Genomic DNA, 56862 nt, shown 5'->3' with positions numbered 1-56862 from the left:
CGCCGCACGCCTGCTCGCCAAGGACGTCCTGTCCAGCGGCTTCGAGCCCGAGGTCGTCGTCGCCGTCGCCCGCGGCGGACTGATCATCGCCGGCGCCGTGGCGTACGCCCTCGGCACCAAGGAGTGCGGCTCGATCAACGTCGAGTTCTACACCGACGTCGAGCAGCGGCTGGAGGAGCCGGTCGTGCTCGCCCCCGCCCTCGACGCCCCGAGCCTGGCCGGCAAGCGGGTCCTCGTCGTCGACGACGTGTCGGACTCCGGCCGCACCCTGCGCCTGGTGGTCGACATCATCCGGAACGCCGGTGCCGACGTCCGGAGCGCCTGCCTGTACTCGAAGCCCGGCACCGTCCTCGAGCCCGACCACGTGTGGCGCCGGGTCGACGGCTGGATCACGTTCCCGTGGAGCGCCCTCGCCCCCGTGACGGCCGAGTCGTGAGCATCCACCTGGTCGGCGGCGGTCTCTTCGCCGCCTCGGACGCCGCAGCGCCGTTCCTCGCCGAGGCCACCGCCCGTTCGGCCGCGGTCGGTCGGAGCGTCCCGCGCATCGCCCTGCTCTCCGTGGCGGGCCCGGACGGCGGCAGTCCGTCGTCGACCGCCGACATCGCCGAGGTCCTCGGCGGCCCGCGCACGGCCGAGGTGCTCGTCACCGAGGTCGCGGCCGGTCAGGTCTTCGACACCACCGTCCTGAGCGATGTCGACGCCCTGGTGGTCGGCGGCGGCGTCACCCCCGACTACCTGGCGGCGATCGCCCAGCTCGTCGACCAGCTCCGGCTGCTCGTCTCCGACGGTCTGCCCTACCTCGGCTACTCGGCCGGTGCGATGATCGCCGCCGACCGTGCCCTGGTGGGCGGCTGGCGCATCGGCGGCGTCGAGATCTGCCCCGAGGCGGCGTCCGAGGGGCTGGACGAGGTCGAGCTCCGCGAGGGCCTCGGCCTGGTCGACCTGACCATCGACGTGCACGCGGTGCAGGCCGGCACGCTCGCGCGGCTCATCGCCAGCGCCGAGGCCGAGTTCGTCACCGCCGGACTCGCGATCGACGAGGACACCACGCTCGTCGTCGGCGAGGGCGCGCTCGAGGTCCGCGGGACCGGCAGCGTCTGGCGTGTGATGGCCGGCGAGGAGTCGGTGGCCGTCGCCACCATGGGCGCGTAGCCGACGTGGAACCACGGCCGCTCGCCGACCTGGTCGACCCCGGCTGGGCCGATGCCCTCGCACCCGTCGAACCCGACGTACACAGGATCGGCTCGTGGCTCCGCGACGAGACCGCAGCCGGTCGCCACTACCTGCCCGCGGGCGGCGACGTGCTCCGCGCGTTCACGAGCCCGTTCGACGCCGTCAAGGTGCTGGTCGTCGGGCAGGACCCGTACCCGACGCCCGGCCACCCGATCGGTCTGTCCTTCGCCGTCGACCCGGCCGTCCGTCCGGTGCCGCGGAGCCTGGCGAACATCTACCGCGAGCTCGCCGACGACCTCGGCGTGACGCCCCCGCCGCACGGCGACCTGCGGGCGTGGTCCGACCAGGGCGTCCTGCTGCTCAACCGGGTGCTCACCGTGCAGGCGGGCGAGGCCGGCAGCCACCGCGGCAAGGGTTGGGAGGCTGTGACCGACCAGGCCGTCCGCGCGCTGGTCGCCCGTGGCACCCCGCTCGTCGCCGTGCTCTGGGGTGCCCAGGCCGGTTCGGTGCGACCGCTCCTCGGCGACACCCCGGTCGTCGCGTCGGCCCACCCGAGCCCGCTCAGTGCGTCGCGCGGGTTCTTCGGCAGCCGCCCGTTCTCGCAGGTGAACGCGCTGCTCGAGTCGCAGGGCGCACCGCCCGTCGACTGGACGCTGCCCGCTCAGTAGGCTCGGCACGTGCTCGAGGAGGAATACCAGCGACGGCGGGTCCTGCCGCGACACCTGCGTGCCCCGGCGGCGACCGAGACGGCCTTCGAGTACCGCATCCGTGCGGCCGAGGTGGGGGACCTGCCCCACGTGCGCGAGATCCACACGCACTACGTCCGCAACTCGTCGGTGACCTTCGACCCGGCGGCGTTCACGTACGCCGCGTGGAAGAAGCGCTACGACGACATCCGGAAGCGCCGCCTGCCGTTCCTGGTGGCGGAGAACCCCGCCGGGCAGATCCTCGGGTACGCCCTGGTCGACGCGTGGAACCCGCGGGACCGCTCGAACCACGTCGTCGAGGACTCGATCTACCTCGGTGCCGCGTCCGGTGGCAAGGGGCTCGGCCGCGCGCTGATGGAGGCGCTGCTCGACGAGTGCCGCTCGGCCGGTGTGCGCGAGGTCGTCGCCGTCATCGCGGACCGCCAGGCCGAGGCGTCGATCCGGCTGCACGAGCGGCTCGGCTTCGAGGAAGTGGGCCGGATGGGCAAGGTCGGCTACAAGTACGACCGCTGGCTCGGCACGGTCACGATGCGGCTCCGCCTGCGCGGCCCGCGGCTGTTCGCGCGACGACGCTGACGGAGCCGACGCGGTCGACGCGCGTCGCGCTCGAGACGCGGCCGCGGGGCGGACGGGAGGCCCGTGGTGGCCCCGGCACGCGCCTCCAGGCCGTCGCCCGGTCGCGTCAGCCTGCCGGCGCCTCGGTGATGAACTCGTCGCGCGTCACACGGAGCAGCGCGGTGGCCGCCGCCGCCGCGGCGTCCGCGTCACCCTCGACCGCTGCGCGCCCGACCGCCTGGTGCCGGAGCGCCGCCTCGCGCGTCCAGCGCGTGATGGGGTCGCGCGACTCCGACGTGCGGGTGCGGAGCAGCGCCTCGACCGTGCCGGCGAAGTGCGCGAACACGGCGTTCCCCGACCCGGTGAGCAGGGCACGGTGGAAGCGGACGTCGGCCTCCAGGTAGGCGCGACTGTCCTCGCGTCCGCAGGCGTCGAGCATGTCCTCGGCAGCGGCGAGCACGGCGTCCGCACCATCGGAGCCGGCGGTCAGGGACGCCGCGACCGGTTCGACGCCGAGCCGGAGCTCGACGAGCTCGCGCTGCTGCACGAAGTACGCCGGTGAGGTACCGCGCCACCGGATCACGGTGGGGGCGAGCAGCTCCCACGCGGTGATGTCGCGGACGAGCGTGCCGACCCGCTGCCGGGGCTCGACCAGGCCGAGGGACTGCAGGACGCGCAGGGCCTCGCGGACGACCGAGCGGGACACCCCGAACTCGTCGGCGACCAGTTCGGGTCGCACGACGGAACCCGTGGCCAGGTCGCCGTCGACGATCCGCTGGCCCAGGGTGTCGAGCACGTGGGCGTGCAGTCCGCGTGCGGTGGGCATCGTTTCCTCCGTGCAGTACGGGTCACGCGGTCGTCGTGACGCCGGTCCCATCGAAGCGGCAGACTCCGGGGACAGGCGGTTGGCGCGCGGGACGACGTCGTATAGTCTGATTAATCAGATTATTGAGGGTCGGCGTTCGTCGCGCCAGTCCACCCTCGACACGAAGGCGACGGAGCCGCGCAGCAGCGACTCCAGGAAGGGGCGCTGATGCCTCACGCTCTCCCGGACCACCTGCTCGCCGCGGGTGGCACCACCGAGACGGTCGACCCGTCCGGTTCGATCCCGCAGCTGATCATCGCGGCACTCGCCGGCATCGTGGTGATCATCGCGCTCATCACCTGGCTCAAGGTGCACCCGTTCATCGCGCTCACGATCGGCGCGCTCGGCGTCGGCATCGGCGCGGGGCTCGCTCCCGACAAGGCGGTCACCAGCTTCGGTGACGGCTTCGGCGCGACCATGACGAGCGTCGGCATCCTGGTCGGGCTCGGGGCGATGTTCGGCAAGATGCTCGTCGACTCCGGCGCAGCGGACCGCGTCGTGGACACCCTGGTGCGGAAGTCGTCGAAGGCGGCGCTGCCGTGGACGATGGCCCTGATCGGGGCGCTCATCGGGCTGCCGATGTTCTTCGAGGTCGGCCTCGTCCTGCTCATCCCGATCATCGTGCTGGTCGCCAAGCGGAGCGAGGTGCCGATCATGAAGATCGCCGTCCCCGCCCTGGTCGGCCTGTCGACGATGCACGCGTTCGTCCCGCCGCACCCCGGCCCGCTCGTCGCGATCTCCACCGTCGGTGCGAACCTCGGCACCACGCTCGCCTTCGGCATCGTGCTGGCGATCCCGGTGATCGTCCTGGCCGGGCCGCTCTTCGCCCGCTTCGCGGCCCGCTGGGTCGACATCCCCGTCCCCGACATGTTCGGGTCGCGTGGGGCGGTCGCCACCGCCGGCCCGGGTTCGGGGTCGGGTTCCGGGTCCGCCTCCTTCGCCGACGACCCGGCACACCCCGGACGGGAGGCCCGGCGCGGCCCCGCCACGCAGGACACCGCGTCCCTGCCCAACGGCAAGAGCGACTTCACGCGCGTCATCAGCGAGCCGCGCAGCCCGTCGTTCACCGTCGCCCTGATCGGCATCCTGCTGCCGGTCGTGCTCATGCTCGCCCAGGCGATCCGAGAGGCCACCGCCCCCGACGCCGCCGGCTCGTGGGTGAGCCTGCTCGACTTCCTCGGCTCGCCGATGATCGCCATCGGCATCGCGGCCGTCTACGCGATGGTCTTCTTCGCGATCGGCGGCGGGATGGACCGCTCGGCGGTGTCGAAGTCGCTCGAGAGCGCGCTGCCCCCGATCGCCGGGGTGCTGCTCATCGTCGGTGCCGGCGGTGGCTTCAAGCAGGTGCTCATCGACACCGGGATCGGCGGCGTGATCGCCGACGCCGTCAAGGACTCCGGCGTCTCGGTGCTGCTCGTCGCCTGGGTCGTCTCGGCCCTGGTCCGTGTGGCGACCGGGTCGGCCACGGTCGCCACGGTGACCGCCGCCGGCATCATGGCGCCGATCGCCGCCGACCTGTCGACGCCGATGACGTCGCTGCTCGTGCTCGCGATCGGTGCCGGCTCGGTGTTCCTGTCGCACGTGAACGACGCCGGGTTCTGGCTGGTGAAGGGGTACCTCGGCACCACGGTGGGGCAGACGTTCAAGACGTGGACGGTGCTCGAGTGCCTCATCTCGGTGTTCGGTCTCCTCGGGGTCCTGCTGGCCGGGGTGTTCATCCGATGAGCGGCGCAGGAGGAGTTGCTGCTGCCGGTGCTGCCGGTGCGTCCGACGCCGGGCTGGATGCTCGCGTCCTGGTCGTGATGGGGGTCTCCGGGTCCGGCAAGTCGACCGTCGCCGCCATGGTGGCGGAGCAGGTCGGGTGGGAGTTCGCCGAGGGCGACGCGATGCACCCGCCGGCGAACGTCGACAAGATGCACGCCGGCACCCCGCTCACCGACGAGGACCGCTGGCCGTGGCTCGACGTCGTCGCCGGCTGGATCCGCGGACACCTGGACGCCGGGACGAACGGCGTCGTGACCTGCTCGGCTCTGAAGCGCTCGTACCGCGACGTGCTGCGTGCCCCCGGGGTGGTGTTCGTGCACGTGGCCGGTGACGGTGCGCTCATCGAGGAGCGGATGTCGCAGCGTTCCGGGCACTTCATGCCGACGTCGCTGCTGCAGTCGCAGCTCGCCACGCTCGAGCCGCCGCAGCCCGACGAGGCCCACCTGACGATCGCCGCCGACCGCACCCCGGAAGAGGAGAGTGCCGAGGTCGTGGCGCGGCTCGGGCTGGTCCGGATCCCGAGAGCCTGATCGGGCAGTGCTCGGCAGCATGGCCGCATGGCGATCGACGACTCCCTCTCGCTCCTGACCCGCGGCTACGGGTTCGGCGCCCACCTGTGGCGCCGGACCCGCCCGGGGGCGCGGGCGGTGGGCTTCCGACTGCTCGGACGTCCGGCGCTGCTCGTGCGCGGTGCCGAGGGCGTCGCGCTGTTCTACGACGGCGACCGCACGGCACGCCACGGCGCGATGCCGGCCATCGTGCAGCGGACGCTGTTCGGCGTCGGCTCGGTGCACAGCCTCGACGGGGCGGAGCACCACCACCGCAAGGCGACGTTCGTCGACGTCGCGTACGAGGACGAGCAGGTCCGGCGCCTCGCACCCCTGCTGACCCACGAGTGGGCGACCGAACGCGACGCGTGGCTGACCGGTGGCACCCGCTCGGCGTACGACGCTGCCGTCGGCGCGATCGGCCGTGCGGTCATGCGTTGGGCCGGACTACCGGGGACGCCGGCGGCGAACACCCGGTGGGCGGCACGGCTCGCCCAGGTCGTCGACGGCTTCGGGGTGCCGTACTCACCCGAGTACCTGCAGGCCGTCCTGAACCGGCACTGGTCGGACCGGCACGCCCGGCGGCTGGTCGAGGCCGTGCGCGGTGGCCGGCTGACCCCCGAGCCGCACACCGCCCTGCACGAGTGGGCGTGGCACCGGGACCCCTCCGGGGCGCTGCTGCCGGCGCGGCTGGCCGGCATCGAACTGCAGAACAGCATCCGGCCGGCCATCGCGGTGGCCCGGTTCGTGGCGTTCGCGGCGAAGGAGTTGCACGACCGGCCGGAGTGGCGGGCACGGATCGCGGCCGAGAGCGCGGCGGCCGACGCCGCTGACGGGCCGCGTGTCGACGGGCCGCGCGTCGATGGGCCGCGCGTCGACGGCCCGCTCGCCGTCGCCTTCGCGCAGGAGATCCGCCGGACCGCGCCGTTCGTGCCGATGCTGCCCGCCTGGGCAACCACGGACGTCGAGCTGGACGGCGAACACCTGCCCGCCGGCGGGCGCGTGGTGCTCGACATCACCGGGACCGACACCGACGAGCGCTCGTGGGAGCGTGCCGGCGAGTTCGACCCGTCGCGGTTCCTCGGCGTGGACGATTTCGAGTCCATCACGACGTTCGTCCCGCACGGCGGTGCCGACGTCGCCACGGGGCACCGGTGCCCCGGCGAGAAGGTCGCGATCGCCGCACTCGCGGCCGCGGTCTCGGTGCTGAGCGACCCGCGGCTGACGATCCTCGACGACGGGCTCCAGGTCGACCGCCGCCGACTGCCGACGAAGCCGGCCTCGGGTGGCGAGGTCCGGGGCCGCTGCCCGTTCCACTGACCCGGTCTCAGCTGACCCGGTCTCAGCTGAACCGGATCGGGGTGCCGACGGGCAGCGCCGCGAGCGTCTTCGTCATCTCCGCCGAGATCCGGACGCAGCCGTGCGAGCTGCCGGTCGGGTCCGGGTAGTAGTGCAACGCGGTCAGTGCAGCGTTGCCGCCGTACGACGGGATCCGGGACGAGTGCGCCCCGGTCAGGATGATCGGGTTGCCCTGCGTGTACGCGACGCGCGTGTCGACGTACGCCGCCTCGACGTAGGTGGCGGTGTCGGCCGGTGTGGGGTCCTCCGGCGTCCCGAGCCGGGCGGCCTCGGTTGCCGTGACCTTGCCCGACCGGGCGACGACGGACACCGTGCTCGCCGCGACGTCGACCGTGATCATCCGGTCGGTGCGCGTCACGGTGAAGTCGGCGGCCCGGGCCCAGGCGAACGTCGCGCTCGGGGCGTCCGGGTCGCCGCCGTCACCGGGGGTGCGGTTGCGGGACGGCGTCGACACCAGGAGCATCCCGCCGTCCCGGCCGGGGGAGCGACCCCACACGGCGGTCGCCGCGGGCCGGTTGATCGTCGACACCAGGTGGGACAGGGTCGCCACCGGCCGGGCGCGGCTGGACGGGCTCGCGTACAGGGCGACGAGCGGCGTGCGCGGGGTCGCGATCTGCCACGTGTCCTCGGGCTCCACGTCCCCGCCGTCGAGCAACTGCGGCACGACGGCGTCGTGGAACGCCAACGGCAGCGCGGCCAGGGTCGCGTCGGACGGTGCAGCGGGGACGGCCGCGAGCGTCGGCTTCGGTTTCGGCGTGGCGCTCGGGGTCGGTGTCGTCGTGGCCCGGGCCGCGCGGGTCGGCTCCGGTGCTGGCGACCCGACGGTCACCCCCACCACGACGGCAGCGACGGCGAGCACCACCACCCCGGCGGTCGTCGCGATCCAGGTGCTGCGTCGCATGGTGCTTCCCCCTCGGTCGATCCGTCAGCGTTCGGTGACGGTGCCGCCCTCGACCCGCCACTGCCGGTCGAGTCGGACGGTCTCCAGCATGCGCCGGTCGTGTGTGACGAGCAGCAGGGTCCCGTCGTAGGACTCCAGTGCCTGCTCGAGCTGCTCGATCGCGGTGAGGTCGAGGTGGTTGGTCGGTTCGTCGAGGACGAGCACGTTCACCCCGCGGGCCTGCAGCAGCGCGAGTCCGGCCCGGGTGCGCTCGCCGGGGGAGAGCGCCGAGGCCGGTCGGCCGACGTGGTCCGCCTTCAGCCCGAACTTCGCGAGCAGCGTCCGGACGTCGGCGGTCGTGTACTCGGGGACGATCGCCTCGAACGCCGCTGCCAGGGGCTGGTCACCGGTGAACGCCGCACGCGCCTGGTCGACCTCGCCGACCGCGACGCTGGACCCGAGCGAGGCCGTGCCCGTCGTCGGCGCCTGCTTGCCGAGCAGCGCCCGCAGCAGGGTGGACTTGCCGGCGCCGTTCGGGCCGGTGATGCCGATCCGGTCACCGCCGTCGACCTGCAGCGAGACCGGGCCGAGGGTGAAGTCGCCCTGGGTGAACGTGGCGTCCGACAGCGTCGCGACGACGGCCGACGACCGGGGTGCGCTGCCGATGGTGAACTCGAGCTGCCACTCCTTGCGCGGCTCCTCGACCTCGTCGAGCCGGGCGATGCGGGACTCCATCTGCCGGACCTTCTGCGCCTGCTTCTCGCTCGACTCCGAGGCGGCACGACGGCGGATCTTGTCGTTGTCCGGGCTCTTCTTCATGGCGTTCCGCACACCCTGGCTCGACCACTCGCGCTGCGTCCGTGCCCGCGAGACCAGGTCGGCCTTCGTCGACGCGAACTCGTCGTACGCGTCACGCTTGTGCTGCCGGGCGATCTCGCGCTCCTCGAGGAACGAGTCGTACCCGCCGCCGAACAACCGGTTCGACGACTGCGCCAGGTCGAGTTCGAGCACCGAGGTCACCGAGCGCGCCAGGAACTCACGGTCGTGGCTGACGAGCACCACTCCGCCGCGCAGCCCGCGCACGAACGCCTCGAGCCGGTCGAGGCCGTCCAGGTCGAGGTCGTTGGTCGGCTCGTCGAGCAGGACGATGTCGAACCGCGACAGCAGCAGCGCGGCGAGCCCGACGCGGGCGACCTGCCCACCGGACAGCGCGGTCATCAGGGAGTCCGGGCCGACGCCGTCCGCACCGGAGTCGCCGGTGCCGGGTTCGAGGCCGAGGTCGGCGAGCACCGCCGGGATCCGGTCCTCCAGGTCGGCAGCCCCCGCGGCGAGCCAGCGGTCGAGCGCCGCCGAGTACCGGTCGGCCGCTGCGTCGCCGGCGTCGGGGTCGCCGAGCGCCGCCGCCGCTGCGTCCATCGTCACGGTCGCCTCGGTGCAGCCGGTCCGCCGCCCGAGGTACGCCGCGACGGTCTCACCAGCGATGCGCTCGTGCTCCTGGGGGAGCCACCCCACGAACGCGTCCGTCGGTGCCAGGGAAACCGTGCCGGCCAGCGGCTCGTCGACCCCGGCCAGCAGCCGGAGCAGCGTGGACTTGCCGGCACCGTTCACACCGACGACCCCGATCACGTCACCGGGCGCCACCGTCAGGTCGAGGGAGTCGAACAGCGTGCGAGCGGCGTACCCGCCGGACAGGCCCTTGGCGACGAGCGTGGCGGTCATGCGCCCATCGTCCCACGCGGAGCGGGCACCCCACGTGCAGCAGACTGGGCCGATGGACTCCTGCGTCTTCTGTGCCGTGATCGCCGGTGACCAACCCGCCGTGTGGGTCGAGCGCGAGGAGCACGCCGTCGCCTTCGCACCCCTGCCCGACTCGGCGCTGGCCCCCGGCCACACCCTGGTCGTGCCGGTCGAGCACACCGCTGACCTGCTCAGTGCAGGACCCACGGCACTCGCCGCCACCACGGCACTGGCGCAGCGCGTCGCCCGTGCGATGAAGGGTGCCCTCGGCGCGACCGGGACCGTCGTGCTGCAGGCATCGGGCGCGGACGCCGGCCAGAGCGTGCCGCACCTGCACCTCCACGTCGTGCCATGCTGGCCGGACGACGCCACGACGCACTGGCCGGAGCGACGATCGGCGCACGTGGTCGACGGTGACCCGCACGCGCTCCTCGCCGAGATGTTCGAGTAGCCGCCCGAGCAGACCCTGCCCGGCCTGGCGCGACCCTCAGCCGCGCGGCGTCAACTGACCCGCACCCACCGGCAGCAGCCCGCCCCGGTACTCGAGCGCCGTCGCGCCGCCGACCGACACCGAGGCCGCCCCGAACCGCCACGCTCGGTTGAACAGGTACACACCGATCACCGTGTCGCCGTCGTCCGGCACCGCCCACGTGCCGGTGCCCCACTGCGCCGGGTGCCCCACCCCGTCGACGGTGACGGTCGGCCGGGCGAACCAGGCGAACAGGGGCCGGACGAGCCGGAGTTCGATCCGGCGCTTCGTCGTGCCGGAGGGGAGAGTGGTGTCCACCGTCGAAGGATACGGGCCACCGCCGCCTAGGCTCGGAGCCGTGTTCGAACTCCACCACCTCTCCGCACAGGAACTCTGGGACTGGATCCGCCGGGGCGAGGCGACCGCCCTCGAGGTCACCGAGCACTACCTGTCCCGCGTGGAACGCCTGGACGCCGGACTCGGTGCCTTCGTGACGGTCACCGCGGACGCTGCCCGGGCCCGAGCCGATCGCCTCGGCCACCTGGTGCCGACGTCGAGACCGTTGTGGGGCCTCCCGTCCGCCGACAAGGACCTGTACGACCGCGCCGGGGTCACCACACGGAACGGCACCGCGAGCCTGCCGGAGCGGCCCGCGTCGGCCGACCACCCGCTCGTCGCCGCGCTCGACGCGGCCGGCACCGTCAGCCTCGGCAAGACCGCCTCACCGGAGTTCGGCATGTCCTCGTCATCCGAGACCCGGCTCGGCGTGACGCGGAACCCCTACGACACCACGCGCGCGCCGGGCGGGTCGTCGAGCGGTGCGGCCGTCGCCGTCGCCGCCGGACTCGTGCCCGCCGCGGTCGGGTCGGATGGCGGCGGATCGGTGCGGATCCCCGCCGCGGCGACCGGGCTCGTCGGCCTGAAGCCGAGCCGCGGCCGCGTGCCGTCGATGCCCGGCCGCTCCGGCGTCGGCGGCCTGTCCGTCGCCGGGCCGCTCACCCGGTCCGTCGCCGACGCGGGCATGCTCCTCGACGCGCTGGTCGCGCCGACCGGGCTGCCGGAGGCCTCGCCCTACGCGCTCGTCACCCCCGACGTCGGCGAGGGACCGTTCACCGCGGCCGCCGTCCGCGGCGAGGGCCGGTTCGTCGTCGGGGTGCTCGAGGGTTCACCGTGGGACGACACCGTCGACGTGGTCGTCGACCCCGCGGCCCGGGCCGCCGTGGAGACCGCCGTGCGGGTGCTCGGCGAGGTCGGGCACGGCGTCGAGGACGTCCGGATGCCCCGCGTGCCGTACGCCGACGCGTTCCGGGTGGCGTGGGAGAGCTCGGCCGCCCGACTGCCGCAGGTGCCCGGGATCGACCTGTCGGCGCTGACCCCGCTCGTGGCGTGGCTCGTGGCGCGCGGGCAGGCGCTCTCCGGCACGCAGGTCCTCGACGCGATGTCGACGCTCGACACCTTCTCGACGACGCTCATCGGCGCGTTCGACCGGTTCGACGCGGTGCTCACGCCGACCCTCGCGATGACGCCGCGGCCCCTCGGCTGGTACGGCGACGACCCCGACGAGGACTTCCGCCGCCAGTGCGCGTACTCGCCGTGGACGTCGATGGCGAACGTGTCCGGGCTCCCCGCGATCACCCTGCCGGTCGGCGTGACCGACGACGACCACCCCGACGGTGGCGGCCTGCCGATGGGCGTGCAGCTGATCGGACGCCCCGGCGGCGAGCGCGTCCTGCTCGCGATCGGCGCGCAGCTCGAGCGCCGGTTGCGCTGGCAGCGGCGGCACCCGGCTGCCTGGACCGCCTGACGGGAGGCCCGGGGCCGGGGTGCGGGCGCGCGGGCGTGCGGCGCACCGTGCGGCGTTGTCAGGCTGGTGCGGGGTTGCTTGCTCGATGCGGCCTCGTAGGCCGGCTCTGTGCGGGCAACCTCGCACGGAGTGGCGGGGCGCGCACGGTGCGGTGGACTCGTGTGCGTCTGGTCTGGAGGCGCGGGGCGGGCCGGTGCCGTGCCTCCTGTCTGGCGCACGGTGCGGTTTCGTGCGTGTGGTGCGGGGTTGCTTGTTCGGTGTGGCCTTGTAGGCCGGCTCGGTGCGGGCAAGCCGGCACGGAGTGGCGGGATGCGCACGGTGCGGTGGACTCGTGTGCGTCTGGTCTGGAGGCGCGGGGCGGGCCGGTGCCGTGCCTCCTATCCGGCGCACGGTGCGGTTTCGTGCGTGTGGTGCGGGGTTGCTTGTCCGGTGTGGCCTTGTAGGCCGGCTCCGTGCGGGCAAGCCCGCACGGAGTGGCGGAGGGCGCACGGTGCGCCGCGCCGCCCGCCGCCGCCCCGCCCCGTGCCGCCCGCGCAGCCCGCCTACGGCAGCGTCGGCGCCGCCGCCACCAACGCCCGCGTCACCGGGTGCTGCGGCGCATCGAGGAGCGACACCGGCCCGTGCTCGACGATGCGGCCGTCGGACATCACCGCGACCGTGTCGCACAGCCGCTGCACGACCCCGATGTCGTGCGACACCAGCACGAGCGTCAGCCCGAGGTCGTCGGCGAGCGACCGGAACAGCTCGATCACCCGAGCGCGGACCACCACGTCGAGGGCGCTCATCGGCTCATCGCCGAACAGGATCCGGGGCGAGTGCACCACGGCCCGGGCGATCGCGATCCGCTGCCGCTGCCCGCCGGAGAACTCGTGCGGGTACCGGTCGACCGTGTCGGCGGGCAGGTCGACGCGCTCCAGCACGGCACGGACCAGGTCGTCGTGCGACCCCGGGACCTGCAGGGCCCGCAGCGGCTCGGCGACGATCGCGCCGACGCGCATCCGCGGGTCGAGTGACGCGTACGGGTCCTGGAACACCACCCCGGTCTCGCGACGGAACCAGCGCAACGCACGCGCGGACCGGGACGCGACCACCGGACGGCCGGAGGCGGCGACGGTGCCGGCGGAAGGGGCCTCCAGGCCGGCGAGCAGGCGGACCAGCGTGGACTTGCCGGATCCCGATTCGCCGACGATGCCGAGCCGTGCGCCGGGGGCGACCGTCAGGTCGACACCGTCGACGGCGGTGCGGACCGGCCCGGGCTCGAACGGGCCGCGGCGGGGGAGTCGGTAGGTGCGGTGGAGACCGGTGGCCTCGAGGACGGGGAGGGTCACGGGGCGGTCCTCCTGGCGGTGGCGCGGGCGGCGTCGACGAGCGCAGCGGTGGCGGGGTGCTGCGGTGCGGCGAGCAGGTCCGCGACGCGGCCCTGCTCGACCACTCGGCCGGCGTCCAGCACCACGGCGGTGTCGGCGATGCGCGCGAGCACGGCGAGGTCGTGGGTGACGAACACCATGCCCGCCGGCAGGTGCTCGAACAGGTCGAGGATGCGGGCCTCGGTGGTGACGTCGAGCGCCGTGGTCGGCTCGTCGGCGACCAGGTACGACGGCTCGCCCGCCATCGCCATCGCGATGCAGATCCGCTGCCGCTGTCCGCCGGACAGCTGGTGCGGGTACTGCCGCAGCAGCGACTCCGGGTCGGGCAGGCCCACGGACGCCGCCAGGTCGACGGCTGCCGCGCGTGCCGCGCGTCGGTCGAGCCCGCGGTGCAACCGGAGCGGCTCCGCGATCTGCGCGCCGACGCGGCGCAGCGGGTCGAGCGCGGTGCCCGGCTCCTGGAACACCATCGCGATGCCCGACCCACGGTGTCGCGCGCGCTCGCGGTCGGGCAGGCCGACGAGTTCGGTGCCGTCCAGGCGGATGCTGCCGGTCACGACGGCGCCGGTGGGCTCCAGGCCCATCAGGGCGAGCGAGGTCATCGACTTGCCGGATCCGCTCGCGCCGATCACGCCGACGCGCTGGCCGGGAGGCACGGTGAAGCTGACGTCGTCGAGGATCGTCCGCCCCGTGATGCGGACCGACAGCCCGCGGACCTCGAGCCCGGAGGCTGCGGTTGCGCGGGCGGTGCCGGCTGCGTCGGCGGCGTGGTCGGGGCGTGCTGCGTGGTCGGTCATGCGGTCACCCCCGGCGTGGTCGTCGCCGGGTCGGCGCTCCGGTCGCTCGGCGTGCGGTCGGTCGTCGTTCGGTCGCTCGTCGTCAGCCGCGGGTCCGAGGCGTCACGCACGGCGTCGCCGAGCAACGACAGTGCCGCGACGACGAGGGCGATGGCGGCTCCCGGCCAGGTCGCACTCCACGGGTGGACACCGATGTAGGTCTGCAGGTCGGACAGCAGGCTGCCCCACGACGCGGTGTCCGATCCGGCGCCGTAGCCCAGGTAGGACAGCCCGGCCTCGGCGAGCACGGCCGTGGCCATCGCGAGCGACAGCTGCACGGTGAACAGCGGCGCCGCGTTCGGCACCAGGTGACGGAAGAGCACCCCGGCACCGCCGACGCCGGACGCCCGGGCCGCGGTCACGTAGTCGCTCCGGGCGATCCGCCGGATCTCGCCGCGGGCCACGCGGGCGATCGTCACGCCGAAGGAGAGCCCGACGCTGACGATCACGACGCCGAGCGATCCGCCGAACACCGCGGTCAGGAGCATCGCGGTGAGCAGGGTCGGGAACGCCACCAGGATGTCGAGCAGGACCGCGGTGCCCTCGCGCACCCAGCGGGCGGTGAGCGAACCGATCGCGGTGAGGACGATGCCGACGACGCTCGCGATCACCCCGGAGCCGACGGCGACGAGCACGGTGGTGCGGGTGCCGGCGAGCAGGTAGCTCGCGATGTCGCGGCCGGCGGCGTCCGTGCCGAACCAGTGCGCGGCGCTCGGCCCCTCCCACTGGTGGAACGGGTCGGCGCGGAACGGGTTCTGCGGTGTCCAGACGAGCGACACGGCGGCGAGCACGAGCAGCAGGCCGAGCACGACGACGGCGAAGACCCCGGTCGGTCGGGACACCAGACGGCGGATCATCCCTGCACCTCGCGCTGTCGGGGGTCGAGGGTGCGGTGCACGACGTCGACGGCGAACCCGACGAGCAGCACGAGTCCGGTGAGCACGAGCAGTTCCGACTGCACCTTCGTGATGTCGCGGCGGCCGACGTCGGTCACGAGCATCCGGCCCACCCCGGGCAGCGAGAACAGCTGCTCGACGACGACGGCACCGACGAGCAGCCCGGCGATCTGGACGCCGAGCACGGCGAGCACCGTGAGGGCGACGCTCGGCAGACCGTGGCGGAGCAGCGCCTGCGTGCGGGTGAGCCCGACGGCGGCGGCGGTGCGCAGGTGGTCGGCGTCGAGGACGGAGAGCGTGGCGGACCGGGTGAACCGGAGGATCACGGCGCCCTCGACCGCACCGATCGTCAGCGCGGGCAGCACGAGCGACGCGAACGCCCGCCCGGGTTCCGACCAGCCGTCGAGCGGGAAGCCCTGCGTCGGCAACCAGTGCAGCGTCACCGCGAACAGGGCGACCAGGAGCATGCCGGCCCACACGACGGGCACGGCGGCGACCGCCTGCGCCGCGAACCCGATCACCGCACCGCCCGGGCGGCGACGGAGCACCGCGGCGACCACGCCGAGCGGGACGCCGATCACCAGGGCGGTCGCCAGGGACATCGCGGCGAGCGGCAGGGTGATCGCGAGCTTCTGCGCGATCTCCGGTGCGACGGCACCGTTCGTCACCAGCGAGCGGCCGAGGTCACCGCGGAACACCCCACCGATCCAGTCGAGGTACTGCACCACGACGGGCCGGTCGAGTCCGAGCTGCTGCCGGAGCTGCTCCACCTGCGCGGGGGTCGACTGCGTGCCGGCGACGACCTGGGCGACGTCACCGGGCAGCACGCGGAGCGTGGCGAAGATGATGACGCTCGCCACGAGCAGGCCGACGACGAGCAGGAGCACCCGCCCGATGAGGAACCGGGTCACGACACCGATGCTACGGGGACGGACACCCCGCCGCGGCCGCTCCGGGTCACTTGACCGCGAGCTTCGCCAGGTCGAGGCGCGAGTTGCCGCCGTCGACCGGGAAGCCCGTCACGCCGGAGCGCACCGCGGTGATCTCGGTCGCCGTGTAGAGCCACTCGCCGGCCGCGTCCTCGCTGACGATGCGTGCAGCCTTGCGGAGTGCCTCGGTCTTCGTGGCCTCGTCGGTCGCCGCGATCGACTGGGCGTAGAGGGCCTGCACCTTCGGGTTGTCGTAGCCGAAGTAGTAGTCCGGGTTCGCCCAGTTGCCGAAGTCGCGGGCCTCGACGTGGTCGACCATCGACAGGTCGAAGTCCCGCTCGCCGGACTTCGGTGCCTGGAACACCGAGGACAGCCAGGTGGCGAAGTCGACGCGCTTGACCGTCAGGGTGATCCCGACGTCGGCGAGCTGCGACTTCAGCACGTCGCCGATCGTCGTCGGGTAGATGTTCGCGTAGGTGAGCGTCAGCTTCAGGTCCTGCTGGCCGGCGTCGGCCAGGAGCTTCTTCGCGTTCGCGGGGTCGTACGCGTCGATGTCGGTCAGGTCCTCGTAGCCGGGGTCGAGCTCCGGGATCGGGCCGCCCTGCTCCACGCCGGTGCCGCCGATCGCCTTGATGAGCGCCTTCGCGTCGATCGCCTGCCGGATCGCCCGGCGCACGCGCTCGTCCGTGAACGGTTCCTTGCGGTTGTTGAACGCCAGCGTGTACTTGTCCGTCGTCTTGCCGCTGTGCAGCGCGATGTCGGCGTTGCCCTGCAGCTGGCTCTTGAGTGTGCCGTCGACCGGGTTCAGGACGTCGAGGTCACCGTTCGCCATCGCGTTGACGGCGGTCGACGGGTCCGTGATGTACCGGAAGACGATCTTCGCGACCTTCGCCTTCGTGCCCCAGTAGTCCTCGTTGCGGTCGAAGGTGAGCGAGTCGCCCTGCTTCCAGCTCGCGACCTCGAACGGACCGGTGCCGTTCGCGCTGTCGGACAGGTCGTTGTCCGCGGCCTTCTCGAGCACCAGACCCGAGCGGCCGGTCAGGTTCCAGAGCAGGTCGGAGTCCGGCTTCGCCAGCTGCAGCACGACGGAGTCGTCCGACGGCGAGGTGATCGACGTGACGCCCGCGAGCTTGGCGGAGTCGACGTACGAGTCGTTCGACTTGACCTGCTCGAGCGACCACACGACGTCGGCCGCGGTGACCGGCTTGCCGTCCTGGAACGTCGTGCCGTCCCGCAGCGTGAACGTGTAGGTCAGGCCGTCGTCCGAGACCTCGTGCGACGAGGCCAGCACGTCACGGATGTCGCCGTCGGCGGTCCGGCCGACGAGCCCCTGGTACACGTTGTCGATGAGCACCTGGTCGAGCGCCGCCCCGGACTGGGTGCGGATGTCGAGACTCGTCGGCTCGAGCACCAGCCCGACGCGCACCGTGGCGTCCTTGCCGCCGGTGGTGTCGGACGAGCCGGAGCAGCCGGCCAGCGCCAGGGCGGAGACGACGGCGACGGCCGTGGCGGCGAGGGCAGCGCGCCCGATGCGCGAGGTGCGCGCGGTGCGACGGGGCAGGAGCGGACTCATGGGGTGGTGGGTTCCTTCCGGGCGCGAGGGCTGGGATCGGGCCTCGCGCTCGCACGAGGGTACCGGCGGCTGGTGCCGTCCGGCGACGGTTCTTCGATCGGGTGCAACAATCCGTGCCGCTCCGCCCATGCCCGGATCGCCGAAGCCAGTTCGAGGGGTGCCTGGTTCTGCACCGCGTGCCGCGAGGTGACCGTCACGATCTCGGCGTCCGGCAGGCGTTCGGCGAACCCGGCGTGCAGCTTCGGGGAGACGTACCCGCGGTCACCCCGGACGAGCAGGACCGGCACGCGCAGGGCCTCGAGGTCCGGCCACGCATCGGCGAAGCGTCCCACCGACGATGTCCGCCCGGCGGGCAGGTGCGGGAAGTGGTGACGGCGAACGAGTCGCCCGTCCGCACCGAGGGCCGTCGTGTGCCGGGCCTCACGGAGCAGCACCTGCCGGTCGTCGCCGACCCGCGCCTCGATCGCCCGGTCGACGACCTGCTCGAGCGACTCGAACGGCTCCTCGGCCTCGAGCGCGCGGGCGATCCGGTCCACCGCACGCTGCGCGAAGTCCGGCGACATGTCGACGAGCACGAGCCCGGTGACCCGCTCCGGCGCGGTGGCCGCGAGTCGAGCGGACAGGATGGCACCGAGCGAGTGCCCGACGACGATGCCCGGCGGCACCGCGAGCGCGTCGAGCGCGGCGAGCACGCTCGGCGCCGTCGCGGCCGCCGCGTAGTCCGCGTCCTCCCGCCACGACGACCGGCCGTGGCCGGGCAGGTCGAGGGCGACCGCCGGCTCGCCCACGGCGAGTGCCGTGGTGTCGAAGCTGTGGGCGTCGATGCCGAGCCCGTGCAGGTAGGTGATCCGGGCCTCCTGGCCGTCGTCGCCCCACCGGATCGCGGACGTCTCCTGCCCGTCCGCGGTGCGGACCACCTGCCTGGAGGCGCGGAGCGGCGTGGTCACGCCGCTCGCGCTGGCGAGGGCGGGCAGGTCGGCGAATTCGTCGTCGGGGGCTTCGGACACGGGGACGATCCTCGCACCGTTCCGGGGGTCTGGAGACGTTAGGTAAGGCATGCCATACTCGATTCCGTGGCAACCCGGTATCGCGTCTTCTCCGTCCGTGTGGCCGCCGTCACGTCGCTCACCCCGAACTTCGTCCGGGTGACGCTGACGGGCGACGCGCTCGCCGACTTCTCCTCGGTCGGTCTCGACCAGCGGATCAAGATCGTGCTGCCCCTGCCCGGCATCGGCTTCTCCGAACTGCCGGAGCACGAGGACTGGTACGCCGCCTGGCGCGCGCTGCCGGACGACGCCCGCAACCCGCTCCGCACGTACACGGTCCGCTCGTTCCGGCCGGACGCCCGCGAACTCGACATCGACTTCGTCGCGCACGGCGACACCGGTCCGGCGTCGCGCTGGGTGTCGGCCTGCCGCGTCGGTGACGAGCTGCGCATCGTCGGGCCGCGGGTTCCCGAGTCGCCGGAGGACCTGCCGACCGGTGCCGCCGAGTTCGCTCCCGGGCACGCGAACCGGATCCTGCTCGCCGGGGACGAGACCGCCGCACCCGCCATCTGCGCCATCCTCGAAGCCCTCGACGTCTCGACCGTCGGCCACGTCTTCATCGAGGTGCCCACCGACGCCGACCGGCTGCCGGTCACCGCGCCCGCCGGGGTCGAGGTCCGCTGGATCGCCCGCAACGGCGCCACCCACGGGGTCCGGATGACCGACCAGGTGCACGCCTGGGCCTCCACCGTCGCGCCGTCCGCCGCCGTGTGCGAGCCGGCCGCCGAGCTCACCGACGTCGACGTCGACGAGCAGGTGCTGTGGGACGTCCCCGCGCCCGCCGACGAGCGCCCCGTGTACGCGTGGATCGCGGGCGAGGCCGGCTGCGTCAAGGAACTCCGCCGCCACCTGGTGCGCGGCGTCGGCATCGACCGCAAGCAGGTCGCGTTCATGGGCTACTGGCGGCACGGCAAGGCCGAGCACTGATGCCGACCGCGGGCACCGCGCTCGGTCCGGTCCCGACCACCGCGCTGGGGGCCCGTGGGCTGACCCTGGCGTACGACGACCGGGTCGTGGTGGACACGCTCGACGTCGACATCCCCGACGGCGAACTCACGGTCATCGTCGGGCCGAACGCCTGCGGCAAGTCGACGCTGCTGAAGTCCTTCGCCCGCACCCTGAAGCCACGAGCCGGCACGGTCTTCCTCGACGGGGCGCCGATCGACTCGTACCGCCCGAAGGCCGTCGCCCGGCGCGTCGGGATGCTCCCGCAGACCCCGATCGCCCCCGACGGCATCACCGTGCGTGACCTGGTGTCCCGGGGCCGGTTCCCGCACCAGGACCTGCTGCACCCGTCGTCCGGGTCCGACCGGCAGGCCGTGCAGGCCGCACTCGAGCAGACGTCGACGGCGGAACTGGCGGACCGGAGCGTCGACGAGCTCTCCGGCGGGCAGCGGCAGCGGGTGTGGATCGCGATGGTGCTCGCGCAGCAGACCGACATCGTGCTGCTCGACGAGCCGACGACGTTCCTCGACATCGCGCACCAGTACGACGTGCTCGAACTCGCCTCCACGCTGCACGCCGCCGGTCGCACGGTCGTCGCGGTGCTGCACGACCTGAACCAGGCCGCGCGCTACGCCACCCACGTCATCGCGATGCGCGACGGGGCGATCGTCTCGGCGGGCAAGCCGTCGTCGGTGCTCACCGCGGACCTCGTCGAGGACGTCTTCGGCCTGCCGTGCGTCGTGGTCCCCGACCCCGAGACCGGCACGCCCCTCGTGGTGCCGCGGCGGCGCGCGGCCTGACCCACGGGCCGGCTGGCTCCGGGCCGGGCCGAGGTCGCACGATCTGCCGCCTGCCCGGCGTCGGGACGACGGTTCGCGCGACCGCGGCGACGTGGACGCGGCGTGTCGCGCGACTTCGGTCACGTGGCGCCGCCGAGTGGTCACGACTCGTCGTCGGTGGGGCGCCGAGTGGTCACGAACTGTCGGCTGGCGGCGCCGCACGCGACGGTCTGCGACCGCTCGCCGCGCACCCGCCGGGGTGTTGCGACCGGCGGGCGGGCGCGGTGGTCGTGGGGCCCGGCGGCCTGGAGGCTCGGGGCGGCGCCGCCACGCGCCTCCAGGCCGTCGACCGGTCGCGTCTCGTCGCCTGGCCGCCCGCCGCCGAGTGGTCACGACTCGTCGTCGGCCGGGCGCCGAGTGGTCACGAACTGTCGGCTGGCGGCGCCGCAGGCGACGGTCTGCGACCGCTCGCCGCGGGGTAGGCGGGGTGTTGCGACCGACGGAGCCCCGGTCGGCACGCGCGCCGAGGTCGCACGAACCGCCGCCCGACCGGCGTCGGGGCGACAGTTCGCGCGACCACGGCGATGCGCACGCGGCGTGTCGTGCGACCGCAGCACACCCGAGCCGCCCCGCGCCGCACCCGCCCCCGTCAGCGGTAGCCGCCGTCCTCCAGACCGGCCTCGACCTCGAACCGGTTCCGCAGGGGATCCCGCCCGGCGACTGCGTAGAGCAGCGGCATGAGCATCCCGTACCGGCGCCACTGCTCGACGTGCACCCGCTCGTGCCGGAGCACCCGCGGGCCGTCGTTGTCGCGGGTCAGGTACACCGAACCGACGCAGGTGCCGCCGCGCCGGAACACCCAGCGCGGCAGCCCCGTGCAGACCACGAGCCCGTCCTCCACCCGGATCCGCCCGGTCGACAGGGGGACGCCCACGGCGAGCCCGACGGCGGTCGCGAACACCCACCCCGCACGGGACACGGGGGAGTCGAGCAGCGGGTTGCGCACGCTCAGGCCGGGCGGCCGTACGTCTCGAGCAGGCGGAGCCAGATCTCGTTCATCGTCGGGTATGCCGGGACCGCGTGCCACAGGCGGTCGATCGGGACCTCGCCCACGACGGCAACGGTCGCACCGTGCAGCATCTCGGCGACGTCCTGGCCGACGAACGTGACGCCCACGACGACCCCGCGGTCCTCGTCGACGACCATCTTCGCGCGGCCCGTGTAGCCGTCTGCCTGCAGCGAGGACCCGGCGATCGCACCGAGGTCGTACTCGACCGCGCGGACGTTCAGCCCCTGCTCGCGGGCCTTCGCCTCGGTCAGTCCGACGCTCGCGACCTCGGGGTCCGTGAAGGTGACCTGCGGCGAGGCGGCGTGGTCGGCGGTGGCGACGTGGGCACCCCACGGCTCGGTGTGCAGCGGCGTGCCCTGGTACCGGGCTGCGATCGCCTCGCCGGCGGCACGCGCCTGGTACTTGCCCTGGTGCGTGAGCAGGACGCGGTGGTTGACGTCACCCACGGCGTACAGCCAGTCGGTGCCGTGCACGAGCATGGTGTCGTCGACGTCGAGCCAGTCGCCCGCGGTCAGGCCGACGGTCTCGAGCCCGAGGTCACGCGTGTGTGCGGCGCGGCCGGTGGCGGCGAGCACCTCGCTCGTGATGACCGTGGTGCCGTCGTCGAGCTCCGTGGTGACGAGACCGTGCTCGTCGCGGTCGACCCGGACCGGGTTGACGCCGGTGCGGACGTCGACACCGAGTTCGCGCAGGGAGTCGGCGACGAGTTCCCCGGCGAAGGGCTCCATGCCGCCGAGCAGACCGTGCCGGGCGACGAGGGTGACCTTCGCGCCGAGGGAGGCCCACGCGGTCGCGAGCTCCGAGCCGGAGACGCCGCCGCCGATGACGAGCAGGCTCTCGGGGACCTGCTGGGCGCTGGTGCCCTCGCGGGTGCCCCACGGCTTCGCCTCGGCGAGACCGGGCACCGGGGGCAGCGTGTGCAGGGAACCGGTGACGACCGCGACGGCGGCGCGCGCCGTGTGCGTCTCGCCGTCGACGTCGATGGTCTTCGGGCCGGTGATGCGGGCGTGCCCGCGGATCAGGTCGATGCCGGCGGACTCGAGCCACGAGACCTGGCTGTCGTCCTTCCAGTCCGAGGTGAACGAGTTGCGGCGGGCGAGCACGTGGGCAGCGTCGAGCGTGCCGGTCACGGCCTGCTTCGCACCGTCGAGCCGCTTGGCGGCGGCGAGGGCGTGTCCGCTGCGCAGGAGCGCCTTCGAAGGCATGCACGCCCAGTAGGAGCACTCGCCGCCGACGAGCTCGGCCTCCACGATCGCGACCGACAGGTCGCGCTTCCTGGCGTAGTCCGCCACGTTCTCGCCGACAGCGCCGGCTCCGATCACGATGAGGTCGTAGTCCGTCATGCTGCCGAGCGTACGCGGACCGGCAGGGGGTCCGCCGGTCGCGTCGTGCCCGTGGTCAGCCCACCCGGGAGGCGCTGGTCACCGCTCCGACGACGCGCAGGATCACGCCGAGGTCGTCCACCGCCCGGTCCGGGTCGACGGGGGCGAAACCGGTGAGCGCGGCGCCGACGAGGCGGCGGCCGCGCGTCGCGGCCTGGATGCGCTCGACGAGCGCTGCGCCGTCGAGGCCGAACGGGACGGGTTCGAGCAGCCCGTCGACCTCGGACGGGTCGAGGACGTCGAGGTCGACGTGCACGAACACCGACGAGGCACCGGTCCGCTCGACCGCTGCGGCGAGGGCGTCCGGGGTGGCGGCATCGACGTCGAGGTGCACGATCCCGGCCTTGTCGAGGGCGGCCCGTTCGGCGTCCTCGACCCCGCGGACCCCGGCGACGACGACCGAGGCCGCCGGCACCACCGGCAGGCCGGGGAACAGGTCGTCGGGGCGGTCGACCAGCAGGCGCAGGGCGGCGGTCTCGGCGGCGACGGGCTGTGCCCGGTTGAGCGCGCGGTACCCGCTGGACCCGGAGATGCGGACGAACGCGGTGTCCGGTGCGAGGGCAGCGGTCGCGCCGAGGACACTGGCGCCGTCACCGCCGACGACGAGCACCGGTTCGGTGGCGACGGCTGTTTCCTCGGCGACGCGTTCGGCGACGGCGAGCACCGAGGTGTAGCGGGCGACGGCGGTCTCGAGGCGGTCACCCGCTCCGGCCGGGACGTCGACCACGGTGGTGGACGCCCGGGGGAGGTCGGCCGCGATCGCCGACGCACCGTCCCCGAGGCGCATCGCGCGCGACGACGCCGAACCCTGCCACTGACCGACCACGAGGAAGTGCATCGTCTCAGTCTGTCAGCTGGGGTCCGGCGTCGTCAGGGCGTTCGTCAGATGCTCGAGGATCCGCCGGACTTCAGCGCGGCGAGCCGTGCCTCGACCTCGGCGTCCTTGCCGACGTCCTCGAGGCTCTCGAACTGGGCGTCGAGGCTCGACGACTGCAGCTCCTGCTGGCCGAGCACCTTCGCCTCTTCGCGGCGGACCTTCTCCTCGAAGCGGCCGAGGTCGCTCGTCGGGTCGAGCACGTCGATGTTGCCGAGGGCGTCGTTGACGCGGGACTGCGCCTCGGCGGTCTTCGAGCGGGCGACGAGGTTGTCCCGCTTCGCGCGGAGCTGCTCGAGCTTCTGCTCCATGCCGGCGAGACCGGTCTTGAGCTTCTCGACGGCCTCGTTCTGCGACGCCAGGTTTGGCTCCGCGTCCTTGACCTCCTGCTCGGCGGCGATCTGCTTGCCGATCGCGATCTTGGCGAGGTTGTCGAACTTGTCCGCCTCGGCCGACTTGCCCTCGGAGCGGTACTTGTCGGCTGCGGTGGAGGCGTTGGCTGCCTTCTGGCCCCACTCGACCGCGGCCTTCTTGTCCTCTTCGTGGTCCTGCTCGAGCAGGCGCACGTTGCCGATGGTCTGCGCGATCGCGGTCTTCGCGTCCGCGATGTTGTTCGTGTAGTCGCGGACGAGCTGGTCCAGCATCTTCTGCGGGTCCTCGGCGTCGTCGATGATCTGGTTGATGTTCGCGCGCACGAGGGTGGAGATGCGTCCGAAGATGGTCTGCTTGGCCATTGCTGTTCCCTTTCGTGGAAGTCCTGTGGACGGTGTTGTCGGGTCGTGTCTGGTTCTGGGTGCCGGGGGAGTGCGTCGGGTCAGAAGCGGCCGCCGCCGGAGAAGCCGCCGCCGCCCCCACCGCCGCCTCCGCCGAATCCGCCACCGCCGCTGAATCCCCCGCCGCCGCCGAAGCCGCCGCCCCCGAAGGAACCGCCGCCGTAGCTGCCGCCGCGTCCGCCGAGCAGGCCGCCGAGGACGAGTCCGGTGACGAGGCCGCCGAGCTGGGCGCCGCCTCCGCCACCGCCCTGGCCGCCGCCCCAGCCGCCGAGGTCGTCGTTGGCGGCGTCCATCGCGGCGGCCGCGTACTGCTCGGCCGCGCGGGCGGCGTTGAGTGCCTGGCCCGGGTTGCTCGGGGCGAGCTCGACGGCGTCGTCGTAGGCGCGCTGGGCCTCGGACAGCCGGGTCCGGGCGGTCGGGCCGATGCCGCCGCGGTGCAGGGAGACGTAGTCGCGGGCCTGGCTGATCCGGTTCCGGGCATCGCGCAGGGCCGCGTCGAGCGCCTGGGTGGCCCGCTGGCGCTGTTCCTCGGCACCCCGCGCCGTGGCGATGGCCTGGTCGATCTCGGTGTTCGCCCGGGTCAGCGCGTCGACGGCCGCCACCGGGTCCTTCGGGTCGAGCCCCTGGCGGAGCACGGCCTCGGCGCGGGTGACCGCCGCGGCGAGGTCCGGCCCGCCCGAGCGCAGGCTGCGGGCGGCGGCGACGTCGCCCTGGATGTCGATGCGCATCGCCTCGGCGCGGGCGGTGGCCTCGTCGAAGGACTGCTCGGCGGCGAGTGCGCCGTCGGTGAGCTGCTGCACCTGTGCGAGGGCGTGCTGGGCGTCGCGCACGGCGACGACCGCCTCGCCCTTGTCGCCGGCCGCGATCGACGCGGTGGCGGCGTTCGAGCGTTCGGTGGCGAAGGCGAGCACCTTGTGGGCCTGGTCGACGTTGTTCGCCACGGTCGCGAGGGTGCGGCCGGTGTAGCGGGCGCGGACACGGTCGAGCGCAGCGGCGGCGGCCCCGACCGATGCCGGTGCGGCGGCCACGGCCTGGGCGAGCGATGCGGCCGCGTCCTCGATGCCGTCCTCGAGCGAGCGGAGCTGGTCGAACGCCTCGGTCTGCTCCTCGATCGCGGCGTGCGCACGTTCACAGATCACGATGATCTGGTTCGCCCACTCGGCGCGCTGCTGCGGGGTGTCGGGGATCTCGTCGTCGAGCTGCTGCCGGATCGTGAAGGCCTTGCGGACCTCGCGCTGGGCGGCCTGCACGGCGTCGGCGAAGGGCTTGGCGGCGTCGGGGCCGAACTGCGCGCTCGCGAACCCGACCTCTTGCTCGGCGGTGCGGAGTTCGTCGTCGATGGTGACCAGGGCGCCGCCGGCGGTGCGTTCGAGGTCGGCGAGCGAGGCTTCCTGCGCCTTGGTCGCCGCGGCGGTGCGGCGCTTGTTGCGGGTCCGGATGACCAGGACCACGACGACGAGCCCGACGACCACGACGAGCAGCAGGATCCACAGCCAGGTCAGGTCCACCGGGGCCTGCGACTGGGTCAGCCCGTCGGCGAAGGCCACGGCGGCGCCGGACCAGTCATCCTGCTTGAGCCGGGGCAGCAGCGAATCGTCGACGGCGTTCTGCACGTCGGACTCCGAGATCGCGGTCTCGTTCGTCTGCTGGACGTCGTAGTTGCGCTCGGTGACCGCGACCGAGAGCAGGATGCCGTCGCTGTCGATCTGGTTCTGCTCGAGCACCGCCCGACCCCACTCGGTGTGGTCGGTGGGATCGGTGAAGGACGGCACGAACACGACGTACAGCTGCGTCTGCGTCTCGGAGTACAGGTCCTGCACGGCCTGCTCGACCTTCGACTGCTGGGATGCGGTCAGCGCGTCGGCCTCGTCGAGGACGTACGCGCCGCCCAGATTGACGGGCGCCGTCGCGTGGGCGGTCGCTGCCGGAGCCAGAACGATCAGCATCGCGACGAGGGCGGCCGTCACACGGCTCCACAGCCGCGTTGTCCCCCTGTGCCCGCTCGATCCGTCCGTGCCCGATCCGTGCTGGACCGCTCGCATCCGTCCTCCGTCCGTCGCCGGCCGGTACCCCGTGGCACCGCACCGGACCGCGCCACGAGTGCGCTGTCGCCCGGAGTCTATCCAGGCCACGCAGGGGCACCGCCAGACTCTGGGGGAACGCTCCGGACCGTGCTTCCTGTGGACGTCTTGTCCCCCGTACCGGGGTATGCTGGCGCCACTGTTCGAGGATGAACGGAAGGGGAAGAACGATGGAACGCACCACGAGCACCGAGGTCGTCCCGCTCGAGGACGGCTACCACCGGGTGTCGACTCCGGCGACGGGTGTGATCGGTTTCGTGCGCGAGCACGACGGCCGCTACGAGGTCCTGCGCGGACGAGTTCGCCAGGCGACCCGCTCCGAGGGGCAGTACAGCACCATGAACGTCGCGCTCATCGCGCTGACGCACGCCTGATCCGCTCTGGGCGCGACCACACGACCAAAGGGCACTGCCCCGGTCGGTGGGTCGCGCCTCCAGACCGTCACGGTGACGCTCCGGACGCCGGCTGCTGACCGCGCGGACGACCGGGAGGCCCTGGTCGCGGCCGTCGCGTCGGCGACCGGCGTCGAACCGGTCGCCGTGCACGCGGGGCGCGTCTGTCCACACTGCGCGGGGACCGACCACGGTCGTCCGTGGGCGACCGTCGCGGGCGTCTCGGTCGGCGTGAGCCTGTCGCGCGCACCGGGCGTCGTCGCCCTCGCGGTCGGACCGTCGGCACTCGGCGTCGACGTCGAACGGGTCTCGCGGGTCGCCGCTGCGCCGCTCGACGCCTTCACCTCGGTGGAGCTGCTCCGGGCTGACGGAGACCCGGCGCTCCTCGCGGCAGCGTGGGCGGCGAAGGAAGCGGTGCTGAAACGCGACGGACGCGGGCTGCGCGTCGACCCGCTCGCGGTGGAGGTCGACGTGGCCGCCGGTACCGCCCGGTTCGAGGGTGTCGAACAACCGCTCACCGTGCTGTACCCCGCGCCAGATGTGGTGCTCGTCGTTGCGGCGGGTGGCCTGCCCGTCGAGGTCGTCGGGGCGGTCAGCGGGGGAGCGTGAGCACCTCGGCGCCGTCCTGGGTGATCGCGATGGTGTGCTCGGTGTGGGCGGTCCGTGCTCCCGTGGCACTCCGCAGGGTCCACCCGTCGGCGTCGGTGACCAGGACGTCGGTGTCCGCCATCACCCACGGTTCGAGCGCGAGCAGGAGCCCGGGCCGGAGCGTGTAGCCGCGACCGGGGCGCCCGGTGTTCGACACGTGCGGGTCCTGGTGCATGGTCGAGCCGATGCCGTGCCCGCCGAACTCGACGTTCACCGGGTAGCCCGCGGCCTCGAGCACGGTGCCGATCGCGTGGGACAGGTCCCCGATGCGGGCGCCCGGTCCGGCGGCGGCGATGCCCGCGGCCAGCGCGCGTTCGGTGGCGTCGATGAGTGCGAGGTCCTCGGGGTGTGCGGTACCGACGACGAAGCTGATCGCGGCGTCGGCGGCGATGCCGTCCAGGGACACCGCGAGGTCGAGGGTCAGCAGGTCGCCGTCCTGCAGCACCTGGTCGTGCGGCAGCCCGTGCAGGACGGCGTCGTTCACGGCCGTGCAGATGTGGTGGCCGAACGGGCCCCGGCCGAACGAGGGTGCGTAGTCGACGTAGCAGGAGTCGGCACCGGCGGCCTCGATCATCTGCTTCGCCCACCGGTCGATCTCGAGCAGGTTCGTGCCGACGCGGGTGCGTTCGCGCAGGGTCTGCAGGATCGTGCCGACGAGGGCTCCGGTGGCGCGGCCCTTGTCGACCTCGGCGGGGGTCAGGATCTCGATCACGCCGATGATCATACCGGTATTACTATGTGGTCATGGTCCGTCTCCCACTCCGTCCCGACGAGGTCGCACGCGGTCGTCGCCTCGGTGCGCTGCTCCGTCGTGCCCGTGGTCCGCGGTCGATCGTGGACACCGCCCTGGCCGCGGGGATCTCGCCGGAGACGCTCCGGAAGATCGAGACCGGTCGGATCGCGACGCCGGCGTTCTCAACCATCGCGTCGGTCGCGGGCGTGGTCGGGCTGTCGCTCGACGCGGTGTGGTCCGAGGTCAGCTGCGACCCGGCGGACGGCGAGCTGGCGGGCTAGCCGGCGCGGCGGCGGAGCCTGCAGATCGACGCGCCGGCGGAGGCTGCTAGCCAGCGGGCAGTGCCGGCACCGACGCCTCGTCGATCCAGGGCCCGGTCACCGCACCGACGTCCGCGACCGAGCGGCCGGCGGCGTCCGCGAACGCACGGAGCACGTCGGGCACGGTCACGGATCCGTGCCGGTGCCGCTCGGTGATGCTCCGCAGCCCGGTGAAGAAGGCGTCGTCGCCGAACGTGCGGCGGACGGCGTGCAGGGCGAGGGCACCGCGCTTGTAGACGCGGTCGTCGAACATGTCCTTCGCACCCGGGTCACCGATCACCAGGTCCTCCGGCTGCTCGAGCAGTCCCTGCCGGTACCGCTCTGCCAGCTGGTCGGCGGTGTCGTCCCCGCGGTCCTCGGACCACAGCCACTCGGCGTAGCAGGCGAACCCCTCGTGCAGCCAGATGTCCTGCCACCGGGTGACCGTGACGGAGTTGCCGAACCACTGGTGGGCGAGCTCGTGGGCGATGAGGCGGTCGGTGCCGTGTTCGCCATCGACGTGGTTCCGGCCGAACACCGCCAGGCCGTGGGCCTCGAGCGGGATCTCCAGGTCGTCGTCGGTGACCACGACGCCGTACGCCGCGAACGGGTACGGGCCGAACCGGTCACCGAACAGCGCGAGCATCTCCGGCACCTGGCCGAAGTCGGTCTTCGCGGCGGCGGCGAGGTCGGCGGGGTGGTGCAGCGTGACGGAAATCCCGCTCGTGCGCAGCTTCGTGGTGCGGTAGCGGCCGATCTGCACGGTCGCCAGGTAGGTCGCCATCGGCTCGGTGGTGGCGTAGGTCCAGCGGGTGCCGACGCGGTCGCGCTCCTTGGCGAGCAGCTCCCCGTTCGCCAGGACGTCGTACGCCGCCTCGGCCGCGATCTCGATCCGGTAGGTGGCCTTGTCGTCGGGGCGGTCGTTGCACGGGAACCACGACGGCGCTCCCGTGGGCTGCGCGGCGACGATGACGCCGTCGGACAGTTCCTCCCAGCCGAGCTGCCCCCACGCACTCCGGACGGGGTGCGGGGTGCCGCGGTACCGCAGGTGCACGCTGAACACGGTGTCGGCGGCGATGGGGTCGGCCGGGGTGACCGTCACCTTGTGCGTCGCGGTCGAGACCTTCTTCGCCCGGCGTCCGTCGACGTCGACCCGGTCGACCGTGAGCCCGTGCAGGTCGATCACGACCTTCTCGAGCGGCTCGAGGGCACGCGCGGTGATCGTGGCGGTGCCGTCCAGGCGGTTCGTGGCGACGCGGTAGTCGAGACGGAGCTCGTAGTGCTCGGCGCTCCACCGTCGGTCGCCGCTGTGCGGGGTGTACGGGTCTGCGGCGGGATCGGAGGGCACGGGGACAGTCAACCTCATGGCGCCGGTGGGGCGGTCACCGAGGGTGCTGCCGATGTCCACGGAGCGATCGGGTTGCCGGACCAGCGGGAGCCCGTCGGCACCTGCTCACCGCGCATCACGAGCGAGGACGGCCCGACGGTCGCCCCGGCACCGATGCCGGCCGCCGGAAGGACCACGCTGTGCGGCCCGAGCGTCGCACCCGCGTCGATCCGGACGGTGTCGAGCTGCATCACGCGGTCGTGGAACAGGTGGGTCTGCACGACCGTGCCCCGCGCCACCGACGCCCCGGAGCCGATGGTGACCAGGTCGGCCTCGGGCAGCCAGTACGTCTCGAGCCAGGTGCCGCGGCCGATCGTCGCACCGAGGCTCCGCAGCCAGACGGCCAGCGCGGGGGTGCCGGTTGCCTGCTCGGCGAACCAGGGGCGCGCGACGGTCTCGACGAAGGTGTCCTGCACCTCGTTGCGCCACACGAACGACGACCACAGCGGGTGCTCCCGGGCGGTGATCCGGCCGACGAACGCCCACTTCGCGATCGTCGAAACGACGGCGGCGACGGCACCGGCGGCGATGAGCACCGGTCCGGCGAGCAGCACCGTCCACCCGATCCCGACGGCCGACCAGAGCGCCAGCAGTGCTCCGGCCACGCCGAGCGCGATGGCGGCGGAGACCATCGGGGCGACCAGGCGCAGCAGCTCCCAGCAGCCGCGGGCGACCTTGAGCCGCCGGGACGGACGGAACGTGCGCGCCTCGTCGAACTCCGTCGCCGCGCGCCGCAGCCGCACCGGGGGCGACCCGAGCCACGACGACCCGCGCTTGGCCTTCTTCGGCACCGCGGACAGCACCGCCACCAGGGCCTCGCGCGGCACCGAGCGCCCGGCCCCCGTCATGCCGCTGTTGCCGAGGAATGCCCGACGGCCGACCTTCGAGCGACCGATCCGCACCCGACCGCCGCCGAGCTCGTACGTCGCCACCATCGTGTCGTCGGCCAGGAACGCCCCCGACGCGATCTGCGTCAGCGCCGGGATGAGCAGCACCGTCGAGATCTCGGTGTCCCGCCCGACGCGCGCGCCGAGCAGCCGCAGCCACACCGGCGTCACGAGTGAGGCGTACAGCGGGAACAGCAGGGTGCGCGCGGCGTCGAGCACCCGCTCGGTCGACCACACCTGCCAGCCGATCCGGGAGCGCACCGGGTGCCGTCCCTCGTGCAGGCCGATGCCGAGCAGCCGCACCGCGACCACCACCAGCAGCGCGTACACCGCACCGGCGACGACCGTCGCCAGGGGGACCGTCACCAGCGCACGGAGCACCGCGTCGCCCAGGGTCGACGCCCGCCCGACCAGGGCGAGGGCGACCAGCAGTCCGACCGCGACACCGACCACCGGCAACCCGGCCACGGCCAGGGACCCGGCCCCGTACGCGAGCAGCCAGCGTCGTCGGGTCGCGGGGCGGGCCTCCCGGTCGTCACGAGCCGACCCGGTGCGCTCCGCCGGTGCCCCTGCCCAGCGTTCGCCCGCGGGCACCGGGCCGCCGACGGCGGAACCCGCCGTGATCTCGGCACCCGCACCGACGTGCGCCCCCGGCAGCAGCGTCGTCCGGCTGCGCACCACGGCGTCCTCGTCGACGCGGACGTGCCCCAGGTGGAACACGTCGCCGTCGAGCCAGTGCCCGGCCAGGTCGACCTCGGGCTCGATCGAGGCACGCTTGCCGATCGTGAGCATCCCGGTCACCGGCGGCAGCGTGTGCAGGTCGACGTCCCTGCCGATCCGCGCGCCGAGTGCCCGGGCGTAGTAGCTGATCCACGGGGCGCCCGCCGTCGAGGGGCCGTCGACCGCCTCGGCGATGCGCTCGGCCAGCCAGACCCGCAGGTGCACCGAACCGCCACGGGGGTACGACCCCGGCCGGACCCCGGCGAGCAGCAGCCGCGCCAGCACCACCGTCAGCGCCATCTTGCCGATCGGCGTCACGAACACCAGGAGCGCCAGCACCAGCACCGGCCAGGGCAGCACCGGCAGGAACGGCAGCGTCGTCGCGTGCAGCACCGCGGCCACCAGGGCCGTCCACGTCAGCACCCGCAACCCCCGGAGTACCTGCACCGGCAGCCCGAGCAGCGTCATCAGCAACCCCGTCGCCGGGGGCACAGGCGTGACGTCACGCGACGACGCCTCGACCGGGCCGGACTCGTCCAGCGCCGCCGCCAACGCCCCGATCCGCGGGTGGTCGTACACGTCCGCCACCGTCGTCGTCGGGAACCGCTCCCGGATGGCCGATACCAGCTGCGCCGCCGTCAGCGACCCACCGCCGTGCGCGAAGAAGTCGTCGTCGACGCTCGCCACCGGCACCCCCAGGATCGCCGACCACCGCTCGGCGATCCACGCCACCGTGTCCGGCAGCATCGCCGCGTCCGAGGCACCGGGCAACGGCCACGGCAGCGCCGCGCGGTCGACCTTGCCCGACGTCCGCGTCGGCAGCGACTCCACCACGGCCACCAACGGCACCAGCGCCGCCGGCAGCTCCTGCCGCAACCGGGCATTCGCCGCAGCCACGTCCACCGTCGCCCCGGCCACCGGAGCCACGTACCCGACCAGCACCTGGTTGCCCGCCGGGGTCCGCTGCACCACCGCGGCCCCACCCGCCACGTCGTCCAGGGCCTGCAGCGCCGCATCGATCTCCCCGAGTTCGATCCGCCGGCCGCCGAGCTTCACCTGGTCGTCCGCACGCCCCTGGAACACCAGCCCCTCGGGCTCGTACCGCACCAGGTCCCCGCTCCGGTACGCCCGCTCCCACCCGAGCTCCGGGAACGGCGCGTACTTCTCCGCGTCCTTCGCCGGGTCCAGGTACCGCCCCAGCCCGACGCCACCGATCACGAGCTCCCCGACGCCGCCCGGCTCCACCCGCTGCCCGGCACCGTCCACCACGGCCAGGTCCCACCCGTCCAGCGGCAACCCGATCCGGATCGGCTGGCTCCCGTCGAGCAGGGACCCGCACGCCACCACCGTCGCCTCGGTCGGCCCGTACGTGTTCCACACCTCACGGTCATGGCTCGCGATGCGCGCCGCCAGCTCCGGCGGGCACGCCTCACCACCGAAGATCACCAGCCGCACCTGCTCCAGCGCATCGTCCGGCCACAACGCCGCCAGCGTCGGCACCGTCGACACCACCGTGATCGTGTGCGCGATGAGCCACGGCCCCAGGTCCACCCCCGTCCGCACCAACGACCGGGGCGCCGGCACCAGCGCGGCGCCGTGCCCCCACGCCAACCACATCTCCTCGCACGACGCGTCGAACGCCACGCTCAGCCCCGCCAGCACCCGGTCACCCGGACCGATCGGCGCCGCCTGCAGGAACATCCGCGCCTCGGCGTCCACGAACGCCGCTGCACTGCGGTGGGTGACCGCCACACCCTTCGGCACCCCGGTCGACCCGGACGTGAAGATGATCCACGCGTCGTCGGTCTCACGGGGGAGTTCGGCGCTCGCCGCAGGGTCCGTCACCGGCAGCTCCGTGCCGTCGCGGTCGCGCAGGACACCGCCCGCGCCGATCACCCCGACGACACCGGCCTCGCCGAACACCAGGGTGGCGCGCTCCTCGGGGTCGTCGGCGTCGACCGGCACGTACGCGGCTCCGGCGGCGAGCACGGCGAGGATCGACAGGTACAGGTCACGCCCGCCGGAGGGGATCCGCACCCCGACCCGGTCGCCCCGTCGGACACCGCGGCGGGCCAGGTCGTCGGCCTGCGCGCGCACGAGGTCGAGCAGGGCGGTGTAGTCGACGCTGCCGGCGGGGTCCTCGAGCGCGGTCGCGTCCGGGTGGGTCGCCGCGGTCGCCACCAGGACGTCGAACAGGGTCCGTGGGGCGGGTGCGTCGCCGCCGCGGGCGAGTTCGAGCTGCGCGTTCCCGGTGCCGATGGTCATCGAGGCCTCTTCCCGGTCGTGTGCGGGACGACCGGCCCGTGATCCTAGAGGGTCGAGGTGTCCTGCTCGGGAACGGACGGTGCCGCACCGGTCGGGCCGAGCGCCGCACCGGTCGGGCCGATCGCCGCACCGGTCGGGCCGATCGCCGCACGGGCCGCGTCGAGCGCCGTCGCGATCCCGATCGAGTCGTCCAGCGAGTGCACCGGGGACTCCGTGCGATCGTCCGCCACGTACTGCGCCAGCGCCGCCGCCTGCCACACGAGTCCCTGACGACCCCGCAGCCCCGTCGGCTCCGCCCAGTGGTCCTCCCCACTCCGGTGGTGCACCGCGAACGACGCCGGGAACACGAAGTGGTCGGTGTAGCGGACCGTGGCCCGGCTCCCGGCGATCACCGCCAGCCCCGGCGTCCACGCCGTCATCGACGTGGCCACCACCGCCTGCGCGCCACGCTCCGCCGTCGACACCGTGACGGACTGGAGGTCCACCCCGCGATCCGAGACTGCCCCCGTCGTGCTGCTGGTCACCGGGGCGCCGGTGGCGAACCGTGCGAACCAGTGCCCGTAGACGCCGGCGTCGAGGAGGGCACCCCCACCTGCGGCGGGGTCGAACATCCGGTCCGCCGGGTCCGGGTCGTGCGGCCACCCGACGTCGACCGTCGCGAGGCGGACGTCGCCGAGGACCCCGTCCGCGAGCAGACGGGCGATGACCGTGGTGCCCGGCAGGTACCGGGTCCACATCGCCTCCATCGCGAGGACGCCCGCGGCCCGTGCGGCGTCGGCGAGGGTGCGGGTATCCGCTGCCGAGGTCGTCATCGGCTTCTCGACGAGCACGTGCTTGCCGGCGGCGATCGCGAGCAGCGCGTGCCCGAGGTGCTGCGGGTGCGGCGAGGCGACGTAGACCACGTCGACGGACGGGTCCGCCACGAGGGCCTCGTACGACCCGTGCACACCGGGCACGCCGTGGCGGGCGGCGAAGGCCGCAGCACGCTCGGGGGAGCGGGACCCCACGGCGACCACGCGCTGGTCGGAGTTCGCGTGCAGCGTCGCCGTGAAGTCGTTCGCGATCTCCCCGGGGCCGATCACACCCCACCGGAGCACGGGGCCGCCCCGCAGCGCGTGGACTCCGGGCACCGGGAACGTCATCGTCATGCCGGAACGCTACCGGGCTGACCCGGGCACGGGCGCGGACGCGTGGTGTGATGCCCCGGAACCGAACCGCATCGAGTCATCCGACCCAATCGCCCCGTGAGACCGTCGATGAGAATCGGATTCCACGAACCGCCGCAGGTCGCGGCGTCGGGAACCCGAGGAAGGTCGTCACCGATGCCCACCCAGCCACCTCCCCACATCGACCGCGACGTGCGGTACTCGGACCAGCACGACGCCCTGGTCCTCGACGTCCACCGTCCGGCCCCCGGATCGCCCCCGAGCACCGGCGCCGTCGTGCTCGTGCACGGGGGCGGCTGGTTCCGCGGGGACAAGTCCAAGGAGGACGGCCTGTCCGCCCGACTCGTCGACGCCGGGTACACGGTCTTCGTCCCGAACTACCGGCTGGCACCGACGGACGTGTTCCCCGCGAGCAGGGACGACGTGCTCACCGCCTACGAGTGGGCGCTGCAGTCCGACATCCCCTTCGACCGGAGCAAGGTCGCCTTCTTCGGCGGGTCCGCCGGCGGGAACCTCGCCGTCGAGGGCGGCATCGCGACCGGCCGTCCCTCCGTGAGCTGGTCCGGGATCTTCGGCCTCGCCGAGATCATCCGGGCGACGGACGGCACGGTCTCCGCGGCGCCGACGACGCAGGACCTCGACGCGATGCGGAGCGCCGACATCGACCAGACCGGGCGGGACGACCCGTTCCTCCGCTGGGTGATCCTGCAGGAGGTCGGCGGCGACCGGTCGGCGCTCGCCGCGGCGTCCACGATCGAGCACGTGACGGCGTCGACGGGCCCCGTCTACCTCGCCAACTCGCTGGACGAGTGGGTCCCGCGGTCGGACCCGATCGCCCTGCAGGCCGCGCTCGCCGCGGTCGGCGTCCCGAACACGCTGCAGCTGATCCCCGGTCTCCGGCACGCCGAGGGCTACACCGACCACGCGCTGCCCGGATCGCTCACATTCCTCGCGCAGACGCTCGGGGTCGAGCACCGCTGAGCGGCGCGCGACGAAGGAGGACCCCCGTGCCCGACGACTCCACAGCTCCGCTCCCGATCGGCCCGGTCGGCAACGTCTTCCTGTTCGTCGACGACCTCGACGCCGCGGTCGTCTGGTACGCGGCCAGGCTTGGCCGCGAACCGGTCGTGCGTGGTGGCGCGCTCGTTGCGTTCGACATCGAGGGCGTCCGCCTCACGCTGCACCGCACCGACGAACTGAACACGCCGGGGCCGTCCGGCACGGTGCCGTACTGGACCGTGCCCGACGTCGATGCCGTCGTCGAGGACTGGGTCGCCAACGGTGCCGTCGCACACCGGGGCCCGAAGACGGTGTTCACGGGAGAGCGGCTCTGCCAGCTGCTCGATCCCTTCGGGAACCTCTTCGGCGTACTTTGCAGTGCCCCCAGGAGGATTCGAACCTCCGCCCCTGCCTCCGGAGGGCAGTGCTCTATCCCCTGAGCTATGGGGGCCAAGGGGTGTCAACAACCGTAGCAGGTCCGGCGGGTGGTCCTGGACAGCGCGTGTCGCGCTGTGGACGTGCCATCGGACGGCCGGGAGGCGCGGTGCGGGCCTGCCACGGCCCTCCCGTCCGCACGGTGGGCGGGTCGCGTTCCGGTGCGAGGTTCCGTGTCCCGTGCGGCGCAGCAGGCGCGCGCCGCGCACGCAAGCTCGCACCAGATGGCGGACCCGGCACCGTGCGAGCGTCGCGAGCCGGCGCGGGGTTCCGTCTTCCGTGCGGCGCTGCAAGCGCGCACCACGTGCGCAACCTCGCACCCGACGGCGGACACGGCACCGTGCGTGGCCGCCGCCGGCCTGGAGGCGCGGCGCGGGCCCGCCACGGCCTCCCGTCCGCACCGTGCGTCCGTCGCGATCCGGTGCGAGGTTCCGCGTTCCGTGCAGCGCTGCGAGCAGCGCACCACGTGCGCAACCTCGCACCAGACGACGGACACGGCACTGTGCGTGGCTGCCGCCGGCCGGGAGGCGCGGTGCGGGCCCGCCCCAGGCCTCCCGTCCGCACGGTGCGTCCGTCGCGATCCCGTGCGACGTCCCGTGTTCCGTGCGGCGCAGCAGGCGCGCACCAGGCACGCAACCTCGCACCCGATGGCGGACACGGCACCGTGCGTGGCCGTCGCCGGCCGGGAGGCGCGGTGCGGGCCCGCCGCGGCCCTCCCGTCCGCACCGTGCGTCCGTCGTGATCCCGTGCGAGGTTCCGCGTTCCGTGCAGCGCTGTGAGCAGCGCACCACGTGCGCAACCTCGCACCGGACGGCGGCGGCCCCGCACCGTGCGCGGGGGCCGCGCGCGTCAGCCCGCGGGCGTCGCCGTCGCCGACCCGGACGGCTGGAGCGCGGCCCGCACCGCGTCCACGACGGGCTGCGCCCCACCCGGCTCGGTGAACAGCGTCGACTGCGCGGTGATCCAGTACGGGTCGGCGAAGGCGTCCGCGCGGCCGACGTCGCCGCTCAGGGCGAAGTAGCCCTCCACGCGGTAGGTGGGGACGGACCCGCCCCGCTCGTACAGGGCGTCCTTCAGGTTGGTGAGCGACTTCTCAGGCAGGTCGGCGACCGCGAGCGTGATCGCCGTGGCGTCCGCGTCGGTGCTGACGAACCGGCACACGCGACCCTGCTGCTTCGCGATGGTCGCGGCGGGGGAGCCCTTCGCCGGGGTGAAGGAGTCGTCGAGCTCGAAGGTCTGCCCGTACACCGACAGTGCGCTCGTCGGCAGGAGCTCCTCGCAGGTCTGCGACACCGGCTTGCCCGCCGGCGTCGCGCTGGCCGACGGGGTGCTGTCCCCGCCGCCCGAGCACCCGGCGAGCACGACGGCTGCTGCGGTGGTGAGGGTGGCGACGGTGAGCGCCCGGGCACGGCTGCGGGGGGTCATCCCGACATGATGCTGCATCGACCGGTGCGGACCTGGGCGTCCCGGTAGGATCGGTCCTCGTGACTCCTGCCGAACTCTCCGCCGCGTACCTGTCGATCCTGACCGGGATCGTCGAGCGCCGAGGCGCGTCCGAGACCGTGACGATCGAGGAGTCCCACGTGGTGCTCGAGCGTCCGAAGAACCGCGCCCACGGCGACTGGGCCTCGAACGCCGCCATGCAGCTCGCGAAGCGGCTCGGCACGAACCCGCGCGAGCTCGCGACCGAGATCGCCGGCGAGCTCACCGAGCTCGACGGCGTGGACTCCGTCGACGTCGCCGGCCCCGGCTTCATCAACATCACGCTCGAGGCGGCCGCCGCTGGCGAGATCGCGCGCACCATCGTGGACGGCGGCGAGTCCTTCGGCACCGGCGACCTGTACGACGGCGTCCGGATCAACCTGGAGTTCGTCTCCGCCAACCCCACCGGCCCGATCCACATGGGCGGCGTCCGCTGGGCCGCAGTGGGCGACAGCCTGGCCCGCGTGTTCCAGGCGCAGGGCGGGCTCGTCACCCGCGAGTACTACTTCAACGACCACGGCGCGCAGATCGACCGGTTCGCCCGCTCCCTCGTCGCCAGCGCACTCGGTGAGCCCACGCCCGAGGACGGCTACGGCGGCGCCTACATCGCCGAGATCGCCGCACGGGTCATCGCGACCCTCGAGCCGGGCATCGACGTCCGCGACCTGCCGCGTGACGAGGCGCAGGAGCTCTTCCGTCGCGAGGGCGTCGACTTCATGTTCGCGGACATCAAGTCGTCGCTGCACGACTTCGGCGTCGACTTCGACGTCTACTTCCACGAGAACGCCCTGCACGAGTCGAAGGCCGTCGAGCGTGCGATCGCCCGGCTGCGGTCGGCCGGCGTGATGTACGAGGCCGAGGGTGCCGAGTGGCTCCGCACGACCGACTTCGGCGACGACCGCGACCGCGTCGTCATCAAGTCGGACGGCGAGCCCGCGTACATCGCCGGCGACCTGGCGTACTACCTCGACAAGCGCGAGCGCGGGTTCGAGCGCAACCTGATCATGCTCGGCGCCGACCACCACGGCTACGTCGGCCGGATGATGGCGATGTGCGCCGCGTTCGGGGACGAGCCCGGCAAGAACCTCGAGATCCTGATCGGGCAGATGGTCAACCTGCTCAAGGACGGCGAGCCGATGCGCATGTCGAAGCGCAACGGCACCATCGTCACGATGGAGGACCTCGTCGACGCCGTCGGTGTCGACGCCGGCCGGTACGCCCTGGTCCGCTTCGCCAGCGACACCGCGATCGACATCGACCTCGACCTGCTCACCAAGCGCACGAACGACAACCCCGTCTTCTACGTGCAGTACGCCCACGCCCGCACGCAGTCGGTGGCCCGGAACGCCGCCGTGGCCGGGGTCGACCGGTCGGTGTTCGATGCCTCGCTGCTGACGCACGAGTCGGAGAGCGCGCTCCTCGGAGCCCTCGCCGAGTACCCGCGGGTGGTCCGGCACGCCGCCGAACTGCGCGAGCCGCACCGCATCGCGCGGTACATCGAGCAGCTGGCCGGCCTGTACCACCGCTGGTACGACTCCTGCCGTGTCACGCCCCTCGGCGACGAGCCGGTGACCGACCTGCACCGCACGCGCCTGTGGCTGAACGACGCCACCGGCCAGGTCGTCCGCAACGGCCTCGGCCTGCTCGGCGTGTCGGCTCCGTCCCGCATGTAGCGGCACTCCTTCCGCAAAGCACCGGTGTTCGCGCACCGAACACCCGCATTCCGCGGTGTCGAGCGCGAACACCGGTGTTTTGCATCCCGGCCGCCGCCGCGCCGGACGCGCACCGGGCTTCCAGGCAGGCTGCCGGGACGGACTGGCAGGGTGGGACGCATGCCCGCAGCCACCGAACGCCCCACCACGCGCCGCCGCTGGCCCGTCGTCCTGCTCGTGGTCGTCGTCGTGCTCGCCGCCCTCGTCGTGATCGCCGAGTTCGTGCTGCGCGGCGTCGTCGACCGGATCATCGCCCAGCAGGTCGAGCAGTCGCTGCCGGACGGCACGACCGGCGAGGTCGACGCCCACGCCGAGGGCATCGTCATCCCGCAGCTCATCAGCGGCACGCTCGACCGCGTCGAGATCTCCTCGGCGAAGCTCACGGTGGACGGCATCCCGCTCGCCGCCGACGTCACCGCGCAGGACGTCCCGGTGGACGGCAAGGGCGACGTCCGCGACGTCGACGGCACGGTCACCCTGGCGTCGTCGAGCGTCAAGGACCTGGCGAAGTACAGCCCGCTGTTCGACCGGCTGAACCTGGTCGACGGCGGCGTCGAACTGACGGGGTCGTCGTCGGTGCTCGGCTACGACATCACCTACGCCGCCAAGGGTGCCGTCGTCGCGCAGGACGACGGCCGCGGCATCTCGATCACCCCGGAGAGCGTCCGGATCACGAACTCCGACCTCGGCCTCAAGGTCGACTCGATCCCGGGCGTCACCGGTGTCCCGGTGCAGGTCTGCACCGCGCAGTTCCTGCCCGAGGCGCTGCGGGTGCGCTCGCTCGACGTGTCGAAGTCGGACGCGACGGTCCGCATCACCGCGGACGCGCTGCCGCTCAACGAGGACGGCCTGCGGACGGTCGGCAGCTGCGGCTGAGCGGACGGGTGCGTAACGCGGCCTGGAGGAACGGCTCGCGTCGGTAGGATCGGGTCCCGTGAGCGAGAACCCCCTTGCACCGCCGCGGCTGCGGTTCCCGACGGACGCCTCCGAACTGGTGGACCGCATCTGGCCCGCGTCCGCGACGCGGACCGACGACGGCACCCTGGCGATCGGCGGCATCAGCGCGACGGACCTGGTCGCGCAGTTCGGCACCCCCCTGTACGTCGTCGACGAGCGTGACGTCCAGTCCCGTGCCGTCCGTGTGCGGAACGCGTTCGCCGAGGCGTTCGAGCGCATCGGCAGCCACGCGCACGTCTACTACGCCGGCAAGGCCTTCCTGACGACACAGGTCGTCGCGTGGATGGCCGAGGCCGACCTGCGCGTGGACGTCTGCACCGCCGGTGAGCTCGCGGTCGCCCTGGCCGGCGGCATCGACCCCGGCCGGCTCGGCTTCCACGGCAACGACAAGTCCGACGCCGAGATCGCCCGCGCGGTCGAGGTCGGCATCGGCACGATCGTGCTCGACAGCCACGAAGAGGTGCAGCGCGTCGCCCGTGCCGCCGCCGACGCCGGGGTCGTGCAGCGTGTGCGCATCCGGATCAACACCGGTGTGCACGCGTCCACCCACGAGTACTTGGCGACCGCTCGCGAGGACCAGAAGTTCGGCATCCCGCTGTCCGAGGCCGTCGAGGCCGCAGCAGCCGTCCGCGCGGAGCCCTCGCTCGCCTTCGTCGGGCTGCACTCGCACATCGGCTCGCAGATCTTCGACGACGCCGGCTTCCGCGAGGCCGCACGTCGACTCATGGACGTGCACGCGACGCTCGTGGCCTCCGGGCCGGTGCCCGAGCTGAACCTCGGCGGCGGCTGGGGCATCGACTACACCGAGGCCGATTCGGCCTTCGCCCCCGAGGACGTCGCCGAGGCACTGGCCACGATCATCGGCGAGGCCTGCGCCGAGCGCGGCATCCCGGTGCCGGACATCGCCGTCGAGCCGGGCCGCTACATCATCGGCCCGCCCGGGGTGACGCTCTACCGCGTCGGCACGATCAAGCCCGTTACGCTCGAGACCGAGGACGGCGGCAGCGCGACCCGCACGTACGTCTCGGTCGACGGCGGGATGAGCGACAACATCCGTCCCGCCCTGTACGGCGCGGACTACACGGCCCGGCTCGCCCGCACCTCGGACGCCCCGGCGGTGCTGAGCCGCGTCGTCGGCAAGCACTGCGAGAGCGGCGACGTCGTGGTCAACGACGAGTACCTGCCCGGCGACGTGCAGCGCGGTGACCTGCTCGCCGTCGCGGCCACCGGGGCCTACTGCTGGGCGCTGTCGAGCAACTACAACCACGTGGGCCGCCCGCCGGTCGTCGCCGTCGCGGACGGCACAGCCCGTATCCTCGTGCGGGGCGAGACGATCGACGACCTCCTCGCCCGTGACACCGGGGTCGCCGCCGTGCCCGCCGACGGCACCGGCCGCTGACCCCCGACCCGACCGGGTCCGCCCACCCCGCAGGGCGCACCCCCACCGACAGGAACCGCTACCAGATGATCGAATACCGCAACGTCCGTGTCGCGCTGCTCGGGGCCGGCTCGGTCGGTTCCCAGGTCGCGCGACTGCTCCTCGAGCACGGCGACGAGCTGGCCTCGCGCGCCGGTGCCGGGCTGGAGCTGGTCGGGATCGCCGTGCGCGACGTGGACGCGCAGCGCGACGTCGACCTGCCGGCGGAGCTCTTCACCACGGACGCGGCATCGCTCATCCTCGGCGCGGACATCGTCGTCGAGCTCATCGGCGGCATCGAGCCGGCGCGCACCCTCGTGCTCCAGGCCCTGCAGTCGGGCGCGGACGTCGTCACCGGCAACAAGGCGCTGCTCGCGACCCACGGCCCGGAGCTCTTCGCCGCGGCCGAGCAGGTCGGCGCGCAGCTCTACTACGAGGCCGCCGTGGCCGGGGCGATCCCGATCATCCGCCCGCTGCACGACTCGCTCGCCGGTGACCGCATCGTCCGGATCATGGGCATCGTCAACGGGACCACGAACTTCATCCTCGACCTGATGGACCGCAAGGGCTCCACGTTCGAGGATGCCCTGGCCACCGCGACGGAGCTCGGCTACGCCGAGGCCGACCCGACCGCCGACGTCGAGGGCTACGACGCCGCGCAGAAGGCCGCGATCCTGGCCTCGCTCGCGTTCCACACCTCGGTGCCGCTGGCCGCCGTGCACCGCGAGGGCATCACCCACGTCACGATCGACCAGGTCCGCGCCGCCCGCAAGGCCGGCTACGTCGTGAAGATCCTGGCGACCGCCGAGCGGCTCACCGACGAGGACGGCCGCGAGGGCGTCAGCGCCCGCGTCTACCCGGCCCTCGTGCCCGAGTCGCACCCGCTCGCGAGCGTGCACGGTGCGAAGAACGCGGTGTTCGTCGAGGCAGAGGCTGCCGGCGACCTGATGTTCTACGGCGCGGGTGCCGGTGGCGTCGAGACGGCCTCGGCGGTCCTCGGCGACCTGGTCTCCGCGGCCCGTCGGCACGTCATCGGCGGCCCGGGTGTCGCCGAGTCGACGCAGTCCGAGCTGCCGGTGTTCCCGATCGGCACCGTCCGCACGAGCTACCAGATCACCCTGCACGTCACGGACGCCCCCGGCGTGCTGTCGACGGTCGCCGGCGTGCTCGCGAAGCACGGCGTCAGCGTCGAGACGGTCGAACAGACCACCACCGGCGCAGCCGAGGGGACCGCGACGCTCGTCATCGGCACCCACCTGGCGCGCGAGGCCGACCTGGCGGACACCGTCGTCGCCCTCCGTGGCGAGGACGTCGTCCTGGACGTCACCAGCGTCCTGCGCGTCGTCGGTCGCTGACGCGACCACGGGCCTCCAGGCCGACCTGCAGGCCCACCGAGCCGCACCACCACCAGATGCACCCCACCGGACAGAGAGAGAAGCCTGATGGCCCACCAGTGGCAGGGAGTCCTGCGCGAGTACGCCGACCGACTCGACGTGACCGAGGCGACGCCCATCGTCACGCTCGGTGAGGGCGGCACGCCGCTCATCCCGGCTCGTCGGCTCTCCGAGCGCACCGGCGCCGAGGTCTACGTGAAGTTCGAGGGCATGAACCCGACGGGTTCGTTCAAGGACCGCGGCATGACGATGGCGATCTCGAAGGCCGTCGAGCACGGCGCGAAGGCCGTCATCTGCGCCTCGACCGGCAACACCAGCGCCTCGGCCGCCGCGTACGCCACGCACGCCGGCATCACCGCTGCGGTGCTCGTGCCCGAGGGCAAGATCGCCATGGGCAAGCTCAGCCAGGCCGTCGCGCACGACGCCCAGCTGCTGCAGGTGCAGGGCAACTTCGACGACTGCCTCGACATCGCCCGCGACCTGGCGGCGAACTACCCGGTGCACCTCGTCAACTCCGTCAACAACGACCGCATCGAGGGGCAGAAGACCGCCGCGTTCGAGGTCGTCGACGTCCTCGGTGACGCACCGGACTTCCACTTCCTGCCTGTCGGCAACGCGGGCAACTACACCGCGTACTCGCGCGGCTACCGCGAGGACGTCGCCGCCGGCCGCAGCACCAAGCTGCCCCGCATGTTCGGGTTCCAGGCCGCCGGTTCCGCCCCGATCGTGCACGGCGAGGTCGTCCGGCACCCCGACACCATCGCCTCGGCGATCCGCATCGGCAACCCGGCCTCGTGGCAGTTCGCGCTCGAGGCGCGGGAGGAGACCGACGGCTACTTCGGTGCCATCACCGACGAGGCCATCCTCGCGGCACACCGCATCCTGTCGGCCGAGGTCGGCGTCTTCGTCGAGCCCGCGTCCGCCATCGGTGTCGCCGGGCTCCTCGAGCGTGCCGACGCCGGTGTCGTGCCGAAGGGCGCGAAGGTCGTCATCACGGTCACGGGCCACGGCCTGAAGGACCCGCAGTGGGCCCTCCGCACGCCGGACGGCGGCGAGGTCACCCCGACGAGCGTGCCGGTCGACACGAAGTCGATCGCCGACGTGCTCGGTCTGGTCAGCGAGCAGTGATCTCCGACCGCTCGTCCGGACCGGGTGAGGGCATGACCGCCCGCAGTGCTGTACCGGCCGGACGGGCGGTCCGTGCGCTGCCGACCGGATCGGCGGTCCGTGTCCGGGTGCCGGCGACGTCGGCGAACCTCGGCCCCGGCTTCGACTCGCTCGGCCTCGCGCTCTCGCTCTACGACGAGGTCGTGGTGCGTGTCCGCTCCGAACCCGGCGCGACCGTCACGGTCGAGGGCGTCGGTGCCGGTGAGGTCGCCACGGACGACACGAACCTCGTCGTCCGTGCGGTCCGCCGTGGGCTCGAGCACGCCGGTGTCGACCAGCCCGGTCTCGAGCTGCACGCCACGAACGCGATCCCGCACGGCCGCGGTCTCGGATCCTCCGCCGCGGCGATCGTCGCCGGGCTGATGGCTGCCCGTGGCCTGCTCGAGGGCGTCGTCGACCTGGACGCCTCGACGCTCCTGACCCTGGCCACCGAGATGGAGGGCCACCCGGACAACGTCGCGCCGGCGCTCTTCGGCGGCCTGACGATCGCGTGGATGACCGCCGAGGGCCCGGCCTACAAGCGGCTCCTGGTGCACCGCGGAGTCGCCCCGGTGGTGTTCGTGCCGACCTCGACGCTCTCGACCAAGCTCGCGCGCTCCCTGCAGCCCGAGCAGGTCCCGCACGCCGACGCCGCGTTCAACGTCTCCCGTTCGGCGCTGCTCGTGGCGGCACTCATCCAGAGCCCCGAGCTGCTGCTCGCCGCGACCGAGGACCGGCTGCACCAGGCGTACCGCGCCAGCGCCATGCCCGAGACCGACGCCCTGATCCGGTTGCTCCGACAGCACGGCCTCGCCGCGGTGGTCTCCGGTGCCGGGCCGAGCCTGCTCGTCCTCGGCAGCGACCCGGCACAGCGCCTGACCGCCGCCGAACTGGTGCAGCGACACGCCGAATCCGACTGGCGGCCGCTCATGCTGGCCGTCGATCTCGGTGGTGCTACAGTGGCAGCGCACTCGGCGCTCGAAGCCGAACCCGCGTAACCGTACGGATCGCTCGTCCTCAGGACAGCTCCTACGACGTCGCAGGGTCCGGTGCGCGAGTGTGCATCTCTTTCTGATCACCGAATCCCGATCCGTCGTCTGAACGGCGGTCGATGCTCACCCTGCATCCGGGACGGTGGAAACTCTCCGCGTTCTGCGGTTCGAAAGGAAACACCGACCTTGACCGACAACAACTCCGCCCAGGTGGAGATCCCCAGCGACCTGCGTGCCCTCCGTCTCCCGGAGCTCCAGCGCATCGCCTCCTCGCTCGGCATCACCGGGCTCTCCAAGCTCCGCAAGGGCGACCTGATCGCCTCCATCGAGGACAAGCGTCCCGTCGACGAGACGCCGGCAGCCCCTGCCGCCGCTGTCGTCGCCGAGACCCCCGCCGAGCCGACCGCCACCGAGCAGCCGACCCTGCCGGAGCCCGCCGAGACCCCCGCGCAGCCCGCTGCCGAGGCACCCGTCGCCGACCCCGAGGCACCCGCCGAGTCGGCCGCCCCGAGCCGTGCCCGTCGTTCGCGCCGCGCATCGTCCGGCGGCACCGTGAACGCCGCGCCGACCTCGGCCGCCGAGCACACCAACCACGGCCAGACCGGCACCGAGGACCTCCTCGCCGGGCTCGACCAGGTCCGCGCCGAGAAGGACGCCCAGGAAGCCGCGCAGTCCGGCTCGCAGCGCCGTGGCCGTGGCCAGCGGAACGCCGAGCAGCGCGGCACCGAGCAGCGTGGCGCCGACCAGCGCGCCGCCGACCAGGGCCACCAGGCGTCGGCACCCGCCGAGGCCGAGCAGCCGAGCCAGGCGGGCCAGCAGGGCCAGCAGGCCCCGACGTCCGCCGTCCAGGCCGACCAGGACCAGAACGAGTCCGGCGACCAGAACGACCAGGGCGACCAGAACTCCGAGCAGGGCGAGGGCGGCTCGCGTCGCGGTCGTCGCAGCCGTGGTCGCGGTCGTGGCCGTGGCCAGAACGCCGAGAACGGCGAGCAGCAGAACGGCGCCGAGCAGCAGAACGGCGGCCAGAACGCCGGCCAGCAGAAGCAGAACGGTGCCGACCAGCAGAACGGCGGCCAGAACGCCGGCCAGCAGAAGCAGAACGGCGCCGAGCAGCAGAACGGCCAGCAGAACGGCGGCCAGAAGCAGAACGACCAGCCGAAGCAGGCCGAGGCCAAGCAGGACGACAAGGCCGACCAGAAGCAGCAGCAGAACAACGGTCAGCAGAAGCAGCAGACCAGCGGTCAGCAGAAGCAGCAGCAGCAACAGCACGCCGACGAGGCCGAGAGCGGCCGCAGCCGTCGCCAGCGCGACCGCAAGCGCGGCCGCGGCGGCCAGAACGACGACTTCGAGCCCGAGGTCACCGAGGACGACGTCCTGATCCCGATCGCGGGCATCCTCGACGTCCTCGACAACTACGCATTCGTCCGCACCACCGGGTACCTGCCGGGCCCGAGCGACGTCTACGTCTCCCTCGGCCAGGTGAAGAAGTACCACCTGCGCAAGGGCGACGCCGTCGTCGGTTCGATCAAGCAGCCGCGTGACGGCGAGCAGCAGAGCCGCCAGAAGTACAACGCGCTCGTGGCCGTCGAGTCGATCAACGGCCAGTCCGCCGACGAGGCCGCGGCCCGCGTCGACTTCAACGACCTCACCCCGCTGTACCCGAACGAGCGCCTGCGCCTCGAGACTGAGCCGGGCAAGCTGTCGACCCGCATCATCGACCTCGTGTCGCCGATCGGCAAGGGCCAGCGCGGTCTCATCGTGTCCCCGCCGAAGGCCGGCAAGACCGTCGTGCTGCAGGCCATCGCGAACGCCGTCGCCAAGAACAACCCCGAGGCGCACCTGATGGTCGTCCTCGTCGACGAGCGGCCCGAAGAGGTCACCGACATGCAGCGCACGGTGAAGGGCGAGGTCATCGCCTCGACCTTCGACCGTCCCGCCGAGGACCACACCACCGTCGCCGAGCTCGCCATCGAGCGTGCGAAGCGCCTGGTGGAGCTGGGCCACGACGTCGTGCTGCTGCTCGACTCGATCACCCGCCTGGGCCGTGCGTACAACCTGTCGACCCCGCCGTCGGGCCGCGTGCTCTCCGGTGGCGTCGACTCGGCGGCGCTCTACCCGCCGAAGCGCTTCTTCGGTGCCGCGCGCAACATCGAGGACGGCGGCTCGCTGACCATCCTCGCGACCGCGCTCGTCGAGACCGGCTCCAAGATGGACGAGGTCATCTTCGAGGAGTTCAAGGGCACCGGCAACATGGAGCTCCGCCTGAACCGTCACCTCGCCGACAAGCGGATCTTCCCCGCCGTCGACGTGAACGCCTCGGGCACCCGTCGCGAGGAGCAGCTGCTCTCCGCCGACGAGGTCAAGATCACCTGGCGTCTGCGCCGGGCCCTCGCCGGGCTCGACCCGCAGCAGGCCCTCGAGATCGTGCTGCGGAACCTCAAGGAGACGCAGTCGAACGTCGAGTTCCTGGTGCAGGTGCAGAAGTCGGTCCCCTCGACCGGCGCCCACCACAACGGCCACCAGGAGTAACGCGTGTTCGAGTCGGTAGCGGGGCTGCTGGCGGAACACGAGGACCTGACACAGCAGCTGTCGGACCCCGCGCTCCACGCCGATGCGGCCCGGGCGAAGAAGGTGAACCGGCGGTACGCCGAGCTCAACCAGATCAAGTCCGCGTACGAGGCCTGGCAGGCGGCGGGGGACGACCTCGCCGCCGCCCAGGAACTCGCGCGTGAAGACGCAGCGTTCGCGGACGAGGTCCCCGGGCTCGAGGAGCAGCTGTCGGAGCGCCAGGAGCGTCTCCGCCGGCTGCTCATCCCGCGCGACCCCGACGACGGCCGTGACGTCATCATGGAGATCAAGGGCGGCGAGGGCGGCGAGGAATCGGCGCTGTTCGCGGCCGACCTCCTGCGCATGTACTCGCACTACGCCGAGACCAAGGGCTGGAAGGTCGAGCTCCTCGAGCGCACCGAGTCCGACCTGGGTGGCTACAAGGACGTCCAGGTCGCGATCAAGTCGAACACGACCGATCCGTCCCAGGGCGTCTGGGCGCACCTGAAGTACGAGGGCGGTGTGCACCGCGTCCAGCGTGTGCCGCAGACCGAGTCGCAGGGGCGCATCCACACCTCGACCACCGGCGTGCTGGTGTTCCCCGAGGTGGACGAGCCCGAAGAGGTCCAGATCAACCAGAACGACCTCAAGATCGACGTCTACCGGTCCTCAGGCCCGGGCGGGCAGTCCGTCAACACGACGGACTCCGCGGTCCGCATCACCCACCTGCCCACGGGCATCACGGTGGCGATGCAGAACGAGAAGTCGCAGCTGCAGAACCGAGAGGCCGGCATGCGCGTGCTCCGCGCACGCATCCTCGCGCGTCAGCAGGAGGAGCTCGACGCGATCGCCTCGGACGCGCGCAAGTCGCAGATCCGCGGGATGGACCGTTCGGAGCGCATCCGCACGTACAACTTCCCGGAGAACCGGATCGCGGACCACCGCACCGGCTACAAGGCGTACGACCTCGACCGTGTGATGAACGGTGCCCTCGAGCCCGTCATCCAGTCCGCCATCCAGGCGGACGAAGAGGCACGTCTGGCCGCCATCGGCGACCAGGACGCGTAAGCGCACACCCAGCCTGGAGGCCCGGATCACCGCCGACACGCCCCTCACGTACGCCGCGGATCGCCTGCTCGAGCAGGCGACCGCGGCGCTCGTCGCCGTCGGCGTGCCGACGCCCCGGGTCGACGCGGAGCTGCTGCTCGCGTGGGCGACCGACACCTCGCGCGGTGCCGTCCAGGCCCGTGCGCTCATCGGCGGCGGCATCGCCCCGGAGCACGTCGAGCGCTTCCGGCACGCCGTCGCCCGCCGTGCCACCCGTGAGCCGCTGCAGCACATCACCGGGCAGGCGTACTTCCGTGCGCTCACCCTGGCCGTCGGACCTGGCGTGTTCGTGCCCCGTCCGGAGACCGAGGGCGTCGTGCAGTTCGGCATCGACGCGCTGCGGGCGACCGCGGTCCCCGAGCCGATCGCCGTGGACCTGGGCTCCGGCAGCGGTGCGATCGCGATCGCGATGGACACCGAGGTGCCGAACGCCGTGGTCTACGCCGTCGAGCGGTCGGCCGAGGCCCTGCCGTGGACCCGGCGGAACGTCGACGCCCACGGTGGGACCGTCCGGCTCGTCGAGGGCGACCTCGCCGACGCACTGCCGGAACTCGACGGCACCGTGTCCGTCGTCGTGTCGAACCCGCCGTACGTGCCGGACGACGCGATCCCGATCGACCCCGAGGTCCGCGACCACGACCCGGCGATGGCGCTCTACGGCGGGCCGGACGGCCTCGACGCCGTCCGGGCACTCGCCGAGACGGCCTGGCGGTTGCTCGTGCCCGGGGGAGTCCTGGTCGTCGAGCACGCCGAGCCGCAGGGCGCCGGGGTCCGGGAGGTCCTGGCACGCCGGGGGTTCCGCACCCCGGAGACGCACGTCGACCTGACGGGGCGCGACCGCACGACCACCGCGACGCGGTAGCCGGGGGCGAGCCGGGCCTCCCGTCGCTCGGCCGCGCGTGCGTGTGCCGGGTCGATCCGGGCGTACCTGGTGCGATCGGGCGTACCGGGTCGTCCGGAATGACCAGGTGTGCCCGTTCCTGCTTTCCAGCGCGACCGCGATGGGAAGGATCGGGCGTGGCGGGCGTGGGGCGGGCCTCCCGTCGCTCGGCCGTGCTGCCTGTGCCGGGTGGATCCGGGCGTACCTGGTGGGATCGGGCGTACCGGGTCGTTCGGAATGACCAGGTGTGCCCGTTCCTGCTTTCCAGCGCGACCGCGATGGGAAGGAACGGGCGTGGCGGGCGTGGGGCGGGCCTCCCGTCGCTCGGCCGTGCTGCGTGTGCCGGGTGGATCGGGCGTACCTGGTGGGATCGGGCGTACCGGGCCGTTCGAAATGACCAGGTATGCCCGTTCTCGCTTTCCAGCGCGACCGCGATGGGAAGGAACGGGCGTGGCGGGCTACGCGACGGGGGAGGCCTCGCGCTGCTGTGCCGCGACGAAGGCGCGGACGTGCTCGCGCAGGTCGGTGTCGTGCTCGACCAGGACCGCGTGGATGCCGACGCTCCGCGCACCCGCGATGTTCTCGGGCATGTCGTCGGCGAAGAAGGTGCGCTCCGCGGGGACGCCGTGGTGGGCGATCGCGCGCTGGAAGACCTCCGGCTCGGGCTTCCGGGCGCCGAAGTTGCTCGAGGTGTCCAGGTGCTCGCCGAAGACCTCGGGCAGGGACGGTGCCCACTCGTGGATCCAGCGGCCGGCGAGCGGACCGTTGTTGGTGAGCAGCCCGACACGCCCGTGCTCGCTCGCGATCCGGACCGCCTCGATGCGTTCCGGCAGCTCGGTCATGGCGGATCCGCGTATCCGGGCCCAGTCGGCCTCGGGGACGTCGCACTCCATCGCGCGCTCGAACGCGGCCAGGTACTCGTCGCCGTCGGCGAACCCGCCCGCCTCGGCACGCATCTCGTGACCGCAGTCCCACCAGCGGCGACGGAGCTCCTGGAACTCGTGTCCGGTGAACTCGGAGAGTGCGGCCATGCGCACCTGCCAGTCGTACCGGACCAGGACGTCGTCCATGTCGAAGAGGAACAGGAGCGGGGGTGCGGGCGTCTCGTTCACGATGTCCACCATTGTGTCGCACTATCATCGTCGAGTCATGGCATCCCGATACGACTGCACCGACTCCGACGGGCTCCTGACCGGGATGCGGCTCGCACGTGCCGCCCTCGGACGCGGAGAGCTCGTCGTGGTCCCCACCGACACCGTCTACGGCCTGGCCGCGGACGCCTTCAGCGCGACGGCCGTGCAGCGGCTGCTCGACGCGAAGGGCCGCACGCGGCAGTCGCCGCCGCCCGTGCTCATCCCCGGTCCGCCCACGCTCGACGCCCTCGCCAGCGAGGTCCCGCAGCCGGTGCGCGACCTGGTTGCCGAGTTCTGGCCGGGCGGGCTGACCGTCATCCTGCACGCACAGCCGTCGCTCGACTGGGACCTCGGCGAGACGCGCGGCACGGTCGCGCTCCGGATGCCGGACTCGCGGATCGCCCTCGAGCTCCTGCAGGAGGTCGGGCCCCTCGCGGTCTCGTCCGCGAACTCCACGGGCGACCCGGCCGCGATGGACGTCGACGCCGCCGAGCGGATGCTCGGTGACAGCGTCGCGATCTACCTGGACGGCGGACCCGTCGAGGTGCACGACGGCTTCGAGGCCAGCACCGGGTCGACGATCGTCGACGCCACCGGGCTGTCGGACGGCGGGAAGCTCCGCATCGTCCGGCACGGGGTGATCCCCGACGAGGAGATCATCCGGGTCGTCGGAGCCGACCTCGTCACATGAAGTACTACCTGCTCGCCGGGGCCATCGCCGCGGTCGTGAGCTTCGTGATGAGCCTGATCGTCTGGAAGCTCGGGCTGAAGTACAAGTGGTACCCGCAGGTCCGCGAGCGGGACGTGCACCGCACCCCGACGCCACGGCTCGGTGGCATCGCGATGTACATCGGCGTCATCGTCTCGTTGCTCGCGGCCTGGTTCCTGTTCCCGTCGATCGCGGGGACCGACTACTTCCGGCTCGTGTTCTCCGAACCCGGCCGCGTCCTCGCGGTGCTCGGGGGAGCGACCATCATCGTGGTCCTCGGTGTCGCGGACGACATCTGGGACCTCGACTGGATGACGAAGCTCGCCGGGCAGATCATCGCGGCGGGCATCCTCGCCTGGCAGGGCGTCGCGATCGTCTCGCTGCCCATCGGCAACACGCTGGGCGTCGGCTCGTCGTACATGAGTCTGATCTTCACCGTGCTGGCGGTGGTGCTCGTGATGAACGCGGTGAACTTCATCGACGGGCTCGACGGGCTTGTGGCCGGCGTCGCGATCATCGCCGGTGGGGTGTTCTTCCTCTACACGTTCTTCATCAACCGCGTGGTCGTCCAGACCGAGTTCTTCTTCAACCTGCCCTCGCTGCTCACCGCGGTGCTCGTCGGGGCCTGCTTCGGCTTCCTCATCCTGAACTGGCACCCCGCCAAGCTCTTCATGGGCGACGCCGGTGCGCTGCTCGTCGGGTTCCTGATGGCCACGAGCGCGGTCTCGGTCACGGGCAACATCGACCCGGCGGCGGTGCAGACACGCCAGGCGCTGCTGCCGGCGTTCATCCCGATCCTGCTGCCGTTCGCGATCCTGATCGTCCCGATCCTGGACTTCGGTCTCGCGGTCACCCGACGGCTCAGCGCGGGCAAGTCGCCGTTCTCGGCCGACCGGAAGCACCTGCACCACCGCCTGCTCGACATGGGGCACTCGCACTTCCACGCGGTGCTGATCTTCTACGCGTGGACCGCGACCGTCGCCTTCGGGTGCCTGCTGTTCCTCTTCGTGGACTGGTACTGGGTCGTCGTCTTCGTGTCCGTCGGCTTCACCGTCTGCGCCGTCGCGACCTTCGCGCCGCTCGGCCGGAAGCGCACGGAGATCGCCGCCCAGACCGCCAACCGTTCCGCCGCCGTGGTGGACGCCAGCCTCGACCCGCTCGACCGGGCCGCCAACGACCGCACGATCCCTGGAGACATCACGTGACCGTACCGAACGCGCTCGACCACGTCCGGCCGGTGTTCCGCCGCATCATCACGTGGGGAGCGGTCCTCGCCGTCGCCCTGGCGGTGGTCGGCGGGCTCATCGGGTTCCTCGTCGCGGACGGCCCCGGGCTGGTCGGGGGACTGCTCGGCGCCGTGCTGAGCGTCGTGTTCCTCGGGCTCACCGCGGTCAGTGTCCTCGTCGCGCTGCGCGTCTCGAAGGGCCAGATGATCTCCGGCGCCTTCTTCGGCATCGTGATGGGCACCTGGCTGCTCAAGTTCATCGTCTTCATCGTGCTGCTGGTCCTGCTCAAGGACCGTGACTGGGTCGACTTCCCGGTGCTGGCGATCGTGATCATCGCGGGGGTCGTCGGCTCCCTGGTGATCGACGTCATCGCCGTCGCGAAGGCCCGCACCCCGATCGGCGTCCGGCTGCCGGGCGACGGCCTCGACGACTCCGCGGACGCTGGGAACCCGACCCCCCGCGTCTGAGAAGCCGGGAAGCCTCTCGCACCTGATAGGCTTCTTCAAGTCCGCTACCGGAGCCTTTCGCTCGGGGCGGACGAGCCTCCACAACGTCCACCATCGCGTGCCATGATGTGCGCGCGCCGACACAGGAGACAGCGCTGCTATCCCACGCTCTTCCCCTGTCCCTCTCCGCTGCGGTTGACACCGTCGCGGCGGGGAGCAGCAAGGCCGCCGAGTTCCATGGTCCGTCGATCAACGAGTTCTTCCCGGATGCGATCTTCTTCGCCGGGACGCCGTTCGAGATCGATCGGCTCGTCCTCATCCGTTTCTTCGCCGTCGCCGTGCTCCTGGTGTTCGCGTTCGTGGGCACCCGTGCACTGAAGCTCGTGCCGAACCGCGGTCAGGCGTTCATCGAGTACGCGTTCGATGTCGTCCGTCGCAACACCTTCGACAACCTCGGAGAGAAGGACGGCAAGCGCTTCCTGCCGCTCCTGGCGACGATCTTCTTCGGCGTGCTCTTCATGAACCTGACCGGTCTGGTCCCGTTCATGAACCTCGCCGGCACCAGCCGCATCGCGATGCCGATGATCCTGGCGATCGTCGCGTACCTCGCCTTCATCTACGCCGGCCTCCGCAAGCACCCGGGCACGTTCCTCAAGAACTCGCTCTTCCCGCCCGGGGTGCCGTGGCCGCTGTACATCATCGTGACGCCGATCGAGCTCGTCTCCACCTTCGTGCTCCGTCCCGTCACCCTGACGCTGCGACTCCTGATGAACATGGTCGTGGGGCACCTGCTCCTCGTGCTGTTCTTCTCGGCCACGCAGTTCTTCTTCTTCGACGCTTCGCTCGGCTTCAAGGCCTTCGGCGTCGGGACCATCGCGTTCGGCATCGCGTTCAGCTTCTTCGAGGTCCTCGTCGCGCTGCTGCAGGCCTACGTCTTCATGCTCCTCACCGCCGTCTACATCCAGCTGGCGCTGGCTGACGAGCACTGATTCCTCACTGACCCCCTACGGGACCGGCGACCGTCGGACCCGCACCTCGAAAGGAAAACACGTGGACGCAACGACCGTTCTCGCGGAGATCAACGGCAACATCGCGACGGTTGGCTACGGCCTCGCAGCGATCGGCCCGGCCATCGGTGTCGGCATCGTCGTCGGTAAGACGATCGAGTCCGTCGCTCGCCAGCCCGAGCTCCAGGGCCGCCTGACGACCCTCATGTACATCGGTATCGCCTTCACCGAGGCCCTGGCCTTCATCGGTATCGCCACGTACTTCATCTTCACCGGCACCAACTAAGGCTCCTCGATGCACAACGCACTCATCATCGCGGCGGAGGAGACGCACAACCCGCTGATCCCGCCGTTGTACGACGTCGTCTGGTCGGCGCTTGCCTTCGTCATCATCTTCCTGGTGATGTGGCGTGTCGTCACGCCGCGCATCACGAAGATGCTCGATGAGCGCACCGAGGCCATCGAGGGCGGCATCAAGAAGGCCGAGGCCGCTCAGGAGCAGGCCGCTGCTGCGCTCGACGAGTACAACAAGCAGCTCGCTGACGCACGTGCCGAGGCTTCGCGCATCCGTGAGCAGGCCCGCGCCGACGCCACGGCGATCGGCAACGAGGTCCGCGAGCAGGCGGCCGCCGATGCAGCACGCATCACGGCCAACGCCCAGGCGCAGATCGAGGCCGAGCGCCAGAGCGCCGTCCAGGCACTCCGGTCCGAAGTGGGCACCCTCGCGCTGGACCTCGCGTCCGGTGTGATCGGTGAATCCCTCAAGGACGACGCCAAGTCGACCGCAGTGGTCGACCGCTTCCTCGCAGACCTCGAGGCCTCGCAGGCCACGAAGACGGGGGAGCACTGAGCATGCGCAGCGCTACCAGAGAAGCACTCGCGTCCACCAGGGCGGTGCTGTCGGACCTCGGTCCGAGCGCCGGCCTGGCCGCGGGTGCCGAGATCCTCGCCTCCGGGCGTGCGATCGCCGGTGCGCCGCAGCTGCTCGGGCTGCTGTCCGACCCCACGGCCGACGCGGCCGGCAAGAAGGTCCTCATCGACCGTGTCTTCGCCGGACAGTCGGACGCGACGCGTGCGGTCCTGACCGCGGTGGCCGGCTCGCGCTGGTCCTCGCAGCAGGACCTGCTCGCCGGCATCGAGGACGCGGGTATCCGCGCCGTCGCCGCCACGGCGGGTCCGGACTCGTCGATCGAGTCGGAGCTGTTCGCCTTCGAGACCGCCGTCCGCTCGGACGCCGGCCTCGAGCTGGCGCTCGGCACCAAGCTCGGCAGCCCCCAGCAGAAGGGCGCGCTCGTCGAGCGGCTCCTCGGTGCCAAGGCATCGGAGCAGACGATCACGATCGTCTCGGCCCTGGTGCAGCAGCCCCGCGGCCGCCGCATCGGTGAGATCGTCCGTGATGCCTCGCGCATCGTGGCCGAGCAGGCCGGCAAGCTCGTCGCGACCGTCGTCACGGCGACGCCACTGACCCCCGCCCAGTCGGCCCGCGTCACGCGCGGTCTGTCCGAGCGGTACGGCAAGGACATCAGCATCAACCAGGTCGTCGACCCCACGGTCGTCGGCGGGGTCCGGGTGCAGATCGGCGGCGACGTCATCGACGGCACCGTGTCCACGCGACTCTCGGAGCTCCGGCTCCAGCTCGCCGGCTAGGCGTACGGTCGAAGCCGCTCCTCCCCAAGTCCACAACGGGAACTGCCGAGTCCGGCAGCGTCACCCTCTCGGAGCCGAAGGGCCCCGGAAAACCACAAGGAAAATCCCATGGCAGACATCACCATCAGCCCCGATGAGATCCGTGATGCCCTGAAGGACTTCGTCTCGAACTACGAGCCGACGAAGGCCTCCACGGCCGAGGTCGGGCACGTCACCGACGCCGGTGACGGCATCGCCCACGTCGAGGGTCTCCCCGGCGTCATGGCGAACGAGCTCATCCGCTTCGCGGACGGCACGCTCGGCCTGGCGCAGAACCTCGACGAAGACGAGATCGGCGCCATCGTGCTCGGCGAGTTCGGCGGCATCGAGGAGGGCATGGAGGTCACCCGCACGGGTGAGGTCCTCTCCGCCCCCGTCGGCGACGCCTTCCTCGGTCGCGTCGTCGACCCGCTCGGCGCCCCGATCGACGGTCTCGGCGAGATCGCCGCAGAGGGCCGTCGTGCCCTCGAGCTCCAGGCTCCCGGCGTCATGGCCCGCAAGTCGGTCCACCAGCCGCTGCAGACCGGCATCAAGGCCATCGACGCGATGATCCCCGTCGGCCGTGGTCAGCGTCAGCTGATCATCGGCGACCGCCAGACCGGCAAGACGGCCATCGCGATCGACACGATCATCAACCAGAAGGCCAACTGGGAGTCCGGCGACGAGGAGAAGCAGGTTC

The 56862-nt window shown here is 72.5% G+C and carries 53 protein-coding genes, 1 tRNA gene and 1 pseudogene (2 of these 55 running past the window's edge); 33 read left to right on the top strand and 22 right to left on the bottom strand.

Annotated elements, in window-relative coordinates:
• The 4 genes in view from DEJ08_RS10815 to DEJ08_RS10800 are tightly spaced (at most 9 nt apart) and all read left to right on the top strand, a layout consistent with a single transcriptional unit that may run on beyond the window.
• Positions 1–436: the 3' portion of a phosphoribosyltransferase gene (locus DEJ08_RS10815; protein WP_051596753.1), read on the top strand. It extends 92 nt beyond the left edge of the window; the window shows 436 of its 528 coding nt (coding positions 93–528); the start codon falls outside the window, past its left edge; its stop codon occupies positions 434–436.
• Positions 433–1152 carry a Type 1 glutamine amidotransferase-like domain-containing protein gene (locus tag DEJ08_RS10810; RefSeq protein WP_111054010.1) on the top strand — a complete coding sequence of 240 codons (720 nt, stop codon included), beginning with the start codon at positions 433–435 and terminating at the stop codon, positions 1150–1152. The genes DEJ08_RS10815 and DEJ08_RS10810 overlap by 4 nt, the downstream gene beginning before the upstream one ends.
• Positions 1153–1157: 5 nt before the next feature.
• Entirely contained in the window at positions 1158–1841 is a 684-nt protein-coding gene (locus DEJ08_RS10805; protein ID WP_111054009.1) for a uracil-DNA glycosylase, read from the top strand.
• Between the two features lie 9 nt (positions 1842–1850).
• Positions 1851–2456: a GNAT family N-acetyltransferase gene (locus DEJ08_RS10800; protein WP_027465815.1), complete on the top strand. Its 606-nt coding sequence runs from the start codon at positions 1851–1853 to the stop codon at positions 2454–2456.
• Between the two features lie 106 nt (positions 2457–2562).
• Here DEJ08_RS10800 and DEJ08_RS10795 read toward each other — a convergent pair whose 3' ends face one another.
• Positions 2563–3261, bottom strand: a complete 699-nt coding sequence (locus DEJ08_RS10795; RefSeq protein WP_181438938.1) for a FadR/GntR family transcriptional regulator — start codon at positions 3259–3261, stop codon at positions 2563–2565.
• A 207-nt stretch (positions 3262–3468) separates the two neighbouring features.
• Here DEJ08_RS10795 and DEJ08_RS10790 point away from each other — a divergent pair, with 207 nt between their 5' ends.
• From DEJ08_RS10790 to DEJ08_RS10780, 3 genes are read left to right on the top strand one after another with little or no spacing between them, the layout of a single operon-like run.
• A complete protein-coding gene (locus DEJ08_RS10790; RefSeq protein WP_220035431.1) occupies positions 3469–5025 on the top strand; it encodes a GntP family permease in 1557 nt (518 codons plus the stop codon).
• Complete coding sequence (locus DEJ08_RS10785; protein WP_111054007.1) at positions 5022–5594, top strand: gluconokinase; 573 nt, start codon at positions 5022–5024, stop codon at positions 5592–5594. The genes DEJ08_RS10790 and DEJ08_RS10785 overlap by 4 nt, the downstream gene beginning before the upstream one ends.
• Before the next feature lie 27 nt (positions 5595–5621).
• Complete coding sequence (locus DEJ08_RS10780) at positions 5622–6932, top strand: cytochrome P450 (protein WP_111054006.1); 1311 nt, start codon at positions 5622–5624, stop codon at positions 6930–6932.
• A gap of 22 nt (positions 6933–6954) precedes the next feature.
• Here DEJ08_RS10780 and DEJ08_RS10775 read toward each other — a convergent pair whose 3' ends face one another.
• On the bottom strand, positions 6955–7872 hold the full coding sequence (locus DEJ08_RS10775; protein WP_111054005.1) for a L,D-transpeptidase: 918 nt from the start codon (positions 7870–7872) through the stop codon (positions 6955–6957).
• A gap of 24 nt (positions 7873–7896) precedes the next feature.
• Complete coding sequence (locus tag DEJ08_RS10770) at positions 7897–9570, bottom strand: ABC-F family ATP-binding cassette domain-containing protein (protein WP_111054004.1); 1674 nt, start codon at positions 9568–9570, stop codon at positions 7897–7899.
• A 52-nt stretch (positions 9571–9622) separates the two neighbouring features.
• On the opposite strand from DEJ08_RS10770, the gene DEJ08_RS10765 reads away from it, so the two are divergent.
• Positions 9623–10039, top strand: a complete 417-nt coding sequence (locus tag DEJ08_RS10765; protein WP_071404585.1) for an HIT family protein — start codon at positions 9623–9625, stop codon at positions 10037–10039.
• Positions 10040–10075: 36 nt separating this feature from the next.
• Here the strand turns inward: DEJ08_RS10765 and DEJ08_RS10760 are convergent, their stop codons facing one another.
• Positions 10076–10375, bottom strand: coding sequence for a hypothetical protein (locus DEJ08_RS10760; RefSeq protein ID WP_111054003.1), 300 nt, complete (start codon positions 10373–10375; stop codon positions 10076–10078).
• Between the two features lie 40 nt (positions 10376–10415).
• On the opposite strand from DEJ08_RS10760, the gene DEJ08_RS10755 reads away from it, so the two are divergent.
• Complete coding sequence (locus DEJ08_RS10755) at positions 10416–11861, top strand: amidase (protein WP_111054002.1); 1446 nt, start codon at positions 10416–10418, stop codon at positions 11859–11861.
• Between the two features lie 542 nt (positions 11862–12403).
• On the opposite strand, the gene DEJ08_RS10750 is transcribed toward DEJ08_RS10755, so the two are convergent.
• Genes DEJ08_RS10750 through DEJ08_RS10725 form a run of 6 tightly spaced genes read right to left on the bottom strand, consistent with a single transcriptional unit; the run spans position 12404 to position 18469 of the window.
• Positions 12404–13189, bottom strand: coding sequence for an ABC transporter ATP-binding protein (locus DEJ08_RS10750; protein ID WP_111024546.1), 786 nt, complete (start codon positions 13187–13189; stop codon positions 12404–12406).
• A complete protein-coding gene (locus DEJ08_RS10745) occupies positions 13186–14025 on the bottom strand; it encodes an ABC transporter ATP-binding protein (protein WP_258367008.1) in 840 nt (279 codons plus the stop codon). Before DEJ08_RS10745 ends, DEJ08_RS10750 begins: the two co-directional genes overlap by 4 nt.
• Positions 14022–14921 carry an ABC transporter permease gene (locus tag DEJ08_RS10740; protein ID WP_111054001.1) on the bottom strand — a complete coding sequence of 300 codons (900 nt, stop codon included), beginning with the start codon at positions 14919–14921 and terminating at the stop codon, positions 14022–14024. Before DEJ08_RS10740 ends, DEJ08_RS10745 begins: the two co-directional genes overlap by 4 nt.
• Positions 14918–15871 carry an ABC transporter permease gene (locus DEJ08_RS10735; protein ID WP_071404591.1) on the bottom strand — a complete coding sequence of 318 codons (954 nt, stop codon included), beginning with the start codon at positions 15869–15871 and terminating at the stop codon, positions 14918–14920. Before DEJ08_RS10735 ends, DEJ08_RS10740 begins: the two co-directional genes overlap by 4 nt.
• Before the next feature lie 46 nt (positions 15872–15917).
• Positions 15918–17462, bottom strand: coding sequence for an ABC transporter substrate-binding protein (locus tag DEJ08_RS10730; protein ID WP_111054000.1), 1545 nt, complete (start codon positions 17460–17462; stop codon positions 15918–15920).
• Positions 17459–18469 (bottom strand): alpha/beta fold hydrolase, encoded by a 1011-nt coding sequence (locus DEJ08_RS10725; RefSeq protein ID WP_181438937.1) that lies wholly within the window; start codon positions 18467–18469, stop codon positions 17459–17461. The genes DEJ08_RS10730 and DEJ08_RS10725 overlap by 4 nt, the downstream gene beginning before the upstream one ends.
• Before the next feature lie 66 nt (positions 18470–18535).
• Here DEJ08_RS10725 and DEJ08_RS10720 point away from each other — a divergent pair, with 66 nt between their 5' ends.
• Both DEJ08_RS10720 and DEJ08_RS10715 read left to right on the top strand, forming a co-directional pair.
• Positions 18536–19435 (top strand): siderophore-interacting protein, encoded by a 900-nt coding sequence (locus tag DEJ08_RS10720; protein ID WP_258367007.1) that lies wholly within the window; start codon positions 18536–18538, stop codon positions 19433–19435.
• On the top strand, positions 19435–20253 hold the full coding sequence (locus DEJ08_RS10715) for an ABC transporter ATP-binding protein (RefSeq protein ID WP_111053997.1): 819 nt from the start codon (positions 19435–19437) through the stop codon (positions 20251–20253). The genes DEJ08_RS10720 and DEJ08_RS10715 overlap by 1 nt, the downstream gene beginning before the upstream one ends.
• A gap of 628 nt (positions 20254–20881) precedes the next feature.
• Here DEJ08_RS10715 and DEJ08_RS10710 read toward each other — a convergent pair.
• From DEJ08_RS10710 to DEJ08_RS10690, 5 genes are all read right to left on the bottom strand, one after another.
• Positions 20882–21238 (bottom strand): Fe-S oxidoreductase, encoded by a 357-nt coding sequence (locus DEJ08_RS10710; RefSeq protein ID WP_175330772.1) that lies wholly within the window; start codon positions 21236–21238, stop codon positions 20882–20884.
• A gap of 2 nt (positions 21239–21240) precedes the next feature.
• On the bottom strand, positions 21241–22644 hold the full coding sequence (locus DEJ08_RS10705; protein WP_027465800.1) for a dihydrolipoyl dehydrogenase family protein: 1404 nt from the start codon (positions 22642–22644) through the stop codon (positions 21241–21243).
• Positions 22645–22699: 55 nt separating this feature from the next.
• Positions 22700–23521 carry an arginase family protein gene (locus DEJ08_RS10700; RefSeq protein WP_111053995.1) on the bottom strand — a complete coding sequence of 274 codons (822 nt, stop codon included), beginning with the start codon at positions 23519–23521 and terminating at the stop codon, positions 22700–22702.
• 44 nt (positions 23522–23565) lie between these two features.
• Positions 23566–24291 carry a PspA/IM30 family protein gene (locus tag DEJ08_RS10695; protein WP_017885772.1) on the bottom strand — a complete coding sequence of 242 codons (726 nt, stop codon included), beginning with the start codon at positions 24289–24291 and terminating at the stop codon, positions 23566–23568.
• Between the two features lie 80 nt (positions 24292–24371).
• Positions 24372–26276, bottom strand: coding sequence for a TPM domain-containing protein (locus DEJ08_RS10690; protein ID WP_284180461.1), 1905 nt, complete (start codon positions 26274–26276; stop codon positions 24372–24374).
• A 305-nt stretch (positions 26277–26581) separates the two neighbouring features.
• Between DEJ08_RS10690 and DEJ08_RS10685 the strand changes: the two genes are divergently transcribed.
• Both DEJ08_RS10685 and DEJ08_RS10680 read left to right on the top strand, forming a co-directional pair.
• Positions 26582–26785, top strand: coding sequence for a hypothetical protein (locus DEJ08_RS10685; protein WP_017885770.1), 204 nt, complete (start codon positions 26582–26584; stop codon positions 26783–26785).
• 72 nt (positions 26786–26857) lie between these two features.
• On the top strand, positions 26858–27412 hold the full coding sequence (locus tag DEJ08_RS10680) for a 4'-phosphopantetheinyl transferase superfamily protein (RefSeq protein ID WP_181438935.1): 555 nt from the start codon (positions 26858–26860) through the stop codon (positions 27410–27412).
• Here the strand turns inward: DEJ08_RS10680 and map are convergent.
• Positions 27396–28163 carry a type I methionyl aminopeptidase gene (gene map / locus DEJ08_RS10675; protein ID WP_111054032.1) on the bottom strand — a complete coding sequence of 256 codons (768 nt, stop codon included), beginning with the start codon at positions 28161–28163 and terminating at the stop codon, positions 27396–27398. The genes DEJ08_RS10680 and map overlap by 17 nt on opposite strands.
• Positions 28164–28195: 32 nt before the next feature.
• Here map and DEJ08_RS10670 point away from each other — a divergent pair, with 32 nt between their 5' ends.
• A complete protein-coding gene (locus DEJ08_RS10670) occupies positions 28196–28465 on the top strand; it encodes a helix-turn-helix domain-containing protein (protein ID WP_027465796.1) in 270 nt (89 codons plus the stop codon).
• Between the two features lie 46 nt (positions 28466–28511).
• Here DEJ08_RS10670 and DEJ08_RS10665 read toward each other — a convergent pair whose 3' ends face one another.
• The 3 genes from DEJ08_RS10665 to DEJ08_RS10655 are packed head-to-tail and all read right to left on the bottom strand — an operon-like array spanning position 28512 to position 34890.
• Complete coding sequence (locus DEJ08_RS10665; RefSeq protein ID WP_258367006.1) at positions 28512–29831, bottom strand: M1 family metallopeptidase; 1320 nt, start codon at positions 29829–29831, stop codon at positions 28512–28514.
• A gap of 14 nt (positions 29832–29845) precedes the next feature.
• Positions 29846–33742, bottom strand: a complete 3897-nt coding sequence (locus tag DEJ08_RS10660) for a Pls/PosA family non-ribosomal peptide synthetase (RefSeq protein WP_111053991.1) — start codon at positions 33740–33742, stop codon at positions 29846–29848.
• 44 nt (positions 33743–33786) lie between these two features.
• Positions 33787–34890, bottom strand: a complete 1104-nt coding sequence (locus tag DEJ08_RS10655) for a Gfo/Idh/MocA family protein (protein WP_258367005.1) — start codon at positions 34888–34890, stop codon at positions 33787–33789.
• A 174-nt stretch (positions 34891–35064) separates the two neighbouring features.
• Between DEJ08_RS10655 and DEJ08_RS10650 the strand changes: the two genes are divergently transcribed.
• Both DEJ08_RS10650 and DEJ08_RS18970 read left to right on the top strand, forming a co-directional pair.
• Positions 35065–35889 (top strand): alpha/beta hydrolase, encoded by an 825-nt coding sequence (locus DEJ08_RS10650; RefSeq protein WP_181438934.1) that lies wholly within the window; start codon positions 35065–35067, stop codon positions 35887–35889.
• A 26-nt stretch (positions 35890–35915) separates the two neighbouring features.
• Positions 35916–36260 (top strand): annotated as a pseudogene (locus DEJ08_RS18970) (VOC family protein); the annotation flags it as partial.
• 26 nt (positions 36261–36286) lie between these two features.
• Here the strand turns inward: DEJ08_RS18970 and DEJ08_RS10645 are convergent.
• Both DEJ08_RS10645 and DEJ08_RS10640 read right to left on the bottom strand, forming a co-directional pair.
• A tRNA-Arg gene (locus DEJ08_RS10645) sits at positions 36287–36358 on the bottom strand.
• Positions 36359–37191: 833 nt separating this feature from the next.
• Positions 37192–37767 (bottom strand): hypothetical protein, encoded by a 576-nt coding sequence (locus DEJ08_RS10640; protein ID WP_111053989.1) that lies wholly within the window; start codon positions 37765–37767, stop codon positions 37192–37194.
• A 59-nt stretch (positions 37768–37826) separates the two neighbouring features.
• Here DEJ08_RS10640 and argS point away from each other — a divergent pair, with 59 nt between their 5' ends.
• The 9 genes from argS to prmC all read left to right on the top strand — a co-directional run bounded on the left by argS (position 37827) and on the right by prmC (position 49958).
• Positions 37827–39497 carry an arginine--tRNA ligase gene (argS, locus tag DEJ08_RS10635; RefSeq protein ID WP_111053988.1) on the top strand — a complete coding sequence of 557 codons (1671 nt, stop codon included), beginning with the start codon at positions 37827–37829 and terminating at the stop codon, positions 39495–39497.
• Between the two features lie 159 nt (positions 39498–39656).
• Complete coding sequence (locus DEJ08_RS10630) at positions 39657–40412, top strand: LmeA family phospholipid-binding protein (RefSeq protein WP_071404604.1); 756 nt, start codon at positions 39657–39659, stop codon at positions 40410–40412.
• A 58-nt stretch (positions 40413–40470) separates the two neighbouring features.
• On the top strand, positions 40471–41892 hold the full coding sequence (gene lysA, locus DEJ08_RS10625) for a diaminopimelate decarboxylase (protein WP_111053987.1): 1422 nt from the start codon (positions 40471–40473) through the stop codon (positions 41890–41892).
• 65 nt (positions 41893–41957) lie between these two features.
• Positions 41958–43265 carry a homoserine dehydrogenase gene (locus tag DEJ08_RS10620; RefSeq protein WP_027465790.1) on the top strand — a complete coding sequence of 436 codons (1308 nt, stop codon included), beginning with the start codon at positions 41958–41960 and terminating at the stop codon, positions 43263–43265.
• Positions 43266–43352: 87 nt separating this feature from the next.
• Entirely contained in the window at positions 43353–44432 is a 1080-nt protein-coding gene (thrC, locus tag DEJ08_RS10615; protein ID WP_071404606.1) for a threonine synthase, read from the top strand.
• Between the two features lie 32 nt (positions 44433–44464).
• On the top strand, positions 44465–45448 hold the full coding sequence (gene thrB, locus DEJ08_RS10610) for a homoserine kinase (RefSeq protein ID WP_181422633.1): 984 nt from the start codon (positions 44465–44467) through the stop codon (positions 45446–45448).
• A 180-nt stretch (positions 45449–45628) separates the two neighbouring features.
• Positions 45629–47971, top strand: a complete 2343-nt coding sequence (rho, locus tag DEJ08_RS10605) for a transcription termination factor Rho (RefSeq protein ID WP_111053986.1) — start codon at positions 45629–45631, stop codon at positions 47969–47971.
• A 3-nt stretch (positions 47972–47974) separates the two neighbouring features.
• On the top strand, positions 47975–49057 hold the full coding sequence (prfA, locus tag DEJ08_RS10600; protein ID WP_017885756.1) for a peptide chain release factor 1: 1083 nt from the start codon (positions 47975–47977) through the stop codon (positions 49055–49057).
• 103 nt (positions 49058–49160) lie between these two features.
• Positions 49161–49958: a peptide chain release factor N(5)-glutamine methyltransferase gene (prmC, locus tag DEJ08_RS10595; protein WP_375334823.1), complete on the top strand. Its 798-nt coding sequence runs from the start codon at positions 49161–49163 to the stop codon at positions 49956–49958.
• A 476-nt stretch (positions 49959–50434) separates the two neighbouring features.
• On the opposite strand, the gene DEJ08_RS10590 is transcribed toward prmC, so the two are convergent.
• Entirely contained in the window at positions 50435–51088 is a 654-nt protein-coding gene (locus DEJ08_RS10590) for an HAD family hydrolase (protein WP_139196861.1), read from the bottom strand.
• A 37-nt stretch (positions 51089–51125) separates the two neighbouring features.
• Between DEJ08_RS10590 and DEJ08_RS10585 the strand changes: the two genes are divergently transcribed.
• The 8 genes from DEJ08_RS10585 to atpA form a co-directional block, all read left to right on the top strand.
• Positions 51126–51800: an L-threonylcarbamoyladenylate synthase gene (locus tag DEJ08_RS10585; RefSeq protein ID WP_027465784.1), complete on the top strand. Its 675-nt coding sequence runs from the start codon at positions 51126–51128 to the stop codon at positions 51798–51800.
• A complete protein-coding gene (locus DEJ08_RS10580) occupies positions 51797–53023 on the top strand; it encodes an MraY family glycosyltransferase (RefSeq protein WP_027465783.1) in 1227 nt (408 codons plus the stop codon). Before DEJ08_RS10585 ends, DEJ08_RS10580 begins: the two co-directional genes overlap by 4 nt.
• Positions 53020–53511: a Cg1360 family ATP-synthase-associated protein gene (locus tag DEJ08_RS10575; RefSeq protein ID WP_258367004.1), complete on the top strand. Its 492-nt coding sequence runs from the start codon at positions 53020–53022 to the stop codon at positions 53509–53511. Before DEJ08_RS10580 ends, DEJ08_RS10575 begins: the two co-directional genes overlap by 4 nt.
• 107 nt (positions 53512–53618) lie before the next feature.
• Positions 53619–54479, top strand: a complete 861-nt coding sequence (atpB, locus tag DEJ08_RS10570) for a F0F1 ATP synthase subunit A (protein WP_241660362.1) — start codon at positions 53619–53621, stop codon at positions 54477–54479.
• 61 nt (positions 54480–54540) lie between these two features.
• The gene (gene atpE / locus DEJ08_RS10565) at positions 54541–54783 is read left to right on the top strand and encodes an ATP synthase F0 subunit C (protein ID WP_017885749.1); all 243 of its coding nucleotides are present in this window, start codon (positions 54541–54543) and stop codon (positions 54781–54783) included.
• A gap of 9 nt (positions 54784–54792) precedes the next feature.
• Positions 54793–55347: a F0F1 ATP synthase subunit B gene (locus tag DEJ08_RS10560; protein ID WP_071404610.1), complete on the top strand. Its 555-nt coding sequence runs from the start codon at positions 54793–54795 to the stop codon at positions 55345–55347.
• Between the two features lie 2 nt (positions 55348–55349).
• On the top strand, positions 55350–56144 hold the full coding sequence (locus tag DEJ08_RS10555; RefSeq protein WP_111033768.1) for a F0F1 ATP synthase subunit delta: 795 nt from the start codon (positions 55350–55352) through the stop codon (positions 56142–56144).
• 108 nt (positions 56145–56252) lie between these two features.
• Positions 56253–56862, top strand: the start of a protein-coding gene (atpA, locus tag DEJ08_RS10550) for a F0F1 ATP synthase subunit alpha (protein WP_027465778.1). 1019 nt of this gene lie beyond the right edge of the window; 610 of the gene's 1629 nt are visible here — the first part of the coding sequence; it begins with the start codon at positions 56253–56255; the stop codon falls past the right edge of the window.

Origin of the sequence: Curtobacterium sp. MCLR17_054 (genome assembly GCF_003234335.2) — a bacterium.
Taxonomy (GTDB): Bacteria; Actinomycetota; Actinomycetes; order Actinomycetales; family Microbacteriaceae; genus Curtobacterium; species Curtobacterium flaccumfaciens.
This window is presented reverse-complemented; position numbering and strand designations above follow the sequence as displayed.

What these genes read in the sequence shown, in the direction of transcription:
- DEJ08_RS10730 (WP_111054000.1), bottom strand. Translation starts at nt 17,462, where the DNA reads ATGAGTCCGCTCCTGCCCCGTCGCACCGCGCGCACCTCGCGCATCGGG.
- DEJ08_RS10620 (WP_027465790.1), top strand. Translation starts at nt 41,958, where the DNA reads ATGATCGAATACCGCAACGTCCGTGTCGCGCTGCTCGGGGCCGGCTCG.
- DEJ08_RS10580 (WP_027465783.1), top strand. Translation starts at nt 51,797, where the DNA reads ATGAAGTACTACCTGCTCGCCGGGGCCATCGCCGCGGTCGTGAGCTTC.
- DEJ08_RS10640 (WP_111053989.1), bottom strand. Translation starts at nt 37,767, where the DNA reads ATGACCCCCCGCAGCCGTGCCCGGGCGCTCACCGTCGCCACCCTCACC.
- DEJ08_RS10585 (WP_027465784.1), top strand. Translation starts at nt 51,126, where the DNA reads ATGGCATCCCGATACGACTGCACCGACTCCGACGGGCTCCTGACCGGG.
- DEJ08_RS10795 (WP_181438938.1), bottom strand. Translation starts at nt 3,261, where the DNA reads ATGCCCACCGCACGCGGACTGCACGCCCACGTGCTCGACACCCTGGGC.
- DEJ08_RS10560 (WP_071404610.1), top strand. Translation starts at nt 54,793, where the DNA reads ATGCACAACGCACTCATCATCGCGGCGGAGGAGACGCACAACCCGCTG.
- DEJ08_RS10770 (WP_111054004.1), bottom strand. Translation starts at nt 9,570, where the DNA reads ATGACCGCCACGCTCGTCGCCAAGGGCCTGTCCGGCGGGTACGCCGCT.
- thrC (WP_071404606.1), top strand. Translation starts at nt 43,353, where the DNA reads ATGGCCCACCAGTGGCAGGGAGTCCTGCGCGAGTACGCCGACCGACTC.
- thrB (WP_181422633.1), top strand. Translation starts at nt 44,465, where the DNA reads ATGACCGCCCGCAGTGCTGTACCGGCCGGACGGGCGGTCCGTGCGCTG.
- DEJ08_RS10670 (WP_027465796.1), top strand. Translation starts at nt 28,196, where the DNA reads ATGGTCCGTCTCCCACTCCGTCCCGACGAGGTCGCACGCGGTCGTCGC.
- DEJ08_RS10650 (WP_181438934.1), top strand. Translation starts at nt 35,065, where the DNA reads ATGCCCACCCAGCCACCTCCCCACATCGACCGCGACGTGCGGTACTCG.
- DEJ08_RS10790 (WP_220035431.1), top strand. Translation starts at nt 3,469, where the DNA reads ATGCCTCACGCTCTCCCGGACCACCTGCTCGCCGCGGGTGGCACCACC.
- DEJ08_RS10715 (WP_111053997.1), top strand. Translation starts at nt 19,435, where the DNA reads ATGCCGACCGCGGGCACCGCGCTCGGTCCGGTCCCGACCACCGCGCTG.
- DEJ08_RS10655 (WP_258367005.1), bottom strand. Translation starts at nt 34,890, where the DNA reads ATGACGATGACGTTCCCGGTGCCCGGAGTCCACGCGCTGCGGGGCGGC.
- DEJ08_RS10700 (WP_111053995.1), bottom strand. Translation starts at nt 23,521, where the DNA reads ATGCACTTCCTCGTGGTCGGTCAGTGGCAGGGTTCGGCGTCGTCGCGC.
- DEJ08_RS10695 (WP_017885772.1), bottom strand. Translation starts at nt 24,291, where the DNA reads ATGGCCAAGCAGACCATCTTCGGACGCATCTCCACCCTCGTGCGCGCG.
- DEJ08_RS10685 (WP_017885770.1), top strand. Translation starts at nt 26,582, where the DNA reads ATGGAACGCACCACGAGCACCGAGGTCGTCCCGCTCGAGGACGGCTAC.
- DEJ08_RS10555 (WP_111033768.1), top strand. Translation starts at nt 55,350, where the DNA reads ATGCGCAGCGCTACCAGAGAAGCACTCGCGTCCACCAGGGCGGTGCTG.
- DEJ08_RS10690 (WP_284180461.1), bottom strand. Translation starts at nt 26,276, where the DNA reads ATGCTGATCGTTCTGGCTCCGGCAGCGACCGCCCACGCGACGGCGCCC.
- DEJ08_RS10785 (WP_111054007.1), top strand. Translation starts at nt 5,022, where the DNA reads ATGAGCGGCGCAGGAGGAGTTGCTGCTGCCGGTGCTGCCGGTGCGTCC.
- DEJ08_RS10780 (WP_111054006.1), top strand. Translation starts at nt 5,622, where the DNA reads ATGGCGATCGACGACTCCCTCTCGCTCCTGACCCGCGGCTACGGGTTC.
- DEJ08_RS10775 (WP_111054005.1), bottom strand. Translation starts at nt 7,872, where the DNA reads ATGCGACGCAGCACCTGGATCGCGACGACCGCCGGGGTGGTGGTGCTC.
- DEJ08_RS10765 (WP_071404585.1), top strand. Translation starts at nt 9,623, where the DNA reads ATGGACTCCTGCGTCTTCTGTGCCGTGATCGCCGGTGACCAACCCGCC.
- DEJ08_RS10745 (WP_258367008.1), bottom strand. Translation starts at nt 14,025, where the DNA reads ATGACCGACCACGCAGCACGCCCCGACCACGCCGCCGACGCAGCCGGC.
- DEJ08_RS10660 (WP_111053991.1), bottom strand. Translation starts at nt 33,742, where the DNA reads ATGACCATCGGCACCGGGAACGCGCAGCTCGAACTCGCCCGCGGCGGC.
- DEJ08_RS10705 (WP_027465800.1), bottom strand. Translation starts at nt 22,644, where the DNA reads ATGACGGACTACGACCTCATCGTGATCGGAGCCGGCGCTGTCGGCGAG.
- DEJ08_RS10630 (WP_071404604.1), top strand. Translation starts at nt 39,657, where the DNA reads ATGCCCGCAGCCACCGAACGCCCCACCACGCGCCGCCGCTGGCCCGTC.
- DEJ08_RS10740 (WP_111054001.1), bottom strand. Translation starts at nt 14,921, where the DNA reads ATGATCCGCCGTCTGGTGTCCCGACCGACCGGGGTCTTCGCCGTCGTC.